This window comes from Flavobacterium olei, assembly GCF_039749035.1.
Lineage (GTDB): Bacteria > Bacteroidota > Bacteroidia > Flavobacteriales > Flavobacteriaceae > Flavobacterium > Flavobacterium olei.
The window spans coordinates 1-57,671 of sequence record NZ_JBDKWC010000003.1; the positions used below are offsets into that span (position 1 = coordinate 1).

The 57,671-nt window shown below is 34.0% G+C and carries 51 protein-coding genes (1 of these 51 running past the window's edge); 13 read left to right on the plus strand and 38 right to left on the minus strand.

Translation table 11 applies throughout. The annotated features are described in order from the left end of the window. Positions 1-823: 823 nt before the first annotated feature. Positions 824-2,059, minus strand: coding sequence for an ABC transporter permease (locus tag ABEB31_RS07745; protein WP_347050775.1), 1,236 nt, complete (start codon positions 2,057-2,059; stop codon positions 824-826). 93 nt (positions 2,060-2,152) lie between these two features. Further along, entirely contained in the window at positions 2,153-2,647 is a 495-nt protein-coding gene (locus ABEB31_RS07750; RefSeq protein ID WP_347050776.1) for a YkgJ family cysteine cluster protein, read from the minus strand. Between the two features lie 72 nt (positions 2,648-2,719). Here ABEB31_RS07750 and ABEB31_RS07755 point away from each other — a divergent pair, with 72 nt between their 5' ends. Both ABEB31_RS07755 and ABEB31_RS07760 read left to right on the plus strand, forming a co-directional pair. After that, complete coding sequence (locus ABEB31_RS07755) at positions 2,720-3,427, plus strand: class I SAM-dependent methyltransferase (RefSeq protein ID WP_347050777.1); 708 nt, start codon at positions 2,720-2,722, stop codon at positions 3,425-3,427. A gap of 20 nt (positions 3,428-3,447) precedes the next feature. Continuing rightward, the gene (locus ABEB31_RS07760; RefSeq protein WP_347050779.1) at positions 3,448-3,993 is read left to right on the plus strand and encodes a YfiT family bacillithiol transferase; all 546 of its coding nucleotides are present in this window, start codon (positions 3,448-3,450) and stop codon (positions 3,991-3,993) included. Between the two features lie 73 nt (positions 3,994-4,066). Here the strand turns inward: ABEB31_RS07760 and ABEB31_RS07765 are convergent, their stop codons facing one another. From ABEB31_RS07765 to ABEB31_RS07800, 8 genes are all read right to left on the minus strand, one after another. Continuing rightward, positions 4,067-4,699: a 7-carboxy-7-deazaguanine synthase QueE gene (locus ABEB31_RS07765; protein WP_347050780.1), complete on the minus strand. Its 633-nt coding sequence runs from the start codon at positions 4,697-4,699 to the stop codon at positions 4,067-4,069. A 99-nt stretch (positions 4,700-4,798) separates the two neighbouring features. Next, the gene (locus tag ABEB31_RS07770; RefSeq protein ID WP_347050781.1) at positions 4,799-6,466 is read right to left on the minus strand and encodes a tetratricopeptide repeat protein; all 1,668 of its coding nucleotides are present in this window, start codon (positions 6,464-6,466) and stop codon (positions 4,799-4,801) included. A 16-nt stretch (positions 6,467-6,482) separates the two neighbouring features. Next, complete coding sequence (locus ABEB31_RS07775; protein ID WP_347050782.1) at positions 6,483-7,406, minus strand: PstS family phosphate ABC transporter substrate-binding protein; 924 nt, start codon at positions 7,404-7,406, stop codon at positions 6,483-6,485. Positions 7,407-7,412: 6 nt separating this feature from the next. Beyond that, positions 7,413-7,640 (minus strand): hypothetical protein, encoded by a 228-nt coding sequence (locus tag ABEB31_RS07780; protein ID WP_347050784.1) that lies wholly within the window; start codon positions 7,638-7,640, stop codon positions 7,413-7,415. Continuing rightward, entirely contained in the window at positions 7,640-8,443 is an 804-nt protein-coding gene (locus ABEB31_RS07785) for an energy transducer TonB (RefSeq protein WP_347050785.1), read from the minus strand. The genes ABEB31_RS07780 and ABEB31_RS07785 overlap by 1 nt, the downstream gene beginning before the upstream one ends. A 38-nt stretch (positions 8,444-8,481) precedes the next feature. Then, complete coding sequence (locus ABEB31_RS07790) at positions 8,482-9,042, minus strand: ExbD/TolR family protein (RefSeq protein ID WP_347050786.1); 561 nt, start codon at positions 9,040-9,042, stop codon at positions 8,482-8,484. 19 nt (positions 9,043-9,061) lie between these two features. Continuing rightward, a complete protein-coding gene (locus ABEB31_RS07795) occupies positions 9,062-9,673 on the minus strand; it encodes a biopolymer transporter ExbD (RefSeq protein ID WP_347050787.1) in 612 nt (203 codons plus the stop codon). Positions 9,674-9,715: 42 nt separating this feature from the next. After that, positions 9,716-10,540, minus strand: a complete 825-nt coding sequence (locus ABEB31_RS07800; RefSeq protein WP_347050788.1) for a MotA/TolQ/ExbB proton channel family protein — start codon at positions 10,538-10,540, stop codon at positions 9,716-9,718. Positions 10,541-10,920: 380 nt separating this feature from the next. Between ABEB31_RS07800 and ABEB31_RS07805 the strand changes: the two genes are divergently transcribed. After that, positions 10,921-12,438, plus strand: coding sequence for a helicase HerA-like domain-containing protein (locus tag ABEB31_RS07805; protein ID WP_347050789.1), 1,518 nt, complete (start codon positions 10,921-10,923; stop codon positions 12,436-12,438). 88 nt (positions 12,439-12,526) lie between these two features. Here ABEB31_RS07805 and ABEB31_RS07810 read toward each other — a convergent pair whose 3' ends face one another. Next, positions 12,527-13,867 carry an FAD-dependent oxidoreductase gene (locus ABEB31_RS07810; protein WP_347050791.1) on the minus strand — a complete coding sequence of 447 codons (1,341 nt, stop codon included), beginning with the start codon at positions 13,865-13,867 and terminating at the stop codon, positions 12,527-12,529. A 190-nt stretch (positions 13,868-14,057) separates the two neighbouring features. On the opposite strand from ABEB31_RS07810, the gene ABEB31_RS07815 reads away from it, so the two are divergent. From ABEB31_RS07815 to ABEB31_RS07825, 3 genes are all read left to right on the plus strand, one after another. Beyond that, positions 14,058-14,852: a helix-turn-helix domain-containing protein gene (locus ABEB31_RS07815; protein ID WP_347050792.1), complete on the plus strand. Its 795-nt coding sequence runs from the start codon at positions 14,058-14,060 to the stop codon at positions 14,850-14,852. A gap of 73 nt (positions 14,853-14,925) precedes the next feature. Next, the gene (locus ABEB31_RS07820) at positions 14,926-16,434 is read left to right on the plus strand and encodes a serine hydrolase domain-containing protein (protein WP_347050793.1); all 1,509 of its coding nucleotides are present in this window, start codon (positions 14,926-14,928) and stop codon (positions 16,432-16,434) included. 381 nt (positions 16,435-16,815) lie between these two features. Next, positions 16,816-18,249, plus strand: a complete 1,434-nt coding sequence (locus ABEB31_RS07825; protein WP_347050795.1) for a serine hydrolase — start codon at positions 16,816-16,818, stop codon at positions 18,247-18,249. A gap of 179 nt (positions 18,250-18,428) precedes the next feature. Here the strand turns inward: ABEB31_RS07825 and ABEB31_RS07830 are convergent, their stop codons facing one another. Then, a complete protein-coding gene (locus ABEB31_RS07830) occupies positions 18,429-20,819 on the minus strand; it encodes a penicillin acylase family protein (RefSeq protein WP_347050797.1) in 2,391 nt (796 codons plus the stop codon). A 110-nt stretch (positions 20,820-20,929) separates the two neighbouring features. Between ABEB31_RS07830 and ABEB31_RS07835 the strand changes: the two genes are divergently transcribed. The 3 genes from ABEB31_RS07835 to ABEB31_RS07845 all read left to right on the plus strand — a co-directional run bounded on the left by ABEB31_RS07835 (position 20,930) and on the right by ABEB31_RS07845 (position 25,035). After that, the gene (locus ABEB31_RS07835) at positions 20,930-22,486 is read left to right on the plus strand and encodes a hypothetical protein (protein ID WP_347050799.1); all 1,557 of its coding nucleotides are present in this window, start codon (positions 20,930-20,932) and stop codon (positions 22,484-22,486) included. 145 nt (positions 22,487-22,631) lie between these two features. Then, the gene (locus tag ABEB31_RS07840; protein ID WP_347050800.1) at positions 22,632-24,446 is read left to right on the plus strand and encodes a hypothetical protein; all 1,815 of its coding nucleotides are present in this window, start codon (positions 22,632-22,634) and stop codon (positions 24,444-24,446) included. A gap of 37 nt (positions 24,447-24,483) precedes the next feature. Next, a complete protein-coding gene (locus ABEB31_RS07845; protein WP_347050802.1) occupies positions 24,484-25,035 on the plus strand; it encodes a hypothetical protein in 552 nt (183 codons plus the stop codon). A 72-nt stretch (positions 25,036-25,107) separates the two neighbouring features. On the opposite strand, the gene ABEB31_RS07850 is transcribed toward ABEB31_RS07845, so the two are convergent. From ABEB31_RS07850 to ABEB31_RS07940, 19 genes are all read right to left on the minus strand, one after another. Beyond that, on the minus strand, positions 25,108-25,548 hold the full coding sequence (locus tag ABEB31_RS07850; protein WP_347050804.1) for a YMGG-like glycine zipper-containing protein: 441 nt from the start codon (positions 25,546-25,548) through the stop codon (positions 25,108-25,110). A gap of 197 nt (positions 25,549-25,745) precedes the next feature. Continuing rightward, positions 25,746-27,026 (minus strand): kynureninase, encoded by a 1,281-nt coding sequence (gene kynU, locus ABEB31_RS07855; RefSeq protein ID WP_347050805.1) that lies wholly within the window; start codon positions 27,024-27,026, stop codon positions 25,746-25,748. 173 nt (positions 27,027-27,199) lie between these two features. Beyond that, a complete protein-coding gene (gene queA / locus ABEB31_RS07860) occupies positions 27,200-28,249 on the minus strand; it encodes a tRNA preQ1(34) S-adenosylmethionine ribosyltransferase-isomerase QueA (protein WP_347050806.1) in 1,050 nt (349 codons plus the stop codon). Positions 28,250-28,672: 423 nt separating this feature from the next. Then, positions 28,673-29,905: a 3-phosphoshikimate 1-carboxyvinyltransferase gene (gene aroA, locus ABEB31_RS07865; protein ID WP_347050808.1), complete on the minus strand. Its 1,233-nt coding sequence runs from the start codon at positions 29,903-29,905 to the stop codon at positions 28,673-28,675. Between the two features lie 98 nt (positions 29,906-30,003). After that, positions 30,004-30,330, minus strand: coding sequence for a nucleotide pyrophosphohydrolase (locus ABEB31_RS07870; protein WP_041518431.1), 327 nt, complete (start codon positions 30,328-30,330; stop codon positions 30,004-30,006). A 3-nt stretch (positions 30,331-30,333) separates the two neighbouring features. After that, positions 30,334-32,322, minus strand: coding sequence for a DUF3858 domain-containing protein (locus ABEB31_RS07875; RefSeq protein WP_347050809.1), 1,989 nt, complete (start codon positions 32,320-32,322; stop codon positions 30,334-30,336). Between the two features lies 1 nt (position 32,323). Next, on the minus strand, positions 32,324-34,336 hold the full coding sequence (locus ABEB31_RS07880; RefSeq protein WP_347050810.1) for a DUF3858 domain-containing protein: 2,013 nt from the start codon (positions 34,334-34,336) through the stop codon (positions 32,324-32,326). Between the two features lie 34 nt (positions 34,337-34,370). Further along, a complete protein-coding gene (locus ABEB31_RS07885) occupies positions 34,371-36,278 on the minus strand; it encodes a DUF3858 domain-containing protein (RefSeq protein ID WP_347050811.1) in 1,908 nt (635 codons plus the stop codon). 63 nt (positions 36,279-36,341) lie between these two features. Continuing rightward, positions 36,342-36,794 carry a D-aminoacyl-tRNA deacylase gene (dtd, locus tag ABEB31_RS07890; protein ID WP_347050813.1) on the minus strand — a complete coding sequence of 151 codons (453 nt, stop codon included), beginning with the start codon at positions 36,792-36,794 and terminating at the stop codon, positions 36,342-36,344. Positions 36,795-36,882: 88 nt separating this feature from the next. Further along, positions 36,883-37,866, minus strand: a complete 984-nt coding sequence (gene rsgA, locus ABEB31_RS07895; protein WP_347050814.1) for a ribosome small subunit-dependent GTPase A — start codon at positions 37,864-37,866, stop codon at positions 36,883-36,885. A gap of 328 nt (positions 37,867-38,194) precedes the next feature. Next, on the minus strand, positions 38,195-39,277 hold the full coding sequence (locus ABEB31_RS07900; RefSeq protein ID WP_029270594.1) for a bifunctional 3-deoxy-7-phosphoheptulonate synthase/chorismate mutase type II: 1,083 nt from the start codon (positions 39,275-39,277) through the stop codon (positions 38,195-38,197). Between the two features lie 13 nt (positions 39,278-39,290). Continuing rightward, complete coding sequence (locus ABEB31_RS07905) at positions 39,291-40,151, minus strand: prephenate dehydrogenase (protein WP_347050816.1); 861 nt, start codon at positions 40,149-40,151, stop codon at positions 39,291-39,293. 116 nt (positions 40,152-40,267) lie between these two features. After that, positions 40,268-41,413, minus strand: a complete 1,146-nt coding sequence (locus tag ABEB31_RS07910) for a pyridoxal phosphate-dependent aminotransferase (protein ID WP_347050818.1) — start codon at positions 41,411-41,413, stop codon at positions 40,268-40,270. 102 nt (positions 41,414-41,515) lie between these two features. Next, positions 41,516-42,355 carry a prephenate dehydratase gene (locus ABEB31_RS07915; protein WP_347050820.1) on the minus strand — a complete coding sequence of 280 codons (840 nt, stop codon included), beginning with the start codon at positions 42,353-42,355 and terminating at the stop codon, positions 41,516-41,518. Between the two features lie 471 nt (positions 42,356-42,826). Continuing rightward, positions 42,827-43,990, minus strand: coding sequence for a DUF1501 domain-containing protein (locus tag ABEB31_RS07920; RefSeq protein ID WP_347050822.1), 1,164 nt, complete (start codon positions 43,988-43,990; stop codon positions 42,827-42,829). A 12-nt stretch (positions 43,991-44,002) separates the two neighbouring features. Continuing rightward, positions 44,003-45,400 carry a DUF1800 domain-containing protein gene (locus tag ABEB31_RS07925; RefSeq protein ID WP_347050824.1) on the minus strand — a complete coding sequence of 466 codons (1,398 nt, stop codon included), beginning with the start codon at positions 45,398-45,400 and terminating at the stop codon, positions 44,003-44,005. Positions 45,401-45,781: 381 nt separating this feature from the next. After that, a complete protein-coding gene (locus tag ABEB31_RS07930) occupies positions 45,782-48,172 on the minus strand; it encodes a ribonucleoside-diphosphate reductase subunit alpha (RefSeq protein ID WP_347050826.1) in 2,391 nt (796 codons plus the stop codon). Between the two features lie 259 nt (positions 48,173-48,431). Continuing rightward, on the minus strand, positions 48,432-49,409 hold the full coding sequence (locus ABEB31_RS07935; protein WP_347050828.1) for a ribonucleotide-diphosphate reductase subunit beta: 978 nt from the start codon (positions 49,407-49,409) through the stop codon (positions 48,432-48,434). Positions 49,410-49,743: 334 nt separating this feature from the next. Continuing rightward, positions 49,744-50,313: a DUF3109 family protein gene (locus tag ABEB31_RS07940; protein WP_347050829.1), complete on the minus strand. Its 570-nt coding sequence runs from the start codon at positions 50,311-50,313 to the stop codon at positions 49,744-49,746. A 306-nt stretch (positions 50,314-50,619) separates the two neighbouring features. Here ABEB31_RS07940 and ABEB31_RS07945 point away from each other — a divergent pair, with 306 nt between their 5' ends. The 3 genes from ABEB31_RS07945 (at position 50,620) to ABEB31_RS07955 (ending at position 52,114) form a co-directional block, all read left to right on the plus strand. Beyond that, positions 50,620-51,198 (plus strand): MarC family protein, encoded by a 579-nt coding sequence (locus tag ABEB31_RS07945; RefSeq protein ID WP_347050830.1) that lies wholly within the window; start codon positions 50,620-50,622, stop codon positions 51,196-51,198. 105 nt (positions 51,199-51,303) lie between these two features. Continuing rightward, positions 51,304-51,507, plus strand: a complete 204-nt coding sequence (locus tag ABEB31_RS07950) for a hypothetical protein (RefSeq protein WP_113676627.1) — start codon at positions 51,304-51,306, stop codon at positions 51,505-51,507. Position 51,508: 1 nt separating this feature from the next. After that, the gene (locus ABEB31_RS07955) at positions 51,509-52,114 is read left to right on the plus strand and encodes an FAD-dependent oxidoreductase (protein WP_347050832.1); all 606 of its coding nucleotides are present in this window, start codon (positions 51,509-51,511) and stop codon (positions 52,112-52,114) included. 114 nt (positions 52,115-52,228) lie between these two features. Here ABEB31_RS07955 and ABEB31_RS07960 read toward each other — a convergent pair whose 3' ends face one another. The 5 genes from ABEB31_RS07960 to ABEB31_RS07980 all read right to left on the minus strand — a co-directional run bounded on the left by ABEB31_RS07960 (position 52,229) and on the right by ABEB31_RS07980 (position 55,738). After that, a complete protein-coding gene (locus tag ABEB31_RS07960; protein WP_347050833.1) occupies positions 52,229-52,546 on the minus strand; it encodes a hypothetical protein in 318 nt (105 codons plus the stop codon). Positions 52,547-52,638: 92 nt separating this feature from the next. Then, a complete protein-coding gene (locus tag ABEB31_RS07965; protein WP_347050835.1) occupies positions 52,639-53,004 on the minus strand; it encodes a nuclear transport factor 2 family protein in 366 nt (121 codons plus the stop codon). A gap of 127 nt (positions 53,005-53,131) precedes the next feature. Continuing rightward, positions 53,132-54,709, minus strand: a complete 1,578-nt coding sequence (locus tag ABEB31_RS07970; RefSeq protein ID WP_347050837.1) for a S41 family peptidase — start codon at positions 54,707-54,709, stop codon at positions 53,132-53,134. Continuing rightward, on the minus strand, positions 54,710-55,141 hold the full coding sequence (locus ABEB31_RS07975; protein WP_347050838.1) for a deoxycytidylate deaminase: 432 nt from the start codon (positions 55,139-55,141) through the stop codon (positions 54,710-54,712). Between the two features lie 3 nt (positions 55,142-55,144). Then, positions 55,145-55,738 carry a HupE/UreJ family protein gene (locus ABEB31_RS07980; RefSeq protein ID WP_347050839.1) on the minus strand — a complete coding sequence of 198 codons (594 nt, stop codon included), beginning with the start codon at positions 55,736-55,738 and terminating at the stop codon, positions 55,145-55,147. A gap of 167 nt (positions 55,739-55,905) precedes the next feature. Here ABEB31_RS07980 and ABEB31_RS07985 point away from each other — a divergent pair, with 167 nt between their 5' ends. Next, on the plus strand, positions 55,906-56,337 hold the full coding sequence (locus tag ABEB31_RS07985; protein ID WP_347050840.1) for a tellurite resistance TerB family protein: 432 nt from the start codon (positions 55,906-55,908) through the stop codon (positions 56,335-56,337). A 240-nt stretch (positions 56,338-56,577) separates the two neighbouring features. Here the strand turns inward: ABEB31_RS07985 and ABEB31_RS07990 are convergent, their stop codons facing one another. Beyond that, positions 56,578-57,072, minus strand: a complete 495-nt coding sequence (locus tag ABEB31_RS07990; RefSeq protein WP_347050841.1) for a hypothetical protein — start codon at positions 57,070-57,072, stop codon at positions 56,578-56,580. Positions 57,073-57,216: 144 nt separating this feature from the next. Continuing rightward, a protein-coding gene (gene fbp / locus ABEB31_RS07995) for a class 1 fructose-bisphosphatase (protein WP_347050842.1) crosses the window boundary here: on the minus strand, positions 57,217-57,671 show its 3' portion. Its footprint extends 550 nt past the window's final position; the window shows 455 of its 1,005 coding nt (coding positions 551-1,005); its start codon lies beyond the right edge, outside the window — the gene reads right to left on this strand; it ends in the stop codon at positions 57,217-57,219.

A 57,671-nucleotide genomic window follows, 5' to 3' on the forward strand; every position in this document is an offset into this window, starting at 1 on the left:
ATTCTATTTGTCTCGTCTTTTGGACGAGACGGCTGTCAATTCAATATGTCTACGAACGTGTCTTCTTTTGTTTTTCGCTTGTCTCTCAAAGCGGGTGCAAAACTAAAACTTCTTTTTGTTTCTCGCAAGAAAAATTTAAAGTTTTTTTTGGAATTTTTTCAACCCCAATTTCCTCTCTTTTCCTTACCAGTCTCTCAATGAACTTCCGCGTTTTGCGGGGTGCAAATGTAAAAAGCATTTTCTAACTGCGCAAGCTTTTTGGAATCTTTTTTTTCTTTATTTCTAAAGATTCAATTCCTCTTCTTGTCAGTATTTCAGTGAACGCCTTTGTTTGTTGCGGGTGCAAAAGTAGCACCTTTATTTACATTTACAAGCCTTTTTGTTGCATTTTTTCCATGTTTTTTTATTCTTTTTCCTAACACACTGATAACGTAATTTTTACAGATACGCTTTTTTTGGTTCTCTGTGCGGTTTTTCTGAGTTACTATGCGGTTCTCCTATTTTTGGAGGGTTTTCACAGCTGGTATTTGAAGTATTTTCAATAATTCAACTTCTTTTTCAATGTATAAACACATTTTAAAAGCGTCGATACTATGCTTTTAATCTCGCAAAGACGCCAAGTCGCCAAGTTTATCCATAAACGAATTCCCAAAACAGTTTCCCTAACGGGATCAGAGCCCTGAAACCCGGATTGCAACAAAAGGCTTCTCTCGAGAAACTTCGGATGTTAAGCCTGACATAAACTATACTTATATATGTATAAAAGAAAAAACCGACTCATTTTACAAACTGTCGGGTTTCTATCTTTATTTACTTTTCTCGACTAATCGAAACGTATCGCTTTTACAGGAGATATTTTAGTTATTATATAGGAGGGAATTAACAGGACCAGAAAACAAATAGTTATTGTGAGTAAATTCAAAAGAAATATATACATCCAATTTAAATAAACAGGTGCCTGATTTACATAATAGTTTTCCGGATTTAGCTGAATTACTCCAAATTGCTGTTGGATCAATAAAAGTGCGATTCCAATTAAATTACCCCAGAATAATCCGCGAAGAATTAGATAGAAGGCATTGTATAGAAATATTTTGCGGACAGACCAATTGTTTGCTCCCATCGATTTTAAAATACCAATCATTTGTGTTCTTTCTAATATAAGAACCAGCAAGGCCACTACCATATTAATTGTTGCAACCAAAATCATGACAGCAAGTATAATTATAATATTAAAATCAAACAATTGTAGCCAGTCAAAAATATAACTGTATTTCTCTACAATTGTTTTTGTGTCCAGATTTGAAGAGGTTTCTTCATAGACTTTATTTCCAATCTCTTTTATAGTACTGAAATCTTTCACAAAAACCTCAAATGCACCTATTTGGTCAGCATTCCATTTATTGATTCTTTGAATGTGTCGTATGTCTCCAATAATATAAGTCGAATCAAAATCCTGAAATCCTGAATTGAATATGGCCGCAATTTTAAATCGACGAATATTTGGAAGTTTTCCCTGCTCTTCTTTTATAAAGAAAGTATTAAACTGGTCGCCTATTTTCAAATTTAAACGATTTGCCAAAAATCTTGAAATAATAACATTTTCATTTAAATCTTTTGTAAAATCAGGTAATTTACCTTCTACAATATATTCCTTAATATTATTCCATTCATAATCTGCACCCACTCCTTTAAATACAATTCCTTCAAAAGCATTTTCAGTTCGAATAATTCCGGCTTTACTTGCTACCGCCTGAATATGGCTAACTTCAGGAATTGATTTAAAATTCGGATAAAAGTTTTGTTTTTTAGAAATGGATATCGTTGTGACTTCAGAATTATTATTATCATAATTTGAAATTATGATCTGACCGTTGAATGCTGAAACTTTATCGCGAATTTTTTTCTGTAATCCGATACCGGTTGCTACAGAAACAATCATCATAATCATTCCGATCGCAATGGCAGAAATAGCAATTTTTATTATGGGTGCCGAAATACTGCTTTTATAATCCTTTGCAGTTATCAGTCTCTTGGCTATAAAATATTCTAGATTCAAATTATGGATATTCTTTAAGTTGTTTAATTATTCCTTTCTTCAAAAGTACATCTTTAAAAAAAGAAATCAAGAAAGTACGAATAACAAAATGCTTTATAACGGCAGTTTCTTCTTCATTTCTTCCACGATGTTAAATGCCGCAGGGCAAATTTCTACATTTTTCAATGTTAGGTTTGAAATCTGATAAAATTTATTTCGATCGGTATGTGGAAACTCACGGCAGGCTTTGGGACGAACATCATAAATCATACAATAATTCTCATTATCCAGGAAAGTACACGGAACACTTTTCAAAACATAATCCTTATCCTCATCAATACGAAGATACTGCTCGATGAATTGTTGTGGTTTTTGTCTAAAATGCTTCGAAATCCGTTCAATATCTGCCATAGTAAATAATGGCCCGGTTGTTTTACAACAATTGGCACATTTTAAACAATCTGTTCTTTTAAATTCTGCGTTGTGCAAATCCTGCATTACATAGTCTAAATTTTTCGGTTGTTTCTTTTTAAGCTTATCGAAATACTTTTTATTCTCGTTATGCTTATCTTTGGCTAACTTACTTAAGTTATTTAAAATCTGTTTCAAGTTTAAAATTAAAAGTTGATCTGCAAAATTAAACAACTTTAAACTTGAAACACTAATCTTTGAACTAAAACAATGAAAGATCTTTTTGGAAAAGCTATTTTTGATTTTCATACAAAAAATTCGCCTGAAGATATTATTACCGAAACTACTATTTCTGAAGAAGACGAAATGAGTGTAGAATATCTCTTTCGTGCTTATAATGAAATGCCAGAAATAGAGCAAAAAGCTTTACAGCTTGCAAAAGGTAAAATATTAGATGTAGGATGTGGTGCGGGAAGTCATGCTTTATCTCTGCAAAATGAACGCAATTTGGATGTTACTGCAATTGACATCTCTGAAAAAGCAATTGAAACATGTCTTCTTAGAGGAATTAAAAATGCTAAAGTTGAAAATATTTTAGATTTTGAAGGAGAAAAATTCGACACCATTTTACTTTTAATGAACGGAACCGGAATTTTTGGTAAATTAAAACATTGTAACCAGTATTTAAACAAGTTGAAATCTTTATTAAATCCTGGCGGCCAAATTTTAATTGACAGTTCTGACATTATTTATATGTTTGATGAAGATGAAGACGGCGGGAAATGGATTCCGTCTGAAAATGATTATTACGGAGAACTTGTTTTTAATATCTCTTATAAAGGAGAAAAAGAGGAACCATTTGACTGGCTGTATCTTGATTACAATACGCTTCAAAACGCTGCAATTGCAAATGGTTTTAATTGTGAACTTATTCTTGAAGGCGAACATTTTGACTATCTCGCCAGACTTTCTATTTAAAATCACAACCAAATTAACATATGAAAGAATTAGATTTAGAAACACTAAAATATCCTATCGGAAAATTTACAGCACCCACTGATTATTCGGGAGATTATCTTTCTCAAAAAATTAAGGAAATAGAATCATTTCCGGAGAGATTAGAAAAAGAAGTAATTCACTTAAGTGATGAACAGCTCGATACACCTTATCGTCCGGATGGGTGGACCGTAAGACAGGTGATTCATCATTGTGCTGAAAGTCACATGAATTGCTATATCAGGATTAAATGGGCGTTAACGGAAAACAATCCTGTTATTAAAGCTTATGACGAAGTCCTTTGGTCTGAATTAAATGATAATTTACTAATGCCGATTCAGCCAACTCTCGATTTATTAAAAGGACTTCATTACAGATTGGCATTCATTATGAAAAATTTATCTGAATCCGATTTAGAAAAAACCTTTGTCCATCCTTCTGATAATTCAGAAAACAAAATAAAGAAAATTATCGGAACTTATGCCTGGCATGGAAATCATCATTTAGCCCATATTACCAATTTAAAAAAGTACAAAAACTGGGATTGACAGTGTTTCTTTTTTACACGAATGTATACTTCGGTAAACAAACAAATCTCTTCGGTTGAAGAGATTTTTTTGTTTAAGGTATATTCAGATATTTATGCGTTTGAAGAGAAACTCTCCATTTTGGATTGTTCATAACATAATCTACAATGAGCGGAGTCATTTCTTCCTTTTTACTCCATTCCGGCTGAAGAAACAAAATAGCATTTCGATTGACCAGCTCTGCTTGTTCTTCTGCAAAAATAAAATCATGCTTATTATGTATAATAACTTTTAGTTCATGCGCATTATCATAGACAGTTTGTGTCGGCAGTTTATTTTTCTTCGGAGAAAGACAAATCCAGTCCCATGTTCCTGATAACTCAAAAGCACCCGAAGTTTCTATATGGACTTTTAAATTGTTGTTTTTTAACTTTTGCGTTAAAAGAGTCATATCCCATGACAATGGTTCTCCTCCTGTTACTACAACTGTATCTGCATATTTTGCGGCATTCGCAACAATTAGATCAATACTTGTTGGCGGATGACTTTCCGCATTCCAGCTTTCTTTCACATCACACCAGTGACAACCCACATCACAACCTCCAATTCTAATAAAGTAAGCAGCTCTTCCTGTATGCGCACCTTCTCCCTGAATGGTGTAAAACTCTTCCATCAACGGAAGCATAGCTCCTTTATTTACTTCTAATTGTATTTCTTTTGGTAACATTTTATTATTTTAAAGTGCAAAGATAGTCAATAAAATACGGAACAAAAAAACCGGCAGTTTTTTGAACTGCCGGCTTCTTGTTATTATTAAAAATCTAAATTATTTTAAAGATTTTACGGATTGAGCCGCGTATGTATTTGCAGGATCTAAAACTAAAGTTTTATTAAAATATTCTACTGCTTTTGCTTTATCAGTATTTGCATAAGCCGCACCAATTGCATTGTAAGCTTCAACAATTTTCTTAACTGTTGCAGGTTTTGCTAATTCCTCAGCACCTTTAGCAGTAGTTTTTGCTACATATTCTTCGTAATTTTTGATAATCATATCATCTTTATCCAAGGCACTGTTAATTCTTCCTTTATATAAGTAAGCCTCATCATAAGTCGGAGAAGCTTCAAGAACTTTATCGAAAGTAGCGTTAGCATTTTCTAAAGCAGCTTTGTCACGGCTCTCAGCAGGTTTGCCTGCATTACCATAGTATACAGAGATTCCGTAGTAAACAGCATCATCCAAATAGTTTTTAGACTCTTTATTAGCTGCGCCAAGTTCAAAAATAGCTGCAGCCTGGTTGTATTGTTTTTTACCAAATAAGGCTTTTCCAAAATCGGCTAATTCTTCAACTGCAAGAGGCTCTAATTCAATAGCTTTTTTGATATCTGCTAAACCAGCATCAAAAGCAGCCTGATCTACCACACCTTCAGCATTTGTACCTTTTTTAATTTTAGCTAAACCTAAGTATAAATAATCTCTTCCAATTACTTTATTAGAAGGAACTTTCATATAATCTTCAATAGATTTGATCGCTACATCAACGTTTCCATTCTCATAAGCAGCATATCCTAAATATCTGTAGATTCTTGGATTTACTTTATCCTCTGCAATCATTTTGTTTGCTACAGTTTCTAAGCTTTTATAATCTTTTACTAAAATCAAGAAATCTGCATGACGCATTTTGGAGTCCATTGAATAATCCGTAAGACTTAAATATTTCTCATAATTTGTGATCGCTTTTTGCAAATTAGCCTGAGCAGTAGAAGGTTTGTTTCTTGCCCATTTGTAGTAAGTTTCAGCAAGCTCTCTGTAAACTGGTCCGTAATTAGCATCTAAAGCAATAACTTCATTAAAAGATTTAATTGCTTCATCATAAGATTTAGCATTTTTCAACAATACTCCAGATTGTACTTTAGCTCTTAATAATGTATTATCTGCTGTAAAAGCATCTCTGTACGCTTTGTAAGCTTCATTTTGATTACTCGCTCCAAAATAAGCGTCTCCAATTGCTACAAGCGCCTGTGCATTTTGTGGTTCAATTGCTAAAGCTTTTTGTAAAACGGTGATAGCACTTTTATAATCAGGATTTTCAGAATTTATATAAGCTCTACCAATGTAAATAAACTCATTTACATCTTTTTTTCTCATATCCTTAGTAGCCAAAGCAAAGTTTGCCTGAGCTGCAGCAGCATTTTTAGCATCTAAATCCAATTGCCCTAAACCAATATAGTTTAAGTTTTTCTTTTCCGAAGCCTGTAATCCGTTATTGTAATAAATCTTTGCAGAATCTACAACAGATTGGTTTAGATAAACGTTACCTAAAATAAAATTAGCTTCACCATCAGAAGGTTTCGCTTTGATGATTGATTTAAGCAAATTTTTTGCCTTATCAAATTGTTCCGCATCAATTGCTTTTTTTGCTTGATTGATGTCTTGCGCTTTCGCCGCCGTCGCAGAGACAACTAATGCAAGACTGAAAATTTTAAATTTATTCATCTTTATCGTAATTAATTTATTCTTTATCTTTTATAATTTCACTTCTAATTTTAAGTTTTCTTCCAGGAGTTTTATAGGGTAATAATCCTGATTTTAAAACTATACGTTGTCCGATATCACCAGCTACAAATGAGGCAAACCCCATTCCCAGACCTGAGTAACCCTGACAGTTAATAATAAACAAATCGCGTGCCAAAGGATATTTTCCGATTTCTAAATCGTTTTGAGTCGGACTGTAATATCCGTCTCCATTTAATCCTTTTACACTTAATACATTAATTTTTTTAATTGTTTCTGTCATATCCGGAGTAGGCTGGTACAACCAATTCACACCGATAACACCAATCATTCCATCATTTTCAGAAACAAATTTGATTACCTCATTATTAGTTTTAAAAGAAAAAACCCCAGCTGTCGGAACAGCATTAACCTTTGCCAAATTCTTCATGTATCTTACAGTACTTGAGTTCGGATTATCAAAGACTAAGCCTTTAATCTTAGAATCTGGCTTGCCCTGTATAAAATCAATTACACTTTTCAACGCAATTAAAGTATCATTATTGCTCTTATTTGAAATAAATGCCACGGCATCCTGAGCAAACGGCGTAACCCTTGGATTAATCTTACTTTTATCGAAACGGGCTCTTTCTTCTTTTGTCAAATCTCTCGTCGTAATTGCAACTGTAGCCTTCTGATTTAACAAATCATTGATTACTTCAGCTTCTGACTTGGGCTTAACTGTAATTTTTGCGTCATAGTAAGTTCCTTCAAAAACCGCAACCTGATCGTCTACAATCTGCTTTACAGTTTCATCGACAGTAATATCAAGGGCTCCTTTTAAAATTGTTTCTTTTTCAGCTTCACTTTTGTTTTTTTGGTTGCACATCACAAACAAAAAGACAAAAACGATTAAACTTAAAGCCTTACCATATTTCAACATAATCTATTACTCTTTTGAATTAATTAATCTTAAAAATCTTACCCCCGAATATACGATCAACAAACCACCAAATGCATATCTGTATTTTGGCTCCATGTCTAGCGGAAGCTTTTTCCAAAACATAATCATTAAACCGAGTACAAGATAAATTAAAAAAAACAGTATTCCTAAAACAAGAAGAAATCGCTCTTTGAGCGATTTCTTCTGAATATTATTAAGCATATCTTTTAACATTATTCTGCAGATTGAATAGTAATAGGAAGAGAGTATAATACCCTAACTTTTTTACCATTTTGCTCACCAGGAGTCCATTTCGGACATTTTTTAAGAACACGAATTGCTTCTGCTCCTGTACCGTAACCGATATCCCTTAGAACTTTAATGTCGGTTAATGAACCGTCTTTTTCAACTACAAACGTAACGTAAACTTTACCTTTAAGACCTTCTTCTTCCGGAGTTTTGTAATTGTTTCCTACGAATTTGTAGAATTTATCAATTCCTCCAGGGAAGTCTGGTTTTACTTCGATACCTGCAGTATTATATACTGTGTTATCTTCTGCAACAACCTCGGATACTGGTCCTTTACCAACTGGCTCATCAACAGTTAAAACTGCATCCGGATCTCCTTTGATTGTTTCAGCACCCACTTTTTTGTCTTTCAAATCCACAATTTTTGGTGGATCTTCAGTTACTTCTTCTGCTTTTGCAACCACGGGTTTCACAAACTTAACCTGATCCACTTTTGGTGGTGGCGGTGGCGGTGGTGGTTGATTTGGTTTAATTTCCTCTTTTTTCTTTGGAGGTAATTTTACCGTTGCAATCTTAATATCGTTGTTTACCTCTTCTTCTTGAGAATCTGGTAAGAAACTTGCAATAAGAGGGGCAGCAACTGCAAAACTAAAAATAAGTGAACCGATAACAAGTGCTTTCACAGTTGTTTTACCGTTCGATTTTCTTAGCTCGTATGCTCCATATATCTTATTACGTCCTTCGAATACGATATCAAGCCACTGATTTTTTATAATATCTAATTTCATATCTCTTGATTTTTAATTTGATAAAAGTAAGATCGCTCTTATTTTTTATCTATTAATTTCGTTTCCTCTGGTGAGAATTCAGGAACAATCGCATAAGTGTCTACGCCTGAAATTGCCATTTCGTCCAAAATATCAACCAAATTGCGGTAATTTGATTTCTTAGTTGGTTTAATGATCACAATGATACCATTTTTCGGTTTTCCTAAAGCTGCAGAGTAAGCTAAAACATTTTTTTTCTGTTTTAATAATTCTCTACGGATACCATCTTTACCATACGTTATGTCTTTAGGCCCTACTTTTGGAGTAGCCAATAAACCCATATAGTAAACCATTTTATTGTCACCACCTAACATTACTGTCATAGTACGATTTTCATCTACTTTGGTGTCAACCTTTGGTTTATTTGGATCATCATCTTTATCTGGCAATGATAAATCCATGGATTGAGGTTTTGACAACGAAGTAGTTAACATAAAGAATGTGATCAATAAGAAAGCCAAATCCACCATTGCCGTTAAATCGACTTTTGAGTTCTGCTTTTTACTTCTTACTTTACCACCTTTACCACCACCGCCGTCGCCTGTATTTAATTCAGCCATCTTAGTGTATATTTTTTAATTAAAAGTCTTTTCCTCTTTTACCTGTAACTAAGTTAAAGGAATTGATTTTCTGATCTTGTAAAATATCCATAATTTTTTTAATTTTTGGATATTCTTCTTTAGCATCTCCTTTTATCGCAATCTGCAATTCTTTATCATCCAAATCAATTGTAGCTCTTCTTGAAATAAGAAGCCATTCTTTTAATTGATTATCTAATGAATCCAAAGGAATTCCAGGTTGTTCTGCTTTGGTTCTGTCCGCCGCTTTCATATCAATGATCTGCTTTAAACCTGTAATTGGCACACCAAAGTCATCCATAAGAGCAAATTTGGTTTTATCCTCTTCAGAGAAATTAATACCATATTTTGCACCCATTCCCTCAAGAGTTCTTTTACGAACTTCTCTTCCTTTGATATCAAAAAACACTTTTCCTTTTCCTATTGTAATAATAGCCAAATCGGTATCTGGCAATTTAGTCTGAGCAACAGAAGAAGGCATGTCTACAGGAAGTGCTTCTGGCACTTTAGCAGTAGCGGTCAAAATAAAGAACGTCAGCAAAAGGAACGCTACATCACACATCGCAGTCATATCTGTCGATGTAGACTTTTTTTTCATTTTTATTTTAGCCATTATCTTTTATTTTATTTTTTTGATATTACTATCAAAAATTAATTATTGTCTTAAACTTCCTCTGAATTTTCTGTAAGTATTCACGATAGTAGTACCAGCCTCATCGATAGAGTAAGTTAAATCGTCAATTTTAGCAGTAAAGAAGTTGTAAGAAACAATTGCTAAGATAGAAGTAGAGATACCTGTAGCAGTGTTGATAAGTGCCTCAGAAATACCTGTTGCAAGAGCAGCCTGGTCAGGAGTACCAGCAGAAGCTAACGCACCAAACGCTTTAATCATACCAGATACAGTTCCTAATAATCCTCCTAATGTACCTAAAGATACTAAAGTTGAGATAATAGTCATGTTTTTCTCTAACATTGGCATTTCTAATGAAGTTGCCTCTTCAATTTCTTTGTGGATTACCTCAGAAGCCTCTTCACTGTTGAATCCTTCTTTTTTCACATCCTGGTATTTTACTAAAGCAGATTTAATTGCGTTTGCAACTGAACCTTGTTGTTTGTCACATGAAGCGATAGCAGCTTCAATGTTTCCTTCTTTAATACTACCTTGTACACTTTTCATAAATTTGTCAAGGTTAGATTTTCCAGCAGCTTTACCGATAACAATAAATCTTTCGATAGAAAAAACAACAACCATTAAAAACATACCTAATAATACTGGTACGATAAAACCTCCTTTATAAACTTGTCCTAATGTATTGATTGGATGTCCAGTTTCTGGATTACCTCCTTCGAAGTTCGCAGAGTCTCCCATGATTACTTTCCAAATAAACACCCCTACTAAGATACACGCAACAATAATGATTCCAGTGATCATTCCTCCCCCATTTGAAGTGCTTTCTTTTTTAACTTTAACGTTTGCCATTTTTTTTAATTTTAATAGTTTTAAATAATTTTTATTTTTTAGTTATATTTAACTTGTAGAGGAGCAAATTTATACGTTTAGTTTAAATAAAAAAACTTTTTTTAATTTAATTGACCGAAATTTAACTTCAATTTAAAAAATATCTCATTAAATTGCCGGCGTCATTTTTTAGATAAAACAAAAAAGAGGACGATAATTAGAAAAATTACAACGTTTTAGTAAATATTCAAAGATTCCTTTGATATGTTCTTAAAAAGCTGAGAATTTTTTTTTTATTAAATTTTCAATCAAAAAGAGCTTTTTCCTACTAAAAAAACCATATTAAACTTGCCCAAAAACAAGGAAATACTCATATAACCAACTAAATTACAAATAAAAACATGAATATAAAAGAGAATTTTATTACAGATATAAATTTGGGTTATTCCTGCAAGGGAGACAGCATAATTCTCGGCGGCGCAATGCTTGACGGTGAACCACTTACAGAAACTCATGTAAAAATTCCGCTCAAAACTTTAAATCGTCATGGCTTGATTGCAGGTGCAACCGGAACGGGAAAAACGAAAACAATTCAGGTTTTTTCTGAGCAGCTTTCCAACGCCGGAATTCCGGTTTTGATGATGGACATTAAAGGTGATTTTAGCGGTATAGCTAAAGAAGGAAAAGAAGAAGGATTTATTACCGAACGACATGCCAAAATAAACCTACCTTATAATGTATCTGCATTTCCTGTTGAACTAATGTCTTTATCGAAACAAAATGGGGTTCGTTTACGGGCAACGGTTTCAGAATTTGGACCTGTTTTGTTTTCAAGAATTCTTGATTTAAATGATACCCAGGCTGGGGTGATTGCTGTTATATTTAAATATTGTGACGATAATCAGATGCCATTACTGGATTTAAAAGACATTAAAAAAGTAATCAATTATATTACCGAAGAAGGCAAAGAAGAAATTGCTGCCAGCTACGGGAAAATTTCGACTGCTACCACCGGTACCATTCTTAGAAAGATTATCGAATTGGAACAACAAGGCGGAGATCTGTTCTTTGGGGAATTATCTTTTGAGATCGATGATTTGATGCGAATTGATGAAAATGGAAAAGGTTATGTCAATATCATCCGCCTGACGGATATTCAGGACAAACCTAAATTATTCTCTACTTTTATGCTCAGCCTTTTAGCTGAGATTTACCAGAAAATGCCTGAAAAAGGAGATGCGGAACAACCTGAATTAGTTATTTTTATTGATGAAGCGCATTTAATTTTTAATGAAGCCAGCAAAACCTTGCTGGAACAGATTGAAACGATTGTCAAACTGATTCGTTCAAAAGGTGTTGGTGTTTATTTTGTAACGCAAAATCCAATGGATGTTCCAAGTGGTGTACTAGCACAATTAGGATTAAAGATTCAGCATGCTCTTAGGGCTTTTACCGCAAATGATCGTCAGGCGATTAAAAAAACAGCCGACAATTATCCTACTTCTAAATATTATAAAACTGACGAATTACTAACGAGTTTAGGAATTGGAGAGGCCTTGGTTACTGCACTTAACGAAAAAGGAATTCCGACACCGCTTGTTGCAACGATGATGCGCGCACCAATGAGCAGAATGGATATTTTATCTGATAGTGAGATTGAGGAAATAAATGCAAAATCTAAACTGGTAAGAAAATATGCTGAAGAAATTGACCGCGAAAGTGCTTTCGAAATTTTAACTGAAAAGTTAGCTCAGGCGGCGGAAACGGCAGCACAGCATCAGGAACAAACTCCGACAAAATCTCAAAAAAGCGAACCAAGCACAACAGAAGTCGTTACAAAATCGGTTTTAAAAGTTGTGACAAGTGCCACTTTTATTAGAGGGGTTTTTGGCGTTCTTACCAAAATATTCAAGAAATAAAACTTCACCATATAAGTTATATAAGTTCATTTTTGATTACAATAAAACTTTAATGAGCTTATATTACTTATATCGTTCAAAAAAAAAATTATTTGGAAAGCAATTCCAGAATCTTATTCTCAACTTCCGGCGTATTCCAGATATTTTCGATATCGTTCAGCTTTAAAACTTCTTCCATAATAGCGTTTTGAAAATCTCCAATAGCCAGTGCTTCTGCATAAGGACGATCGCTAAAAGTTACGCGACTATAAAGTGGAATCCATTTATCGGGATGCTTCTCAGAAAACACTTTTTCTATTTTCTTTTGGAGTAAAAACTTTTCATCTGCTGTTTTGGTACTCATTTCAAGGAAATTTCGATACGAAAGTTCGGCAATGGCATCTGCATTTGGCTTTCTTGAAATTTGATATTCTGAAAAAATCTTTTTCCAATCATCCTGGTACTTTTCAATCATTTCACTTAAAACGGTAATATCCTCAAAACCAGCATTCATTCCCTGTCCATAAAATGGCACAATAGCATGACAGGCATCACCAATTAAAGCAATTTTATTTTCAAAAGTCCACGGAAAACATTTCATCGTTACCAGTGTACTTGTCGGATTTTTAAAGAAATCGTTGGCCAGCTCGGGAATTACTTCAATCGAATCGGGAAAGTTTTTCTCAAAAAAATCTTCAACCATTTTTCGATCCGTAAGCGATTCAAATGAATTATCGCCTTCAAAAGGCATAAATAAAGTACAAGTAAAACTTCCGTCAAGATTTGGAAGCGCAATTAACATGTATTCGCCTCTCGGCCAAATATGAAAAGAGTTTTTATCTAACTTATGTGTTCCGTCAGCATTGGCGGGAATATTCAATTCTTTGTAACCCATATTCAAAAATTCCTGCGAATAGTTGAACATACTTTGACGCTGCATTCTGTGGCGAATTCTCGAAAAAGCACCATCTGCACCAAAAACCATATCGTATTTTCGTTCTTCCCATTCTCCTCTTTCACTTTCACCTATATGCAAAGTAGCATCACTTAAAGTAACATCCCAGATTTTCTGCTCAAAATAAAACTCAGCACCGGCATTTTCTGCCAAATCAATCATTCTTCGGTTCAGTTTTCCTCTTGAAATGGAGTATATCGCTTCTCCATCCTGCCCGTAATTCTGAAAATTCAATTTATCGACCAAATGAATGGCGCGTTTGTCCATTGGAATTGCTATTTCGCGAACCGAATCGCCAATGCCGACAGCGTCCAGCGCTTTCCAACCACGATTGGACATTGCCAGATTAATTGAACGACCAGAAAAATTAATTTTACGAATATCGGGACTGCGATCATAAACATGAACGGTATGACCAGCTTTTTTAAGATAAATTGCCAGAAGCGATCCTACAAGTCCAGAACCTACAACTGCAATTTTTAGTGAAGTTTGCATTGAGCGAAATCTAAAATATGAATCGTAAAAATAAGTAATTAATATACATCAGCTTTAAAATAAATAATTTATTTGACTATAGGCTTTAATATTTATTGGCCGTCCTGCATTAATCATTTAAATTCGTTTTATTACCATACCAACTTTGATTTAAAATAGTAATTTAGTGTCGTTATGAAATCATAAAAAAATGAGCCTTTATTCAGAACATTATGTCTCGTCAAGATCCGAAAGATTTGTCAACAAAATATGGTGCCTTGATAACAGCATCGGCGAAAGCCCGATAGAGAATAAACTCGTTTTACCTAACGGCTGTTTTAATCTTGCAATTGTAAATGGAAACGGAATCGAAGTTCATACGAGTAAAAAAAAATACCAAATGAACGAAGGTATTTTCTTTTGCTCACAAATGACCAATAAAGTTCTGGTTAACATGCAACCAAAGACAAGAGTTACCATTATTCAGCTTCATGCGTGGACAATTTCGATGTTTCCAAAATATGATTTAAATACTTTTTTAGATTCCATTATTAAACTTAATTCCGAAGAACTGCCTTTTACTATTGCAAATGATTTTAATATCGATACTTTATTAAATACGATTAACACCTACTTTGAAGCTTTGACTCGTTTAAATCCAGATAAAAATCTGATTGAAAAAATAAGCGAAATTATTAAAAATGAGAAAGAAGAAATTTCGGTTTCGCATATTAGCACTACTTTAAAGAGTTCTCAGCGTTTACTGCAGCTTAAATTTAAAGCATCAACAGGATTGACGATCAAAAAGTACATTCAAATACTAAAATTCAGAAAATCGGTTGATCAAATGGTAAGTGCCGATTTAGAAAAAATGAATTTAACTGAAATTGCACTTTATAATAAGTATTTTGATCAGTCTCATTTTATTAAAAAGTTTAAAGATGTAACCAAAACGACGCCGAAAACATTTGATCCCGATTCTTATTTTCTTTCTCAAAAAAGATAAAATTTCGCTTTTATACAATTTTGTGATTGGTAACTGAAGTATTTTTGCACCTCATCAATCAATCAATCATAAAATGAAAATCAATTTATCTTTTTTCCAATTAAAAATTCTCTTTACGGCATTCTTTATTTTTCACTTTCAAATGGGTTTTTCTCAGGAAGAGAAAAGCTCAGTTTTGTATAAAACCATTATTTCCAAAGACAGTCTTCTGTTTAATATTGGTTTTAATACCTGTGACATTAAACAATTTGAAAATCTGTATACGGAAGATTTTGAGTTCTATCACGATAAAGACAGTATTTCAGACAAAGCCAAATTTATAAAGACCTTTACAATTGGCATCTGTTCTCCATCGAGAAAATACAGTTATCGAAGAGAACTTATTCCAGGAAGTACAGAAATTTATCCTTTGTATAAAAAAGGCATTTTATACGGAGCGATACAAATGGGAACACACCGTTTTTATGAAATTTCAGCAGAAAATCCGGAACAGCCGGGAAGCTTTGCTAAATTTACGCATCTCTGGCTTCTTAAAAACAAAGAATGGAAACTCGCAAGATCGCTAAGTTACAACCATCAAATGACCACTTCTACAGCAGATAAATCAGCACTTTTTGATAATCAGCAGGAAACTGAAAATTGGCTGAAAGAAAACAACATCCCCGCTTTAGGAATCGGAATTATTACAGATGGAAAACTGAAACAGGTAAAAGTTTTTGGCGAACTTAAAAAAGGTATTTCTGCACCGTACAATACAATCTGGAATGTGGCTTCTTTAACAAAGAATGTTACTGCATTTGTAACTTTAAAACTGGTTAGTCAGGGAAAATGGAATCTGGACGAACCTTTATCAAAATACTGGACAGATCCTGATATTGCAAAAGATCCAAATCATAAATTATTGACAACAAGAATTGTTTTGAGCCATCAGACCGGTTTTCCAAACTGGAGATATTTGAACGAATCTAAGAAATTGGATTTTAAATTTAAACCCGGAACAAAATATCAATATTCTGGTGAAGGGTTTGAATATTTGAGAAAAGCTCTGGAAAAGAAATTTCATAAAACGTTAGATCAATTGACATCAGATCTGATTTTTGAACCTTTCAAAATGAATGACTCGCAACTAGTTTGGAATGACAAACTTGATCTTTCGAGGTTCGCAACTGGATATGACAATAAAGGTAATGCTTATGAACCAACCAGAATTAAAACTGCAAATGCAGCCGACGATCTTATGACTACAATCTCAGATTACGGAACATTTTTATCAAGCGTAATGAATGGCAATGGTTTGAGTTCGTCGGTTTTTAGTGAAATGACTGCGCATCAGGTTCAAACTAAAAAAGACAAATATTTTGGTTTAGGATTTGAAATTTATGATTTAGGAAACGAGAATTATGCGTTGTCTCATGGCGGCGCAGATAAAGGCGTTCAGACTATATTTATCTTACTTCCGAAAACAAAACAAGGTTTAATTATTTTTACCAATGTGGACGACGGTTATAAAATTTACGAAAATATACTGGTGCATTATTTGGGAGAAAACGGAAGAAAAATAGTCGATATTGAAACAAAATAATTAGCAATTCGACTTTAAATCAATTTTAATTCGGAGTAATATGATTAAATTATTTATTCTTATTTTAATGTATTTTAGTAAAGTGCTGACACTTTAAAATTTATATAAAACATTTGTTAGTTATGAGCATAGACCAGCTTTAAAAGTATTTTGGTCTATGCTCTGCTTTTTTATATTATATCAAAAAAAATAAAAAAGTGTGCTATTTCTGAAACCAAATCGTAAAACGATCGTCTAACCTTTATAAACAGAAATTTATTACAATATAAAAATCGTAATTTCGATTTAAATTATTGAATATCTTTTCTTTATTAAGTTTCAGTCATCAATCAAAAAACGAATCATTTCATTAATCTTAAAACCAATAATCAATCATTTATTATGAAAAAATCAATCAGACTCATTGCGCTTTTTATTGCTTTTCAATTTTCGGCATTTTCTGTTTTTGCTCAGGATAAAGTGCAGAAAATCGAACAGCTTTTGAGCAAATACAACGAATACGGACAATTTAACGGTTCTGCTCTGGTGGCAGAAAATGGAAAAGTAATTTTCAAAAAAGGTTTTGGTGCTGCCAATATGGAATGGAATATTCCGAACCAAAGCGATACAAAATTCCGCTTAGGATCTATCAGTAAACAATTTACCGCACTTTTGATTGTAAAACTGGCAGAAGACGGAAAATTAAAATTAGATGTTCCTATTACCACTTATCTAACGGACTATCCAAAAGAAAATGGGGATAAAATTACAATTCATCAGTTATTGACACATTCTTCGGGAATTCCAAATTATACCAATGCGCCAGGTTTTTTTAAGGATAAAGCCAGAAATCCTTATACTCCAACAGAATTCGTAAAAACTTTTTCGAGTTTGCCATTAGAATTTACTCCGGGTGAAAAATTCAATTACAGCAATTCCGGTTACTTTTTATTGGGTTATATTGTTGAAAAAGTTAGCGGTAAAACGTATGAGCAATATTTACAGGAAGTTATTTTTACACCTTTAAAAATGGTTAATTCCGGTTACGATCACAATGATGTAATTTTAAAAAACCGCGCTGCAGGTTATGAAAAACAAGGCAAAAAAATTACAAACGCTGCTTATTTGGACATGAGTATTCCGTACGCGGCTGGATCTTTATATTCTACTGTTGATGATTTGTATTTATGGGATCAGGCGCTTTATACGAATAAATTGCTTTCTCAAAAATCAATTGAATCATTATTTAAACCTTACATCAAAGCTGGCGGCGCATCTTACGGTTACGGATGGTTTGTTGAAGAAGATGAAAATGGAAAAACAGTCGGTCATGGCGGCGGAATCAATGGTTTTAACACTATAATTTCGCGAAACTTTAAAAATAAAAATCTGGTTGTTTTATTGAATAATACCGGAGGAACTGTTTTGGGAGAAATGACGGATGCCATTAATAATATACTTTTCGGAAAACCATTTAATCAGCCACAGAAATCACTGGCTCTGGATTTATTAGATATTTATACAGAAAAAGGTGCTGCAACCGGAACAGAAACTTATAAAAAACTAAAAGCTGATCCGACGTTTGCTATTAAAGAAAGCGATATGAACAGAGTAGGTTACCAACTTTTGCAGGACGGAAAAAAGAAAGAAGCGATCGAGGTTTTCAAAATCAATGTAGAAACTTTCCCGAAATCCGGAAATGCTTATGACAGTTTAGGCGAAGCTTATTTAGCAGATGGCGATAAAAAACTGGCGATTATCAATTATAAAAGATCGGTTGAGTTGGATCCAACTAATGAAAATGGGAAAAAGGTTTTGGCGGAAATATCTAAATAAGGCGCTAAGATTCTGAGACACTAAGTTGCTAAGATATTCCTTTGACGAATATTTAAAAAGAAACCCTAATGTATTAATCGTATATTAGGGTTTCTTCTTTAGTTTATTTTTTAATGCAAAAAATTATTTCTGGAAATCAAAGAGCGACTCTGTAGCTTTGTCTTTTTGAAACTTTGCAGCTAACCTTTAGGCTTAAAAACCAATTTGGTTGACGTCTTTATAATTTCCTCCTTATTCAGTTTCATTTTTCTAAACTTTCCTGCGTTATACATTTCTGCCTGATCGTCATAATGTTTGCTAAAGGGATTTCCGGATTGTCCTGTTGGTAAAATACTCCAGCTGTTCTCTACATCTGCAAAATCAACAATTCTTCTAGTTGAAGGTCCGCCTTTGGTATAATATTTTCCTTCGTCATTAAAACCAAAAAATAAATTATTAATTACCTCATTAGAACCCGGAGAATTAAACGGCCCAACATTAAACAAACCGCGCAGTGCTTTTACTTTTCCAAGCGGATGTTCATGTTCTACGGTATGAACTGTTCCCCATTTCCATTCTGAAATATTATTTCCCAATTGATTTTTAAGGGAAATAACAGCATCTCTGAAAGCCTTCGAAATAATATCTGTTCTTGTTTCTTTTTTGTTTTTAGTCTGAATATTATCCCACCAGACCGAATTTTCATTCTTAATCTGATTAGCAATAACTTGCTTGCCCGTAGAAATTCCTAAAAACAAATCGAAATTTTCTTTGCCCATTTCATCCTGAAAAGTATTTTTCAAATAGAGGTAAATCCACTTATTATAGATGGTTGGCGCAATATCTTCTAAATTAGTTGTTCCTTTCCAGGATTTTAAAACATTCAAAACTTGTTTTTCTTCCTTCGAAAGTGTTTCATGATTTAAAACTGAAACAAGGTTTTTAACAACTTCCACCGCAACATCAGAGGTGTTATCAAAAATCATTTTGCTGATGGCTTCTTTATCCCAGTCTGATCTGGCATCCAGAATTCCTGAAATTCTTTTGGCACGGTCTTCAGGCAGATAATAGCCCGGATATAAAAAACCATTGTCAATAGCTTCCGGCTGATTATTTGCCGAGTAAACATATCCCCATTCAGGATTTTCTGCAGATGGATTTTTTTCAAAATCGAAAAATGCCTTTATATCATCTTTTCCGTCTGCACCGTTTAAAATTAAATGAGTATTTACGCCTTCATTATGTCTGTACAATTTGCCGCTCGCCCACCAGCCAACATTTCCTTTGGCATCCCCATACATTACATTTAAACCCGGTGCAGCAATCAGACTGACTGCCTTTTTAAAATCTGTTGTGTTTTTGGCATGCGAAAGTCCGTACGCTGCTTCAAGAATCTGAATTGGTTCCCTTGTATACGTCCACGACATTGCAATCGGGTTTTTCTTTTCCAGACGTTCCATAAAATCATTCATAACAGGACCATGTCGGGTTGACTTAACGGTTATAATAACATCTGACGAATCTTTAACTTTAATAGTTTTTTTTCTGATTTCGTATTTACTAAAGCCGTTTGGAGTTTGGTATTGAGAAGAATCATCTGGTTTATTCTTTTCCTGATAAAAATCGATATCATCATTTTCAAACATTGTCAGACCATACGCATAATCGCGGTTATGAGCCAAAAGCGGAAACGGAGTTCCTGCCAGATAACAGCCATATAATTCGTGTTGCGGTGTTATCAAATGTGCTTCGTACCATGTTGCCGGCTGCGAAAATCCAATATGCGGGTCATTTGCAAAAATTACTTTCCCGCTTTTTGATTTATGAGGCCCAACTACCCAGCTGTTACTGCCAACAAATGCCGGAACCGGAGATTGATCCAGCATGGCTGTAATCGATTTTGAAATTGCTGAATATTCTTCTGCACGCTCTTTAGAAATTTTAATTCTCGTTGTATTAAATTCACCTTCAATTCCTAAATCTTTCAAATATTCGGCTCCGTATTTATTTTTTATATCCGTTAGCAAGGGATCGGTTTTTTGTGCCATTGCAAAGCTGAAAGACATGTATCCAAAAATATTGTAAACATCTTCTATGGTAAATTTTTGTTTTTTAACTCCAACCAAAGTAAACTCAATTGGCGTAACTCCTTCTTCCATATATTGGTTAATTCCGTCCAGATAAGACTGCGTCAGTTTATAACTCTCACTGTTTTTATCCAGTTTGGCAATCGCTTTCGCGGAAGCCTCTTCAATGCCAATTCCGGCAAAAAATTTATCGTTTTTAAGTGCAACACCTCCGAAAATTTCAGAAAGTCTTCCGGGCGCAATTCTTCGCAATAATTCCATTTGCCACAATCTCTCCTGAGCATGTACATAACCGAGGGCTGTCATGGCATCTTTTTCAGAATCTGCATAAATGTGCGGTACTCCAAAATCATCAAAATAAACAGTCGTTTCCTTTTCCAGATTTTTCAGTTGTAATTCGCCTTCATATTTTGGTTTTAAATGGAAAATATAAGCAAACAGACCAATTGCGATTACCACAATTAAGATTACTAACACAAGCAGAATTCTTTTTATTATTTTCATATTAAAATAAGGGGATGAAAATTCGTAATAGTATAAACTTTCTCTTAAATTTTATAAGAGGAAATGATATTTAAAAGTCTAAATTTATGTATTTAAAATCAATACTATAAATGTCCCTCTATAAAAAAATAGCAATTGGAGTAATTTCTCTTTTAATTCTATTAATTTTTGCCAATGTTGGTTTAAATTACTGGATAAAGAAACAGCTTCCGGTTATCATTCATGAGAAAAACAAAACTGCTTATAATATCAATTATGAAAAAGTTGAAGTTTCTCTTTTCTCAAGGAACATTTACGCTGAAACTTTATTGGTAGATCCTAAAAACGCCCCAAAAGACAGCAAGAACGGACTTTTCTCCAAAATCGAATCTATTACCATAAAACATTTTAACATCTGGGATCTGGCTTTTCGCGATATTATTCAGGCAGAAAGCATTATCATTAATAAGCCGCGTGTAATTTTATATAAAAAGGGCGAAAAACTAATCAATAACAGCAAAAGTATTAAAAGCGAAATTGTTGATCCGTTCAGAAAAATCATTGCCGTTTCTAATATATACGTAAATGACGGAACTGTCGACGTTGTTTCACTCGATACCGAAAAACCAATTTTTAGCGTAAAAAAAATTCTTTTAAAACTGGAAGGCATTTTAATTACCGATGCTACATTAAAAGAAAAAATTCCGCTACAATATAAAACGTACACGCTGGTTATCGATAGTTTATTCTACAGACCAAGTGCATTTTATCACATCAATGTTGGAAAAATAAGCACTGAGAAAAACTTTTTAAAAATTAATAATTTCACTCATATTCCGCAATTTAACAGAAGAGAATTTACCAAACGACTGGAAAAAGAAAAAGATATTTATACTTTAAAATTTGATTCGGCGCAAGTTCAAAAATTAGATTGGGGATTTAAAAACGATCGTTTTTATCTAAAAGCAAATTCCATGGTAATCAATCACTTTGACGCGAATGTCTACCGCGGAAAAATGCCAAAAGATGATTTAAGCAAAAAATATCTTTACAATCATTTGTTGCGAAATATTAATTTTCCGCTTCAGATTGATACTTTACAAATTTTAAAATCTAAACTGGTTTACGAGGAAGAAATTGATTTTTCAAAAGGTCCCGGCATTTTAACTTTTGACAAATTCAATCTGCAGGCCACCAATCTTAGAAGTGGTTTTGGAATGAAAAAAATGAATGATGTTAAAATTAAGGTGAATTGCATTTTCATGAAAAATTCTCCGCTAAATGTTGACTGGAGATTTAATGTTCTGGACAAGAATGACGGTTTTCATATTCAGGGTATAATCTCAAATTTTAATGTAGCGGCAATGGGACAATTCAGTAAGCCCTACATGAACGCTTCATTTACCGGGACATTTCATAAATATCGCTTTAACTTTTATGGAAATGATAATATCTCAAAAGGAAATGCTTCTTTAGATTATGACGACCTGAAAGTGAAATTATTCAAAAAGAAAAAGCCGGAAAAAGAGGCAAAACTTAAAAGTGCGATCGTCAATTTATTAGTTAAAAATGATTCTAAAGACAAAACCAAAACTGCAGAAGTAGAATTGGAAAGAATTCAGGAAAAATCGTTTTATAACTTTTTATGGAGAAGCATTGCAGAATCTTTGAAGAAGATTTTGATATAATGCATTTGCCAGAAATCTTTACAAATTAATCCTTAGAAATGGTGTACTTCATTGTGATGGACACTACAACTTCCAAACCTGACAATTATCAGGTTTTAAAAAAAAATATTTTTTTTCATTTGCTTCTATTTTAATCTGAATACAAATGACAAAAAAAAATATGCATACCTTTCATATTCCGGTAATGGGACTCGCCTATACAATTGACAGTCCCATTCGTGTGGCACAATATGGAATTTCCTCTGTTATCGCACTTGCGGATGATGATCTGATTGAAAAGATGCGCAATTTTTACAGCACAAAATTTAATATTCCTTACGAAGAAATCACTCAGAAATTTCATGATTACCGCGCGCAGCGAATCACTTCGTATTTAAATCTGGTCGATAAAATTGTACAGGAAAAATTTGAAAGTTTTAAAACCGAATTAACCGAAAGCAAAACCGCTCTGGAAAACTTTATTTCGATGTTGCCCAATACTTCAGACATCAAAAAGGGTTTTCAAAATTTACTGGATGACGGAATTTCTTTTAAGGAAAACATTAAAAACTATATTGAATCGCATCTCTTTCCCGGAGAAATCGACGTCAATATTATGACGAAACTGGACAAAGACAATTTCATCAAAAACGAACAGCTTCCAATTGAATTTAATGATGCTCATGCTGCCTTAAGAGGTTTTGCAAACAGCAATCTGGAATCTTCTGTTGTACTTTCTGCCGGAATGAATCCTCGTCTTTACAGCTATTTTGAAAACTTTAAAGACTTTTTTCCAAATGAAAATAACGAACTCAAAAAGAAAATCATCCTGAAAGTAAGCGATTTCAGATCGGCTATGATTCAGGGAAATTTTTTGGCTAAAAAAGGACTATGGGTTTCCGAATACCGAATTGAATCGGGTTTAAATTGCGGCGGTCATGCCTTTGCTACCGACGGACTCTTACTGGGCACGATTTTAGAAGAATTTAAAGAGAAAAAGGAGCAATTGGTACAATCTGCCCACGAATTAATGATTAAAGCTTTACAGCTAAAAAATCAGCATTATCCGGAAACTCCTTTAAAAATAAAAGTCACTGTTCAGGGCGGTGTCGGAACTTCGGCAGAACACGAATTTTTATTAGACCAATACAATGTTGATTCTGTAGGTTGGGGCTCGCCTTTTTTACTGGTTCCGGAAGCAACTTCTGTAGACAAGGAAACGAGAAAATTATTAATGAATGCCAAAGAAGATGACTTTTATCTTAGTAATATTTCTCCTTTAGGAGTTCCGTTTAATACTTTGAAAGGAACTTCAAACGAATTTTTTAAACAAAAAAGAATCCAGGAAAATAAAGCAGGAAGTTCCTGTCCTAAAAAATTCCTGGCTTTAAGCAAAGAATATGATTCACACGGAATTTGTACTGCTTCAAAAAAATACCAGGATATTAAACTGGAAGAACTGGAAAGTATGAAGGATGCTTTATCGGCAAAAGAATTTGAAAAACAGCAAATAAAGATAACCGAAAAATCCTGTTTGTGTGTGGGTTTGGCCAATGCTTCTTATCTGGAAAATAATATAAAAATAAAAGGCCAGTCACAAGGAGTTGTAATTTGCCCCGGACCAAATCTGGCTTACTTTGATCAGGAAGTTACATTGAAAGAAATGGTTCAGCACATCTATCTTGGAAAATCGGTTATCAGAACAAATGATCGTCCCCATATTTTTGTAAAAGAACTCAAGATGTATGTGGATTATTTTAGAAATGAAATTCAATCTGTTGCAGGAGAACTTTCGACTGCGCAAATTAAAAAATGGAATACTTTCAAAACTAATCTTCTGGAAGGAATTGATTATTATCAACAACTGTTTTCTAATTCATTTTATTTTAAAAACGATATGCAGAAAATTAAAAATGATTTTGATATGTACAAGTTAGAATTAATGGAGATTAAAATACCGGAAAATAAATACATTGTATAATCTTTGCAGATTAATAAGGCATAAATAATTTAAAAATATGGTGCGGTATTTTGCTTTCCTATTATTCTCATCTTGTTGTTTTGCTAAAAATCTAAAACTTGCAGATTTTTCTGCTATAGATTTCGGAATTGAACGATATGTCGCTGAAAAGATCATTGGCAAACCGCATTCGATTTTAAAATCTGATATTAATTATTATGTGTATAATTTAGAGAATTCCTGCATGGTTAAATTGGCATATGATAAGAACAATAAGTTAAGTATGTTTTATTTCATCGACTCTTGCAAAAGGCAATATAAGTTACAAGAAGGAGAAAAAGAAAACAAGCCTTTTGTTTACAATACTGACAATGAAAAATCTAAAACATTAATGACTCAGGATTTTTGTGTAGTAAAATCAGGAATGCACTATACTCAGGTCGAAAAATTACTAGGCAAACCTTCGCATAAGGGATTTGGCATCATTTGGAAAATATATAAATTTACTGACCATTCTTATATGAAATTATGGTACAATAATGACACATTGCTTTTCTTTAAATTTGTGGATAATGTGGGGCGTGAATATGATTTATGCGACAAATTTTAAAGATTATTATAAAATAAAAGGGAACGAATATTCGTTCCCTTTTATTTATCAACTTGTATGTCTTAAAAAGAATTATTCTTTTTTCTTTTTCTCGTCTATAACAGCACCTGTACCTGTTCCTAAAGCAGCACCGGCTAATCCGCCGATAATGGCACCTTCACCTTTTTTCTTACTAACAATAGCTCCGGTTGCAGCACCTACTCCTGCTCCAATTACAGCACCTTTTGCAGTTGCGCTCCAGCCTTTCTTTTTTGTAGTGGTAGTAGTTGTAGCTGCAGTTCCATTTGCCTGTTGGTGCACTACAACAACTTTTTCTTTTTGAGTCTCAACTTTCTGTGCTTCTTTTATATTTGCCATTTCGGTCTTCATCGAATCGATAACACGCTGTTTGTCAATTTCAACTTTCATTGAATCAATACTGGCTTGTTTGGCTTTATTTAACTCTTCTTTACTTTGTTGTTGTTGACAAGAAGTTAAAAGTATCGCTGCTAATAAAATATATAAGCCTTTCATGATTGTAATTTTTAAAATTATACATTACAAAGGAAGGAATATTTGTTTTGAAAGTATTACAAGATTATAACGATCTTTTATAAAATTAAAAGAAATTATTAAAGAACAAAGTTACAAAGTCGCAAAGGTTCAAAGATTTATTTAGATTAAACTATTAATTTTTGAATTAAGGTCTGAAAGCTTATTGCATTATTTGATTACATATCTTTTTGTAAAATTCCCTTTTTCAGAATCTGACCAAAATCATACATATCCTCATAAGAGCAATATAATGGAACTGGCGCCAGACGAATTACATTTGGTTCGCGCCAATCTGTAATAACTCCGTTTTTCATTAAATAATCAAATAAAGTTCTTCCTTCACCGTGTAGAAAAACCGATAATTGCGAGGCTCTTTCTGCAGGATTTGATGGTGTAATAATCTCAAAATTCCCTTTTACTTCTTTATCAATTTCATGAAGAATAAACTCTAAATAAGAAGTGATATGATCTCGTTTTTTAATTAAGGCATCCATTCCAACCTCTGCAAACATATCGACAGAAGCCAGATAAGGTGCTAAAGAAAGAACCGGAAGATTACTAATCTGCCAGCCATCTGCACCGTGAACAGGATTAAATGTTGGCTCCATCTTAAAGCGACGTTCTTTGTTATGTCCCCACCAGCCTGCAAATCTTGGTAAATCTGAATGGTGGTGTTTTTCGTGTACAAAACATCCCGAAGCATTTCCCGGTCCGGAATTCATATATTTATAACTGCACCAGGCAGCAAAGTCTACATTCCAGTCATGAAGTTCCAGTTTTATATTTCCTGCAGCGTGGGCCAGATCCCAGCCTACTTTTGCTCCGGCTTTTTGTCCGGCAGCAGTTATTGTTTTAATGTCAAAAACCTGTCCGGTATAATAATTTACACCTCCTATTAAAACCAAAGCCAGTTCGTCGCCAACTTCTTCGATCTTCGCCAGAACATCTTCGAGACGAATATTATGTTCCCCATCACGGCGCTTAATTTCTACAATGGCATCTTCCGGTTTATAACCGTGAAAATTTACCTGGCTCTGAAACATATATTGATCGGACGGAAATGCTTTTTCCTCGCAAATAATTTTATAACGTGTTTTGGTTGGCTGGTAAAAAGAAACCATCAGCAAATGAAGATTGACCGTTAACGTGTTCATTACGGTAACTTCAGTCGGAAGCGCGCCAACAATTTTACTCAAAGGTTCTGCAAATCTTTCCTGATAATCCCACCATGGTTTTTCGGCATAAAAATGACCTTCAACAGCCAGTTCTGCCCAGTCGTTCATTACTTCATCGATGTAGGCTTTGGTACGTTTCGGCTGTAAACCCAATGAATTTCCTGTAAAATAAATAACTCGTTTGTCGTTTACTTTTGGAAATATAAATTGATCCTTATATTGATTTAAAGCATCCTGTGAATCTAGCTGTTGTGCAAACTCGCGTGTATTTTGAAAAGTCATTATTTTTTATTTTGAATCGTAAAAATAGGAAAATGTTTCTTTTGTTTCAGGTTTCATGTTTCACGTTCGTTGCGAAAACTTGAAACCTAATACTTGAAACTTGAAACCATTAAAAAAACAAAAAACCCGACAGGTTTTAAAACTTGTCGGGTTTCTTTATAAAATATCCGAGATTAGATGATTAACATTGCATCTCCGTAAGAATAGAATTTGTATCCTTCTTTGATCGCTTCATCATATGCTTTTTTCATTAAATCATGTCCACAGAAAGCAGAAATCATCATTAATAATGTTGATTTTGGTGTGTGGAAATTGGTAATCATGCAGTTTGCAATACTAAAATCATGAGGAGGAAAAATAAATTTATTTGTCCATCCTTCGTAAGGATTTAAAGTATTTCCTGAAGAAACAGAACTTTCAATGGCACGCATAGAAGTTGTTCCTACGGCACAAATACGTTTCTTTTTAGCTTTAGCATCATTTACAATGTCGCAGGCCTTCTGATTGATAATCAATTCCTCAGAATCCATTTTATGTTTCGATAAATCTTCAACCTCAACCGGATTAAAAGTTCCTAAACCTACGTGTAAAGTTACCTCAGCAAAATTTACTCCTTTGATTTCTAATTTTTTCAAAAGATGTTTAGAAAAGTGTAAACCGGCAGTTGGTGCCGCTACAGCACCTTCTTCTTTGGCATAAATGGTCTGGTATCTTTCTGCATCTTCTGCAGTTACTTCTCTGTTGATGTATTTAGGAATTGGAGTTTCTCCCAGTTCTGTCAATTTGTTTCTGAATTCTTCATAAGAACCGTCGTATAAGAATCGTAAAGTTCTTCCACGAGAAGTTGTGTTATCAATTACCTCAGCAACCAACGAATCGTCATCACCAAAATAAAGTTTGTTACCAATACGAATTTTTCTTGCCGGATCTACTAAAACATCCCAAAGGCGTTGTTCAGAATTTAATTCTCTTAATAAGAAAACTTCAATTCTTGCACCGGTTTTTTCTTTATTTCCATACAAACGTGCAGGAAAAACTTTTGTATTATTTAGAATCAAAACGTCTCCGTCATCAAAATAGTTGATAACGTCTTTAAACATTTTATGTTCTATAGTTTGTTTTTTACGGTCAATTACCATTAAACGAGATTCATCTCTGTTTTCTGCCGGAAATTCAGCCAAAAGTTCTTTCGGTAAATTGAAATTGAAGTGTGATAATTTCATATTTGAATTGTAGATTTTAAAATATAGCTTTTAGATTTTATACCTAAAGCTTTAAATCGGTTGCAAATATACGATTGTGAGATAGGCGTTGTCAAGTGTTTTGACGTTTATTTTCAAAAGTCCTTGATTTTGTGCTGTTTTTAGCTTATAAAAAAATGTTTTAAAACATATAAGTGATATAAGTTCATATTAATTGGAACTAAGTATTTGGCTAATGCCTGAAAATCATAAAAAAACCTCCAGTTAAAACTGAAGTTAATTCAATAAAAAATATTTTAAACCATATAAGTAATGTAAGTTCATATTATTTGAAATCATCCTTTCGGCGAAGCCTAAAATCAAAACAAAAAGCCTCCAGTTAAAACTGAAGGCCAAGTTATTTTTTGAACATTAATTTAAATGAACTTATATTACTTATATGGTTTAATTTGATTCCTCAACCTTGAAATTTAATGCTTTTAAATCATTCCAAAAATCAGGGTACGATTTTGACACCACTTCTGCATCATCAATAATAATGGGTACTTTTATTGCCAAAGGCGCAAATGCCATTGCCATACGGTGATCGTTGTAAGTTGCAATATGAACATCATGATTAATGTTTTCTGAACGAACTAAAGTCAAACTATCATTGGTTACAGAAATATTGGCACCCAATTTTGTTAATTCAATTCTTAAAGCTTCTAATCTGTCGGTTTCTTTAATTTTTAAAGTATGCAGACCTGTTAAATGACATCCAATTCCTAAACCTAAGCAGGTAACTACAATTGTCTGGGCGATGTCCGGTGTATTGTTTAATTCGAAATTGACATCCTGATAATTAAATCCGTCTACTTTTTCCAGAGTCATTTTATTGTTTTGGAAAGTGGTTTTTACTCCCATTTTTTCATACAATGAAACCAACTCAGAATCTCCCTGAAGACTGTCTTCTTTATAACTGCTCAAGGTAATTTTTGCCGCATCTGCCAAAGCCACAAGGCTGAAGAAATAAGAAGCCGAACTCCAGTCAGATTCTACAACCATTTCTTTTGTTTCAACAGCTTTTTTAGGGTAAACCTTAATTACATTTCCTTCAAAGCTGGTTTGAATATCCAGATCCTTCAGCAAAGCCAACGTCATTTTAATATACGGAATAGAAGTAATCTCTCCTTCTAAAGTTAATTCTAAACCATTATCTAATTTGGAAGCCACTAATAAAAGTGCCGAAATGTATTGGCTGCTCACATTGGCTGCCAAAGTTACTTTTGAAGCTGTAACTTTTTTACCTTTAATTCTGATTGGCGGATATCCTTCATTTTTTTCGTATGAAATCTCCACTCCTAACTGAGCCAAAGCTTCAACCAAAATTTTAATAGGACGTTCCTGCATTCTGCTCGATCCTGTCAATACCACTTCTCTTCCTTCGTTTACAGAAAAATAAGCCGTAAGAAAACGCATTGCAGTCCCGGCGTGATGAATATCTACAATTTCATCATTACCTGCCAAAGCTTTCTGCATTACTTCGCTGTCATCGGAGTTGGATGTATTGGCTAAAGTAATATTAGGAAACAATGCTTTTAACAACAATAAACGATTGGTTTCGCTTTTTGATCCTGTAATATTTAGTTGTGAATTTTCAATGGTGAATTGTGAATTCGTGCTTAATTTTAAATTCATGATAGTAATTATGATTAGCGAATTACGTGTACATAATCCGGGCACGCAATTTAGCACTCCTCGCCTTTAAATCAAAATTCACCATTGATATTTCACAATTATTTCAATTTATCATTGTTTTTATGACGGTCTTTGTCGCGAATCGATTTTAAATCCATTTTTTTGTCAAAAGCGGCTTGTAAATCAATTCCGGTCTGATTAGCAAGACATAACACAACAAATACAACATCTGCCAATTCCTCTCCTAAATCTTTATTTTTATCACTTTCCTTTTCAGATTGTTCTCCGTAACGGCGTGCAATAATTCGGGCTACTTCTCCAACTTCTTCTGTTAATTGCGCCATGTTGGTTAATTCATTAAAATAGCGAACTCCGTGTTCTTTTATCCACGTATCAACATCTAACTGTGCATTTTTTAAATCCATTTTTTAAATTTTTTTAAGAACAATTTTTTCATTTTGACAGGCAATTACTTTCTGAAAAAGGGTTTTCAGCGCATCGTAATAATCTGCTGCAAAAATAGTATTGTTAATGTCTTTGGAAAAGGTAAACTGAATTTTGTTTCCGTCATTTAAGACATTTAACATTACAGTTATTGACTTGTCTTCAAGAGAAAAACGGGCTGGCGCCGGAAGAGCTTCAACAATGTAACCTTGCGGTATTTCTAAATTCATTAAATACTTTTCCTGTTTGGGATATCCGAAATAAATACCCATTTGCCTTTGTTCCTGTATAAAAGGATTTTTAGAAGAAGTGAAAAACAACATCGGACTTATGTACAATTTGCCGGCAATATTTTCAACAAAATTATTGGTTTCAAAACTAAAAGTTTCCATTATAGGATCAGAAAGATTTGAAACTTTATTTGTAATCAAGTAATCTGAAATTTTCAAATCTCCCAATCGCTGTTCCAACTTTTCTATATAATTCTCCTCATTTTTATTACTCTCCTGCGTCCTGAATTTATAAGCTTCATAATCTGTCCTTGAAATTCTGGCTTTACCATCAATTTTTCCATCTCCACTCAAAACAGCTGTTATTGTAACGCTTTCTCTTGAAGATTTGACCGGAATCAAATCAATTTGTTTAGAAATTCCGTCGCTTTTAATTAATCTTCCTTTCCAGTTTAAAACATTTAAAGGCAAAATCCCGGGCGATGTATATTTTCGGGAAGCATCTAAAAGAATTTGTTGTCCGTCTATTTCTACAGCAGCAATTACATAATTGAATCCCGTCTGAGTCGGATAAATCGGCACCCCATTTTCAATTGTACTTACTAAAACAGGATCAACCTTAATTCCTGCGACATTAAGCATGTTTATAAGTATGAAATTTATTTCCGCTACATTTCCTGTCTGATCTCTATATGCCTTTTCAACACCTTTTTCTGTGAAGTAACCATTTTTCTCAGTCCAGTTCATTTTATTTTGAACGAATTTAAAAATAGTGTTCATTCTATCTGTCTGAGATTCTACATTGGCTAAACATTTCCTTACATCCTCTAAAAAATAACTTTTCTTATCGAGTTCTTTACCAAAATGATTTTCTTTAAAAATACTTGAAGCGACACCTTCCCAAGTAAGTGCGAAGTCTTTTACAGGCTGATTCGGCATTCTCACTCTTTCCAGTTCGTGCCTTATACTTCCTCTGTAATTTTCAATATTATTTACAAAAGGTTCTTCTTTAAGAGCTGGAATATTTTTACCTGAATAAAATCCGTCAATCTGTTTGTACGTCATTATTTGGCTTTGTCCATATTCATTGCTAAAATTTTGACTTCCACTTACCATTTTAGAATTCTCTTCAATTGGACTTCTTCCGACCAAAAGGGTTTTGTAGATATAAAACTCCGGAAATTCTGTTTTGTACTCAAAATAATTTAGCGGGATGCTGTATTGAAAATCAAAGTCAGGAAATTTGCCAATATATTCAGATTTCAGCACATATTTATATTCGATAACAGATCCGACTTTAACGTTAGGAAGTATTATTGTTTTTTCATTCCAGTATTCGTTAATTTTTTTTTTAAATGTACCCTGACTTTCCAATTTTGTCTTTTCTACTCTTCCATTTTCTAAATTATATGTAGCAGCATTGGAAAATGACAATAAATCTTCATTCAGATTCTGATAACCAACATAATAATGCACTTTTTGGTCTGCCCATTTTAATCCTTCTTTTTTATATATTTTAATCTTAAACTGATAAGTATGAACAGTAGAAAATCCAGTTTTGTCGTTATATACAAAAACAGTCTTTGCTTTTTTGAATAAAATTGCCGCTGGAGCTGACGAATCTGCAGGATGCATTTTTTCCTGCAGTTCGGCAATCGTCACTTTTCCCAGCTCATAATCTTGAGCTTGGATATTTACTATATTTAAAAATAAAGTAATCCAAAGCAAACAGAATTTCTGCATATTAAATACGTTTTAAAACTATTTTTTCTGTTTGTTTGGCAATCATTCCTTTATAGTATTCTTTCAGCATTTCGTATTGTTCTGTAGAAACAATAGCCGAATTAATCTGGTGTGCTACGCTTAACTGAAGTGAATTATCACTTGCAGCAATATTAAATTTAAAGCTTCCCAAATTGTTTTCCATATTGTAGGCAACGGGCGCAGGCATTGTTTCCACAGCAAAACCTTCCGGAATTTTAATAGTAATATTATATTTATCCATAAAAGGAAAACCAAAATCAACCGGATACTCCCTCACATCTTGTTTAAATGGATTTTTATCCTGAGTAAAAAACAACATCGGATTTACATATATTTTCCCTCCAATAAGTTCACATAAATTGTTTCCTGTAAAAGAATACGTTTCAATAGTTGGAGACAAAAGCTCTTTTTCATTGGTTCTCGAATATTCACTCACCTCAATTTTGCTGTTATTGTTTTCCAGTTTTTCAAGATAATCTTCCTCTTTGAGTTTTCCGAAATTTTCTCTGCTAATCATGGCATTGTAGTCGGTACATTGTCTTCTGGCTTTTCCTGTAACTTTTCCCTCGGCATCGATATCGTAATTCATGAAAACAATATCATTGGATGTTTTTTGAGGCATTAAATCTATTTCCTCCGACGAACCATCTTTTCTAATTAATCTTCCCATCCAGTTTAATGTTCTAAGAGGAAGCACGTTTGGAGTAGAGTATTTATCGGTTCCGTCTAATAAAATATATCCGTTTGGAGTTTCAACCGCAGCAATTACATAATTAAACGCATTTCTGTTCGGAAACAAGGCGATGCCGTTGGAACGCGTGCTGACCAAAACCGGATTTGCAGTTAATCCCGAAGATCGAAGCATCGCAGTCAGCATTAAATTAATATCGGCTATATTTCCTGTTTTTTCCTTATATGTTTTTTTAACTCCATTATCACAGCTGTATCCTGTATAACCGTTCCATTTCATGGTCGATTTTACGTAATTTAAAATATTCCAGATTCTTTCATCCTGACCATTTATCCCGGCAAGAAGCTTTTTTAAATCTTCTTCAAAGTAACCCGTTTTATTAAGCTCCGGTCCAAAATCATCATATTCGTAAATCGTTTTTACAACAGAACTCCAATCTGTAGAAAACTCTTTTATCGGGCTGTTTGGAAAATGAATTAACGATAATTCATGTTGCACACTTGAGGTATAATTATCAATATTGTTCACAAAACTTTCCTCTTTCAAAGCTGGAAAATCCTGAGCAACATACGTAACTTCGGTTTCTGTATAATTTATTTTATCAGAAGAAAATTCGGTTGTCGAAACTCGTCCGGTTCCTCTCTCCTTACTGTTGATAGTAATGGATTTAGAATTTTTTAAGGTAGAGATTTTTGGAAATATATACCCTTTTTGTCTTGGTTTAAAGACGTAATATTCCGGATATGCCACTTTAAACTCTGAATAATTTACCGGAATTGAAGTTTGAAAATCCCAATCGCGGACTATACCTTCATTTGGACATCGGATAGTATAGCGAAATTCGATTACAGAGCCTTCTTTAACATTCGGCATCGTTATTTTCTTTTGTCCTCTGTATTTAGAAAGAACCTCGTCAAACGAGCCGTCGCTTTTTAATTTTGTTTTTTCTATTTTACCATTTACAAGATTATAAGTAACAGCATCTGCAAAAAACACTCTTTCCTTAAGGTTGGTCGTATTATAATACCAGACTTGCTGATTGGCCCATTCGTAACCTTCTTTTTTATAAATTTTAATACGCGTTTCCACTTCGGTCATCATACAAAAACCTTCGTTTTGATCATATTCCATTCTGGAAGTTCCTTTTTTATAAAGGACAGCGGCAACAGCCGAAGTATCTTTGGGATGTACTTTCTGTTCTAATTCTGCAACAGAAACTTTTCCCAATCTAAAATCCTGTGAAACTGCTTTGGGAGCGCATAATAATATCACAGAAAAACTGAGTAGTTTTAAAATTTTCATTGGCTGCTTTTGATTGTTTTGGTTATAATGGGGTTTAAGATTTAACTAATATAATTTTGGCGTTGTCATTGCGGGAAATCTGTTCCATAAAGACACGATATTCGTCATATTCTTTATTTGAATATTTACCTTTATTTAGAAACATTGATCGTTTATAAGTTAATTTGTTGTTTTCTTTTTTGATAAGTTCCGTTTTATATTCACCAAACTTTCCTTTTAATTCATAGTTCGAAGGAAGAAATTCTATACCATAGCCAGCCGGCAGACTAATTTCGATTTCGTCTGTATCTAAATAACCGCGTTGGATCTGAAACGGATTTTTTCTGTTTCGAATTCGTTTTACATTTCCTGTATACTGATTAAAAGCATCCACAACAAAAATCATTTTATTACCCAAAATTGCTCCATAATTTGATGCATTTATCTGAACATTTTCGGTAAAACAGGTATTTTCCTTATCATTGGTAAAAGTTATTTTACCTAATTTTAAATTGTTGATATTGTCCCAATACTCTTTATAGTGTTCTTCTTTTTCATTGGGCTGCATTGTCTCAACCCGCGACTTTAATGAATATTGACTTCCTTGCGATGCTATTTTTAAAGAACCCGAAAAATTTCCATTTTCATCGATTGTGTAAGACCCTTTTCCTTCCTGAGTGTTTCCTTTATCCTCATAAATTTTGGTTCTGATGATTTCTCCACCTTCGGGTTTTACGACCAAAACGTCACGATCATCTGTAAAAGTTCCCTGATATCCAAATGGATCATCCTGACTTGTACATTCTAACCAGATGTAATTGTTATTGTTAGGAATCGCCAATATCATATGATTTCCCTGCATGGAAACAAAATCAGACTGAATATCGGACTTGTATCGGTCTCCATATAAAATCGTATTATACGAAGGAACATCTACAACCTGCAAAAGAGCTTTGGTGTAATTGGACAACGCCTTACAATCTCCATATCCTAGACGATCTACGTCGCTTGCCAACATGGGTTTCCAACCGCCAATACCAACCGCAATATTTACATATCTGGATTTTTTCTGTACATAATCGTAAATGATTTTAGCTTTCTTAACAGGGTCTTTTTCATCTCCTACCAGCGCTTTAATTTTTACTTTAGTTTCTTCTGGCAAGATTGTAGTTCCGTTCAGGATTTTCTCGCCATACCATTTTCCAAATACTTCCCAGGTTGTCGCTTTTCCGTCGACTCCTTCTAAGTGAAAATTTTCCAGACCCATCATCACTTTTGGAAAAAGATCGCCATAAGAAGGACTCATATCTTCTTGTTTTTGGGCCACAATATTGGCAGCGGTGTAACTTAACCGGGTATCGCTTTCTGTAGTTTTTTTAATATTGAAATCTGAAAAACGAAATTCTTTCTTTTTGAAACCCAATTCCTTTGGGAAAGTCACGTTCAGAATACTTTTTTCCACACTTAAGTAGTAACCTCCAATAAAGTACCATTGAGGTATAAAAGCGGTATTTGAAGTTTCGACTTCACAAGTATAAACAATTGTAAAAGGATATGAAATCGGAGTATAATCTAAATAAAGAACGCGATTGTCTGAGAAAAGTGTGCTTCCGCTTACTGCACTTTCGTCTCTGAAATCTTTTCTTTTTAGTTTTTTTATTTCGCTTCCCATGCCATCATACACCACAGCTTCTATATTTTTTATTGAAGTTGTTTTATCATAATGATGATAGGCGTCGATATCATTTAAACCTTTTTCATTAAATACCGAAACAATTCTCTGGGTTTTGATGTTCATGCTTCTTTGCGAAGCAATATTGATATCCATTTGGTCTAAACGAACAACTGCATTTGCATTTTGTTTCAGGCTGTCGGTAATTAATAATACCGAGTAATCACTCTTTTGAGCGGAAGAATTAATAATTACGCTAAAAAAAAATAGTGCGCAAAAAAGGTTTTTCATTAGTAAGGATTTTCGTCAAATATATATTATTTTTAGAAATCCTTAACATATCTTTAAGAAAATTTATTCCCTGTTTTTGCTGTCCATAACAATAGTGACAGGACCATCATTTAAAAGATTTACTTTCATATCTGCACCAAAAATTCCGGTTTGCACTTTCTTATGAAATTCTCTTTCCAGAGATTTTACGAAACTCTCATACATAGGAATTGCGAATTCTGGTTTTGAAGCTTTTATATAAGAAGGACGATTTCCTTTTTTGGTTGAAGCATGAAGTGTAAACTGACTTACAACAATTATGTCGCCATCTATATCCTGAACCGAGCAGTTCATTACATTATTTTCGTCGCCAAAAATTCTCATTTTTATGATTTTTCCAGCCAGCCAGTCAATATCTTCCTGAGTATCGGCATCTTCAATTCCGACTAAAATCAATAAACCTTTTTCAATTTCAGCTACTTTTTTTTGATCTACTGTTACAGATGCTTGCGATACTCGTTGAAGAACAATTTTCATATCTTAGTAATAAAGTTTGAAAGTCGTAAGTGAAAAAGTCTAAAAATGTTACTTTATAACATTAAGACATTTGCCTTTAAACTATTATCTATTTTTGGTTTCTGGTTTCATCGCTAATTTTACGATCTTCATCGTAAGTATCAGTACGGTAATTTTCTTCATCTCCTTCCAGAATTTTCAAATAACTATTGTAACGCGACCAGGCAATTTCATCCCTTTCAAGAGCAGCTTTTATTGCACAATGTGGCTCTTCCTTATGTAAGCAATTGTTAAACTTGCATTGATCCTTTAATTTAAAAAATTCCGGAAAATAACCGCTGATTTCTTCTTTTTCCATATCGACGATCCCAAAACCTTTAATTCCGGGTGTATCGATAATTTTGGCATTAAAAGACAAATCATACATTTCAGCAAAAGTAGTGGTATGCTGACCTTGTTTACTGGCTTCAGAAATAGTTTTGGTTTTAAGATGCAAAGAAGGTTCCATAGCGTTTACCAAAGTAGATTTCCCAACACCTGAATGTCCGGAGAACATGCTTACTTTACCAATCATCAATTCTTTCAATTCTTCAACACCTTTCATTTCTGTAGAAGAAACACGAAGACATTTATATCCAATCTGCTGATAAACATATTGCATATACAATTGATCTTCTAAAGTAGGTTCATCAAAAGTATCTATTTTATTAAAAACCAAAATAGTCTCAATGTTATAAGCTTCGGCCGTTACCAGAAAACGGTCTATAAAGTTGAATGTTGTTGGCGGATTATTTATCGTTATCAATAGAAAAACGCGATCGATATTTGACGCAATAATATGCATCTGATGGGATAAATTAACCGATTTACGAACAATGTAATTTTTTCTTTCGTGAATATTAAAAATCGTTCCTGTTACAGCATCAGAAGTTTCTTCGAGCTCATAATCTACAATATCGCCCACAGCAATTGGATTGGTACTTTTGATACCTTTCATTCTGAATTTCCCTTTCATACGGCATTCTATAAAATCACCTTGTTCCGATTTTACAGTGTACCAGCTTCCTGTAGATTTATATACGAGTCCTGTCATTCAATTTAATTGTTGATTTTAGATTTCTGATTTTAGATTTCTCATGTAAAATCTAAATCTTCCACAAAGATAAATGAATATTTTCAAACATAGCCCAAGGTTTCAACCTTGGAACAAAGATTGTGAGTATGATTGTGAATATAATTGCGTACCCACGGTTGAACCGCGGGCTATGGTTATATCTCAAAAAAAAATCTCCAACACTTTTTTACAGGTGCCGGAGATTCTTAAAAAACAATCTATTTTCAATTAATGCTATAAGAAAACTTTAAAACAAAGCTTATAAAAAACTAAAATTCTCTTATATCACTTATATGGTTAAAGAAAATTATGCGTTGAAAATTTTCTCTTGGTGACCAATACTTTCTTGGTGAATTGCTTTGAACATTCTTAAAACAAACTCTTCCGTAAGGCCTTTTTTCTCACCTTCTAAAATCATTTTTCCTAAGATTTCGTTCCAACGGTTGTTTTGAAGAATTGCAACGTTAGCATCTTTCTTCACCTGACCAATTTCGTCAGCTACTTTCATACGTTTTCCTAACAACTCTAGTAAATTAGCGTCAAGAACGTCAATGTTTGCTCTTAATTTTGTCATTTTTGAACTGTACTCATCTGTAGTATCATCCGTTTTTCTGATCGTCAAATCTTTGATGATTTGTTTCAAAGCATCAGGAGTAACTTGTTGCGCAGCATCAGACCATGCATTGTCCGGATCGTAGTGCGTTTCGATAATCATACCGTCGTAATTCAAATCTAAAGCCTCTTGCGTTACTTCAAAAATCATTTTGCGATCTCCGGTAATGTGAGATGGATCGATGATTAATGGCAAATCAGGGAATTTATTTTGCAATTCGATAGCAATCTGCCATTCCGGAATGTTTCTGTATTTTGTTTTCTCGTAAGTAGAGAAACCTCTGTGAATAACGCCTAATTTCTCGATTCCAGCCATGTGTAAACGCTCAACACCACCAAGCCATAAAGCTAAATCAGGGTTTACAGGGTTTTTAACCAAAACGATTTTATCTGTTCCTTTTAATGTATCAGCAATTTCCTGAACTGCGAAAGGGTTTGCCGTTGTACGTGCACCAACCCATAATACATCAATATCATGTTCTAAAGCCAGTTTACAATGCGCTGCAGTTGCAACTTCAGTACCCATTAATAAACCAGTTTCTGCTTTAGCTTTTTGTAACCATTTCAATCCAATTTCACCAACACCCTCAAATCCTCCCGGACGAGTTCTTGGTTTCCAGATTCCAGCTCTGAAAACACTTACTTTAGAATCTTTTAATTCATGCGCTATTTTCAAAACCTGATCTTCCGTTTCTGCACTACAAGGTCCAGCTATCACAAGTGGGTGATTTAAATTGAAATCTTCTAACCACTTTCTCATTTCTTTCTTATTTTCCATCTTAATTCTAATTTTACTTTTTAGTTGTTGTTAATCCGTTTAGTATTTCTTTTATTTTATTTGTGCTTTCCATTTCTTCAAAAATGGCATTGTAATTTTCCTCTTTCAGCAAATCCCTAAACCGACTGAGATTTGCAATGTATTCTTCTAAGGTTTCCAGAACGTGTTCTTGGTTTTGTTTAAAAATCGGTGTCCACATCGCCGGCGAACTTTTTGCGAGACGAACGGTACTTTCAAATCCGCTTCCTGCCATGTCAAAAATATCCTGTTCGTCTTTTTCTTTATTCATAACCGTTTTCCCCAACATAAACGAACTAATGTGCGACAAATGCGAAACGTAAGCAATGTGTTTGTCGTGCGAAGTCGGGTCCATATAGCGAATCCTCATTCCGATTGCCGTAAAAAGATTCAATGCTTTTTCCTGCAGTTTAAAAGTGGTTTTTTCCACTTCGCAAATAATATTTGTTTTTCCCTGAAACAAACCTCTTATTGCTGCCGATGGTCCCGAAAACTCTGTTCCGGCAATCGGATGGGTTGCAATAAAGTTTCTCCTTTTCGGATGATTGGCTACTGCCTCGCAAATCGGTTTTTTAGTCGATCCTACTTCAAAAACTATTGTTTTATCTCCTACTAAATCCAAAACTTTAGGCAAAACCGTTAGCGCTACATCAACCGGAACTGAAACAATTACAAAATCGGCTCCTGCCAGATCTTCCATTTTTCCTTCTTGGTCAATAACACCCAAATCAATAGCTTCCTGCACATGTTTTTCGTTATTATCAATCCCGAAAATAGTCGCTTCAGGATAACGCCCTTTGATGTCTAACACCATTGAACCGCCAATTAATCCTATTCCTATTACGTATACTTTCATATTTTTTATTATTTGAAGCTAATTCCTGCAAGGTTTCCAAAACCTTGTAGGTATGATTCCTAGGTCCTTATTATAAACCTACAAGATTTTGGAAACCTTGCAGGAACGAAAAAAATCTAAAATCGATTTATCGCTTCTTGTACTCTTTCTTCTTTCACACACAATGAAAACCTAATATATCCTTCACCGTTGCTTCCGAAAATTGTTCCTGGCGTGATGAAAATATGTTTCTCATATAATATTTCGTCAATGAACTTTTCTGCTGATGCTATTCCTTCCGGAAGTTTTGCCCAAACAAATAATCCGACACCTTCTTTATATACTTTACAGTCTAATTTTTCTGCCAGCTTTTCAGTCAATTCTCTTCGACGTCTGTAAATTTTATTATTATCTTCAAACCACGATTTATCACATTTCAACGCTGCAATAGCGCCTTTCTGAATTCCGTAGAACATTCCGCTGTCCATGTTGCTTTTTACTTTTAAAACTGCATCGATAATTTCTGCATTTCCTAAAACCATTCCGACTCTCCAGCCTGCCATGTTAAAAGTTTTACTAAGTGAATTCAATTCTAAAGCCACGTCTTTTGCTCCTTCAACCTGCAATAAACTCATCGGATTATCATTCAAAACAAAACTATACGGATTGTCGTTGATCAATAATATATTATGTTTTTTAGCAAAAGCTACCAATTTTTCAAATAACGCTAAACTTCCTCTCGCTCCTGTAGGCATGTGCGGATAACCCAGCCACATAATTTTTACTTTCGAAAGATCCTGTTTTTCTAAAGCTTCAAAATCCGGTTCCCAGGCATTTTCTTCTTTTAAATCATAATAAACCGGAACTGCTCCTACCAAATTGGTTACCGAAGTATAAGTCGGATAACCGGGATTCGGAATCAAAACGTGATCGCCTTGATTTAAAAAAGCCAGCGAAATGTGCATAATTCCTTCTTTCGAACCCATTAATGGTAAAATCTCATTATTCGGATTCACTGCAACACCAAATTGATCCTCATAAAAATCTGCCATCGCCTGTCTCATTTCCGGTAATCCCTGATAACTCTGATAACCGTGACCGTTTTCATCCTGAATTGCCGCAGCAACTGCTTCTATTACTGCTTTTGACGGACTCAAATCAGGGCTTCCAATTCCCATATTGATGATCGATTTTCCTTCAGACATCAGTTGTCTCACTTCTCTTAATTTTGATGAGAAGTAGTATTCTTCAACTGTGTCTAATCGTTTTGCTGTTGTAATCATTTTTTATTTGCTTTAGGCTTTAAGCTGTATGCTTTAGACTCTTTTAAACTTTTTAATTTGCTTTCTGCTTTTTTGACTTTAAGACTTTCGACTTTTCAACTTTTATGACTCACTAAGAGGCTTCGTATTTCTATATTCTCCCAACACTTTAAAATATTCTGCCATTATATTTAATAAGGCTTTTGCTTTTGCGTAATCTTCGTATTTCTCAAAAGTTACATCTACGAAAAACGAATATTTCCAAGGTGTTTCAATTTTTGGAAGCGACTGAATTTTTGTCAAATTCAGCTTGCAGTCACTCATTACGTTTAGAACTGCTGCCAGACTTCCTCTTTTATGATCCAGTTCAAATTTGATCGACGCTCTGTTGATTTCGCTTTCCGGTAAAAATGAATTTTGCTTTTTAATAATCACGAAACGTGTCATGTTATTTTTTATCGTCTGAATTTCCGGAGCAATAATTTCAAGATCGTACATTTCTGAAGCCACCTTACTTCCAATCGCTGCAATTCCGGTTAATTGTTTTTCCTGAATTCTTCTTGCCGTTTCAGCCGTATCTTTATCTTCAACCAATTTGATATTCGGATATTGTTTCAAAAAATCCATGCACTGTAACAATGCCATTGGGTGCGAATGAACTTCTTTTATGTCTTCAATTTTCTGACCTTTTAAAGTCATTAAATTTTGGTGAATGCTTAAATAGTGTTCTCCAATTATGTGTAAATTATTCTTATCAATCAAAGCATAGTTCGGAATAATCGGACCCGCAATAGAATTTTCAATCGCCATAACCCCCTGATCTGATTTTCCGGCCAAAAGACTATCAACTAATTCTTCAAAAGACAGACATTCATCAATAGCCACATTTTCAGAGAAATACTCTTTCACAACCTGATGATGAAATGAACCTTTTATACCTTGTATTGCAATTTTAGTTGTCATATAGTCAAAAAAAAATCCTGATTTGCATCAGGATTGTATATTAGTTTTATTTGTTGTAAATTTTATCTCAAATAACCATAGCACAATCCTGACTTCTACTAAAGAAGAAATAAAAATTGTTGCTAAAATAAAAACGGTTAGTTGCCATTTTGTTTGTGTTATTATTTAAATTCTCTGCGAATGTATAAATTATTTTTACCCCTCCAAAAAAAATATTGCATTTTATGAAACAAAAAGGGATTTCTTAACAAATTTGGGAGGTTTTGTATGATAATGTAAAAATACAGGATTAAAATGAGAATATTAAAAAGAGGTACTGAGGTTCTGAGATGCTAAGGTACTGAGTTTTTCTGCCACGAATTCACGAATTATCTCAAATCATTGTTAGATGAAATTCAATTTGTCTAATCTTTTGACACGAATTCAAAATAAAATTAGAAAAATTCGTGAATTCGTGGCGGAAAAAAAACTTTAAAACAATCCTGAAACCGCCTTATTTTTAATTCCGATTTTAGTAGAATCAAAATCCAGTTTCTCTTTTAATAAAGAAGCATAGACACTTCTAAAATCAATTTCATATTTTAAATCACCATTATCCAGATTCGCCAAATCGGGATTATTACCCAAAATGGTTCCTTTATTATTTCCTCCAATAATAAACATTGGCGCTGCTGTTCCGTGATCGGTGCCGTTGCCGTTGTCTTTTACACGGCGTCCGAACTCAGAAAAAACTACAATTGTGACATTCTGTAATATATTAGCTTGTTTTAAATCTTTGTAGAAACTAAATATCGAATCGTTTAAATCTGTTAATTTCCTTTCGTGAACAGCAAGCTGATTGTCATGTGTATCAAATCCGCCAAGCGATGTATAATATACTTTGGAGTTTAAATTTCCTTTTATCAAACGTGCAATCCATTCCAGGTTTTTTGAAAGTTCTGTTTTTGTATAACTTGTTTCTGTTTTTGATTTAACTAAGGCTTTCTGAATTTCATCTGATCCTTCGATAACCGAATTGGCAATTTTCCGAACAAAATCCAATTGTGGATTATCTGATAATTTGGTTTCTTCCAGTCCTGTTTTCATCTTAAATCGATTTGGATCTTTTACGGTTATCGAATTGGGTTCAATTCCTTTTAAAGCCAAATTATCAATAGAATCTAAATTGACGCCGGCAGTTGGCTGATGTCCGTTGCACTGTAAATCAAGATATCTTCCCAACCAGCCCTCATTTACATATTTATTAGAATCGACAGCAGTCTGCCAGATTTCCTGACTTCTAAAATGCGAACGAACAGGTTCCGGATATCCAACATTCTGAATCACGGTTAAATCTCCGTTTTGCTGCATTTGAGCAAAATCTTTTAAAGAAGGATGAAATGCCATTCCGCGATTTTTACCAATAACCAAATCCTTATTTAAAGCAATTTTAGTTCGTAAATCATAATATAACGGATCATCGTATGGAATAAATGTGTTTAGTCCGTCGTTACCTCCATTCAATTGTACAAAAACAACACATTGTTCTCCGGTAATTAAGTTTTGCTGTGTTCCAAAGGCATGAAGAAATTCCGGGAGCACCAACATTCCGCCTGTAAAAGTTCCTGTAAGGGTTAAAAAAGTTCTTCTGTTCATGATTTCAAACTTTTAGATTAATTGATATTCGGGCAATTTCGTAATATAACTGAACAACCTCACTACCGCTGCATCTGCGTTTGGCTCTTTTGGAACGAAATCATATTTCAAAAGATTTTCCATGTCTTTTTGAATCGATTCGTTTGTTTTAAAAAGCAATCGGTCCGAAAGTTCTGAAATGATTGTTTTATTATTTCCACTGTTATCAAATTTAACTTTCACTTTCACTTTATTAATTTCTAACACCGGTTTTTCGGCATCAGAATTAATTTTATTTAGAAACTTTCCTTTAATTGTTCGCCCTTTACAAAGCAGATCTGAAGTATTGTTTCGCTGTAAATAAATCTGCGAAGTAAGCCAGGAATTTCCTCCATCCCAGCCTTTGACATTTGTCTGATTGTATAAATCCATTCCCTGTTGTTTGAGAAAATACTGAACCATGCCATTATCAAAATCCTCCATCTGCAATTCATCTGCCAATTGCAAAATATAAACCAGCGGATTTTTAATTTTACTTCCCGCATTTTCTTTCGCATATTCTTCAGTAAAAATCTTGGTCAGCAAAGGTTCAATTTCAAACTTTGCTTTTCTGAAATAATCGCCATAATACTTTACTAATTTTTCTGACGGATTATCGTAAACAAACCATTTCAGTAATTTTCGGGTAATGAGATATGGAATGTTTTTCTGTTTAAAAATGATATCGACTAAATCGTCGGCTTTCCAGTTTCCTGTTTTTCCGAAATAGATTTTATCACTGTTATCTTCTGCATTTTTTCTGTAAACAGCGCCATTATCTCCAACATTTAAACCCGCCAGAGCTTTTGCACCGTTTTTAATGTCTTCTTCGGTATAATTTCCAATTCCGATCGTGAATAATTCCAGCAATTCCCGGCTCAAATTTTCATTGACTTTTCCTTTTTTATTGTCGCCATTATCGAGATATCTAACCATAGCATTTGATTTGAGAATCTGTTTGGTCAATTCTTTAAAATTACCAAAAGCATTTTCACGCAAAATCATATTGTGCTGGTAAATCCAATAATTAACTTTTACCTTTTGTGAAGTAGAAACGAAATGATTGTGCCAGAAACAAACCATATTTTCCCGAAGTGGGAATTCGTCGTTTCGCATTTTGGCAATCCACCATTTCTTGAGTTCAAGATTGGAATAGATTTCTTTCTTTAGAACTTTCTTTTTAAATTCTGAATCGGCATTCTTGATGGATTCGCGAAGTTCTTTAAGCTCTAACAACGTTTTGGGATCGTCTTGCAGAAAATCAGGCAGCGCCTTGTCAAATTTTGACTCGTAAGAATACTTTAGAAATTTTTCAATTCCCAGTTTTTCTATTTTATCGGCTTCTTTTCCGGAGAAACCCAATCGTAAGGACCAAAGACTGCTCTTTTTCATAATTTGGAAATTATTACTATAAGACTTCGCTTTCTTTAAAAGGTTTAATTTTTTGAAGAAGCTAAGTCACTAAGGTTCTAAGGTGCTGAGATTTTGAAGTTTTTTGGTAATAGTTTTAAACGGAGGATTTTTGTGAATATTGTTATTGTGAAGTAAACAAAATCAAGTTAGGATTTATTCATAAATCAAACATAGCCCAAGGTTTCAACCTTGGGGACATGCAGGAGACAATCGTTACGTACCCAAGGTTGAAACCTTGGGCTATGTTTAAATTCGATGTCATTAAAAAACAAAAAAAGCAGCTATCAAAAATGACAACTGCTTTTATATAATTAAGAATAAAATCTTTCTTCTTGATTCTATTTTCTTTTCTCTAAAAAATTAAGACCCACACATTTCACAATCCTCAGGACCTGCTGCTTGTGCTTTCAACAACATTGCTTTGTAATCTTCAACAGAAATCTCTTCTGTTTCTGCAACTAAAGATGGGGTTTCTTCTTTTTTATCGTTGTTTAAGGTAAATTTAATCGCATCTACCGCAGATTTTGTTCTTAAGTAATACATTCCTGTTTTTAAACCTGATTGCCAAGCGTAGAAGTGCATTGACGTTAGTTTAGAATAGTTTGCATCCTGCATGAACAAGTTCAAAGATTGAGATTGATCAATAAAGTAACCTCTTTGACGTGACATATCGATAATGTCTTTCATTGACATTTCCCAAACTGTTTTATAAAGTTCTTTTAAGTCTTGCGGAATAATATCAATATTCTGAACAGATCCGTTATGACGCATGATTTCTTGTTTCAAATCTTCGTTCCACAATCCTCTTTCTACTAAATCGTGAAGTAAATGTTTGTTTACTACGATAAATTCTCCAGACAATACACGACGTGTGTAAATGTTTGATGTATAAGGTTCAAAAGCTTCGTTGTTTCCTAAAATCTGAGAAGTCGAAGCTGTTGGCATTGGTGCAACCAATAATGAGTTACGAACCCCGTGTTCTACCACTTCTTTTCTTAATGAAGCCCAGTCCCAACGACCAGATAATTCTTCATCTTTCATTCCCCACATATTGTATTGGAATTCTCCTTTTGACATTGGAGAACCTTCAAATGTAGAATACGGTCCTTCTTCTTTCGCCATTTCCATAGAAGCGGTTACGGCTGCAAAGTATAAAGTTTCGAAAATCTCCTGATTCAGTTTTTTAGCTTCGTCACTTGTAAACGGCATGCGCAACATAATAAAAGCATCCGCCAGACCTTGCACTCCTAATCCAACCGGACGGTGACGCAAGTTAGAATTTTCAGCTTCTTTTACCGGATAATAGTTTCTGTCGATTACTTTATTTAAATTACGAGTTACACGTTTTGTAACATTATAAAGTGCTTCATGATCGAATTTTCCGTTCTCAATAAACATTGGTAAGGATATCGAAGCTAAGTTACAAACTGCAATTTCGTCTTTAGACGTATATTCCATAATCTCTGTACACAAGTTAGAAGAACGAATTGTTCCTAAATTCTTATGGTTCGATTTACGGTTTGCTGCATCTTTGTACAACATATACGGCGTTCCGGTCTCGATTTGAGATTCAAGGATTTTCTCCCATAATTCACGGGCGCGGATTGTTTTTCTTCCTTTATTTTGAAATTCGTAATCGGTATATAATTTTTCGAATTCTTCTCCGTAAACATCATAAAGTCCCGGACATTCGTTAGGACACATTAAAGTCCATGTTGAATCTTCCTGAACACGCTTCATGAATAAATCTGAAGTCCACATGGCGAAGAATAAATCTCTTGCACGCATTTCTTCTTTACCTGTGTTTTTCTTTAAATCTAAGAAATCAAAGATATCGGCATGCCAGGTTTCGATATAAATCGCAAAACTTCCTTTACGTTTTCCACCACCCTGATCTACGTAACGAGCCGTATCGTTGAAAACTCTCAACATTGGCACGATTCCATTTGAAGTTCCGTTTGTACCGCGAATGTAAGATCCTGTGGCACGAACGTTATGTATAGAAAGGCCAATTCCTCCCGCTGACTGAGAGATTTTTGCGGTTTGTTTTAATGTATCATAAATACCATCAATACTGTCATCCTGCATTGCTAAAAGGAAACAAGAAGACATTTGTGGCTTTGGAGTACCTGCATTGAACAATGTTGGCGTTGCATGCGTAAAGAACTTTTTAGACATTAAGTCGTAAGTCGCGATAACCGATTTTAAATCGTCTAAGTGAATACCAACGGAAACACGCATTAACATGTGCTGTGGACGCTCAACAATTTTTCCGTTTATTTTTAACAAATACGAACGCTCTAAAGTTTTAAATCCGAAGTAATCGTAATTAAAATCTCTGGTATATATAATATGAGAATCCAAAAAAGCAGCGTTTTCCTGAATCACCTTAAATACTTCATCCGAAAGCAACGGCGCGTCTTGTCCGTTTCTTGGATTAACGTAATGGTACATATCTTTCATCGTTTCGGAGAACGATTTTTTGGTATTGGAATGCAGATTTGAAATTGCCACACGAGCTGCCAGTTGCGCATAATCAGGATGTGCAATAGTCATAGATGCTGCCGTTTCTGCCGCAAGATTATCCAATTCAGAAGTAGAAACTCCGTCATACAATCCTTCGATAACACGCATGGCTACCTTAACAGGATCTACAAGCTCATTTAAGCCGTAACACAATTTTTTTATTCTTTCTGTAATCTTATCAAACATTACGGGCTCTCTGTGGCCATCTCTTTTTACTACATACATAAGCTTACTATTTTAGTTATTGAAAAAATGAAAGTCACTTGAAAAACGAATTCCAGGACTTAACATTGCGTGTTTTTAAATTAATTTCTGAGAATTATGACATTCTCAATAGTTACCCTTTTCAAATTCTAAAAACGAATTTAAAAGCGTTAAAAATTGCTATTGAATCTACGACTTGGGGAAAGAGATTCAACCTGAAAAAATCTTGTTAATCTTTTTAAAGCTGCCTGAAGTGCAGTCCTTAAATTATTTTTGTTGTCTAGAAATCTGCATCAAATGAAATTTTCTGAGCATCACTGTCGGTATTCATCACACCGGATTTTTGATACTCTGCAACACGTTTTTCAAAGAAATTGGTTTTTCCCTGAAGAGAAATCATGTCCATGAAATCAAACGGATTCGCTGATCCATACACACGTTCGCAGCCTAATTCTACTAATAATCGGTCTGCAACAAACTCCAGATATTGTGTCATTAGAGTTGCATTCATTCCAATTAAACTTACCGGAAGAGATTCTGTAACAAATTCTCTTTCGATGTTTAAAGCATCTACAATGATTTCTTTAATTCTGTCTTTTGGAACTTTGTTTATTAAATGATGATTGTGCAGGTGAACTGCAAAATCACAATGTACACCTTCGTCACGGGAAATAAGCTCATTAGAAAAAGTTAATCCTGGCATTAATCCACGTTTTTTCAACCAGTAGATGGAACAGAAAGCTCCCGAAAAGAAAATTCCTTCTACGGCTGCAAAAGCAATAAGTCTTTCTGCAAAAGAATCAGACTCGATCCATTTTAGAGCCCATTCTGCTTTTTTACCAATTGCAGGAAAAACTTCCAGCGCATTAAACAATTCTGCCTTTTCTGCTTCATCTTTCACGTAAGTGTCAATAAGAAGAGAATACGTTTCGCTGTGAATGTTTTCCATCATGATCTGAAAACCATAGAAAAACTTCGCTTCAGCGTATTGTACTTCGTTGACAAAGTTTTCAGCTAAGTTTTCGTTTACAATTCCGTCAGAAGCTGCAAAGAATGCTAATATATGTTTAATGAAATATCTTTCGTCGTCACTAAGCTTATTATTCCAGTCTGTCAAATCCTGGTGTAAGTCAATTTCTTCTGCAGTCCAAAAACTCGCTTCCATCTTTTTATACCACTCCCAAATATCATGATGTTTAATCGGAAAAATAACGAAACGATTTTTGTTTTCTTGTAATATTGGTTCGATTTGTGACATGACAGATTTTATTAATTTTTTAATGAATTCTTCCTCATTAAGAGGAATACAAAGATTGGCAATTACTGCCAAAAAAGAAAGGCAAACTTATTCACAATATGCCATAGTTTTTAACAACGGGAAAAATTGAAATGATTTTCATACAATATTTTAACATATTGTAAATGAGTAATTTAAAAAATCAAATGCATTGGAAAAGCCTGTAAAATATAGACTTTATAAAATAAAAAACAAGCAAATTTAATTTGTTTTAAAAAGATTTTTTAGAGCTAAAAAATTATTCGTTTGAGTTAAAAAAGATGTCAGATTTTTAAGAATTTGAAACACTCTTTTTTCACGAATTTTTAAGTTCTTCTGCTACTTTTTCAAGTTCCATATACCAATCTGCCCCAAAGCGTCGAATCAACGCTTCTTTTACAAATTTATAAACCGGAACTTCTAATTCTTTTCCCAGAGAACAGGCATCGTCACAAATTTCCCATTTGTCGTAATTAACCGCAGCAAATTCAGTAAAATCTTTTACACGGATAGGATATAAATGACAGGAAACCGGTTTTTTCCAATCCACTATCCCCTGATTGTAAGCCTGCTCAATTCCGCAAAGTGCGGTTGAACCGTCAAAAATTACGTAAGCACAATCTTTATTATCTATTAACGGCGTTTCAAGATCGCCATCTGTACCATTTACCCATGTTCCCTGCGCCTCAATTGCATCTATTCCTTCCTGACGTAAAAAAGGTTTTACTTTTGGGTAAATTTCCTCCATGATTTTAGTCTCAGCCTCACTCAGAGGCGCACCTGCATCACCATCAACGCAACAAGCTCCTTTACAGGCAGACAAATTGCACACAAATTCTTTTTCAAGAATATCCTCCGAAATAATCGTTTTTCCTAACTGAAACATGATCTTAATACTGTAATTTATAAAGTACAAAGATAGTCAAAGAAAGTAGATATTGCCTGCTAAAATTTAACCGCAGGTTTTCCAAAAGGTTACTCAAAGTCCGCCAGCACTTTTTTACAATTACTACTTTGCGAAGCTTTGCCAAAAATACTTGCGAAACACTATGATAAAAATCTTATTTGTTATAAATATCACTTTTTTAAGCAGTAAACCGTGTTTTTATAACAAAAATGATTTGTAGAAAAAATCACCTAACTTTATTATCTACTTTTGCACCAGTTTTTAAACACTTAAAATCAACACGATATGTTAGAAATTGACTTTAAAGAAATTGTTACAGTGAGTATGGTACTTTTTGCAGTAATTGATATAGTTGGCTCAATTCCGATTATCGTCAATTTACGCGCAAAAGTAGGTCATATCGAATCTGAAAAGGCTTCACTTGTTGCCGGGGCAATTATGGTTGTTTTTCTTTTTGTCGGAGAAGGTTTTCTAAACTTAATCGGTATCGACGTTCACTCTTTTGCCGTAGCAGGATCTTTTGTGCTATTCTTTCTTGCTCTGGAAATGATTTTAGGAATCCGGATTTACCGTGACGAAGAACCGGGATCTGCTTCAATTGTACCATTGGCCTTTCCGTTAATTGCCGGAGCCGGGACTATGACGACTTTATTGTCACTTCGCTCACAATTTCATACTATTAATATTATAATTGCTATTTTACTAAATATTATACTGGTTTATGTGGTTTTAAAGTCTTCCAAAAAAATCGAAACTTTATTAGGAGAAAATGGCTTAGGCGTTGTACGTAAGACGTTTGGAGTGATACTTTTAGCTATTGCTGTTAAATTATTCGCTGCTAATGTTAAAGGTTTGTTCGTCTAGAATTTATTTTTATACTTTTACCCCATAAAATTTCTAAAATACAACTATAAGACATTTTTTATCCTTTAGTTCTACTTTATTATTTTAGACAAACAAACCAATTTTATGAAAATTTTCACTTCAATCTTAGTGCTTTTAGCATTAGCTTTAATTGTTTTTAATATTACGCTGCTAGACTTTAAAAATCCTTTTCAGGGAGATAGTGCTGTAGCTTTTATTGGAATCGCCGCTTCATTTTGCGCTGTATTGATTCTTTTGATTTTTAGAATTTCAAAAAGAATTGAAGAAAAAATGAACGAGAACAGATAATATGTTTGATGTTTTAATTATTGGCGGAGGAGTTTCAGGTATGTCTTGTGCTCTGGTCTTAGGATCCGCAAAAAACAAAACTTTCGTAACCAACAAAAAAATTGGAATTTTTACTCATCAAAAAAATTCTTCTCTTCAGGAAGCCATTTTCTACAATGCATACGGAATAACTCCAGGTAAACTTGGTTCTGAGCTTCTTACAGAAAGCACTCAGGATTTAGCGCTGACTTATCCGCATATTGAGCAGATCGCAAATGAAAAAGTGGTTAGAATTGACGGACAGTTTCCTGAATTTACGATAACAACAAACAGAAACTCATACCAGACAAAAACGATTGTGATCGGAATTGGTTCTGCCAATACTTTTGATATCGAAGGTTTAATGCATTTTATTGAACCACATAAAAAAGCACTACCCGAAAAACAACGTATTCAACTCAGAAATGATGACCATAAAGTGGCAGACGGCATTTATGTAATCGGAACTCTTGCAGGCTGGAGAAGCCAATTGGCAATTGCCGCCGGAAGCGGAGCAGCTGTTGCCACGGATATTTTAACTTTGTGGAACAACGGCGTGCAGACTCATTCTCACGATAGTATTCGATAATATTAATAAAAAAATTAAACCATATAAGTTATAGAAGTTTATTTTTGCTTTGCGCATAGATTAAATAAACTTATATAACTTACATGGTTATCTTTTTCTGCAGTTATATTTTTCTTACTTAACCGAAACGATTTCTGTTACTTTGATGTGATTTTCATCTTCAGATTTCCATTTTTCTCCTTTTACAGAAATGGTATTTCCTATTTTTACCTGTTTGTAGTTTTGAGGACCACCCACATTTACAATACTGATAGTAGCAAAATAAACTTCTTTATTATCTGTAGTAATTTTTGCTGTATAACCGTCTTTTCCAGATTCTATACTGTCTACTTTTCCTGAAACTGTAGCATTGTTATTTGATTTCATACCTGTGCACGAGATTATAAAAGTCATTAAAACAACTAGTAAACCGATTCTCTTTAAATTTTTCATATCTATTTGATTTTAGCCACGAAGTTCGCTAACGTTTTCATTAGTTTCGCCAATTTATATTTAAGTTATCATTATTCTTTCAGCTTCAAACTTTATGCCAGCTGAGTGCAGCTTCCGGCAATAACTTTTAAATTATTCTCACATTTCTTCCAAACTCTTATGTATTTAAACACCCCACTAGTCGCATTACTATCATAAGTTCCTCTTAATGAAACAGTAACAGCAACCACCGCTGTATCCTCAATTACATTCACAATTTGATCTGAAGCTTCTAAAAAATCTATCTTCATTTTCCCGGAACGGTATGCTTGTAAGTCCAGCTCTTTGGTTATGGTTTGTCCGTCTGGCATATTAAACAATAAATCATCATGGAGGATGTTTTCCAAAACCATAACATCAGATTTTTTTATGGCTCTAAGAAGTTCATTTTCGGCATCAACAACGGTTTCTACTTTCATGATATAAAATTTTGAAGTTATTTCAGTCAGTCAGGATCCTAAAGATTTAATTACCAGCAAAAAATCCGAAACTAAATATTATCTCCCTGGATTAGCATATCAGACCATTTGTTGTCTCTGAATTTGTTTATTTCTTCGGATGCAAAACTGTTTTTATCATCGCGTCATCTTTTAGGATCACATCATAATAATACAATTCTCCGTATAATTGTCTGGCGAATTCGGCAGTTATATAACGATTTACCAGGGCTTTGGTTTTATCGAGTTTTAAATCCAGACCGGTTTGTAAAATATAGTTTCTAAATTTCTTAAAATAAACATCTGAGTTTTTCATTTTAGCTAAAAATTCGCCAAACTGAACGCCATCAAAAGTATGACGGTTTTTATCTAATTCCTCAAAAACAAAATGACCAACAATTCCCGTTTGCAGCAGGTACGCTACGTTTTCATTTCCGTGCTCGGCTTCAATCGGTACAAAAACATCCGGAACGATTCCGCCACCCCCGTACACGATTTTACCTTTTGGTGTTTTAAATTTTAAGGAATCTGCCAGTTTAATACTGTCTTTTGCATACAATTCTCCTGTTGCAACTCTGGATTCTGACTCTTTAAAATATTCTTCGTTTCCTTTTTTATAAGGTTTCTGTATAGATCTTCCTGTTGGCGTATAATATCTCGCAACGGTTAATCGCACCGCAGATCCATCATTAAAATCCATTTCTCTTTGCACAAGACCTTTTCCGAAAGAGCGTCGTCCCACAATTGTTCCGCGGTCATTGTCCTGAATGGCACCGGCCAAAATTTCGCTGGCAGAAGCACTGTTTTCATTAATTAAAACATACACTTTCCCCGTTTCAAAACTACCGGCTTTTGTGGCGTATGTTTTTTCGGTTGTACCATTTTTACTTTTTGTAAAAACGATCAATTGTTTATCTTTTAAGAATTCGTCTGCAATTGCAATCGCCTCTTCCATATAACCGCCGCCATTATCGCGAAGGTCAATTACCAGCGATTCAATTCCTTTTTGTCTGAGACGGGTTAAACCTGTTTTAAACTCATTAAAAGTAGTTTCGGCAAAACGATTGATTTTAATATAACCGGTTTTGTTTCCAATCATAATCGACGCATCGACACTTTTTATTGGAATAACATCTCTTTTGACCTTAAATTTTAATTTCTTCTGTTCGGATTTTCTAAATACAGTCAACTCGATTTCAGAACCCTGAAGTCCTTTTAATTTTGAAAACAAGCTGTCTGAAGGCAGTCTTCTTCCATATAATTTGGTTTTGCCCGCGAATAAAATCCGGTCTCCCGATTTTAATCCCGCTTTCGCGGAAGGGCCGTTTTCTATCGGTTTTATAATCGCGACCGAATCTTTATACATATAAAAATTAATTCCGATTCCGACAAAATCGCCTTTCATACTTTCGGCAACTTCTGCCTGTTCGCTTGGCGGAATATAAACAGAATGTGGGTCTAATTTTGAAAGAATATTATCGACGGTAAGGTTTACAATCGAATCGGTATTGACACTGTCAACATATTCTGTATTGATAAAGTCAATAAGTTTATTAAGCTTGGTTTTAGAGTAATTTTTAGCCAAAAGCTGATCATTAGCGGGAGCATTCATTACGCTTCCTGCTATGGTTCCGAGAGCAAAAGTTGCTCCGATTACGATTGGTAAATATTTTGAATTAAATTTCATTTACTCTTCTAAAACAGGAATATGTTCTACCTCAACGCCTGCTTTTATTAAAAATTGAATTCCGGAATCATCGCGATATCCATCTTTATACACCACTCTTTTTATACCGGACTGATGTATTAATTTGCTGCATTCCTTGCAAGGTGACAGCGTAATATATAAGGTTGCCCCTTCGCAGGATTGTGTCGAACGTGCCACTTTAAGAATTGCGTTTGCTTCTGCGTGCAATACATCCCAGCGTGTTAAGCCATCTTCATCTTCGCAGCAATTTTCAAATCCGGACGGCGTTCCGTTGTAACCATCAGAAATAATCATTCTGTCTTTTACGATAATCGCCCCGACCTGTTTACGTTTACAGTATGAAAGCAGACTCCATTCTTTTGCAATTCGAAGATACGCTTTATCGTACTTATTCAATTTTTTTATTTCCATTATTTATCTGTTCCAGATCGGACTTTCGATAATCATCGGAATTACAACTCCAATGATAAAAGCCGACATTACAAGTGCCCAGTCGCGTTTTGAAAAACGAAACACAGTCTGCACGATATATGAAATTACTAATACTACAAACACCACAATTAACTGCGCCGCTTCGATCCCTAAGGCAAACTCTCCTAAAGGTATTAATTTTGATGTTGGCGATCCTCCTAAAATAGTTTTAAAATAATTGGAGAAGCCAAGACCATGAATAATCCCGAAGAATAAAGTTATAAAAAATACCAGATTTATACTATCATTTTTAGAAGTCTTTCCTGCCGTAAACAAATGATAAAGAGCTGTTATTAAAATGGTTATCGGAATCAGGAATTCAACCAGATTTACTTTAATCGTTACAATTCCGTAAACTGAAAGTATTAAAGCCAAAGTATGCCCGATGGTAAAAATGGATACTAATACAAAAATTCTTTTCCAGTCTTTAAATAAATAGGGAACGGTTAAAGCGATTAAAAAAAGAACGTGATCGTAAGCATTGATATCTAAAACGTGTTTTAATCCTATTTGAAAATAAATCCAAAATTGTGACATAGGTATATTTAAATTTAATAATTAGGGGTTGTAAACTTACGATTAATTTTCAAAACTAAAGATTTCAATGTCAAATCCTGCATCAAAAATAAGTTAAATTTTATGAGAATTTTAAAAACAATAATTTAAAAAATGGGCTATATTTGTTTCTTAAAAACTAATTAATTATGCCATTTTCAGAATTATTTGATAACGAATTCAAACAAAGAAACAGAGGTCATTTCTCTGCTATAGTTCGTGTAGCATTTGCTGACGGAAAGATAAATCCACAAGAACAGGAATTTTTAAATAAAATTGCTTCTACATTACAAATTTCAGATGAGGAATATAGAGAAATCCTTGCAGATCCATGGAAACATCCAATAAATCCTCCTTATTTATATACGCAACGTCTGGAGCGTTTATATGACCTGGCGAGAATGGTACACGTTGACCACCACTTAGGTGATTTACAGGAAGTAATGTTAAGACGTATGGGACTAGCTTTAGGCTTTACTCCGGGTAATGTAAATTATATTGTTGCAAAAGCACTTTCTTTAGTAGATAAAAAAGTAGATTTGGATACTTTCCTTTTCGAAATGGAAAATATGAATAAATAATATTTACAACTCAGTTCTGAGTAGTTAGTACTTAGTTATACATAATTTATTGAGAGCCAGCAGATTAAAAATATGCTGGCTTTTTTTATTTTTACCATCAAAATGTTTTACAAAACAAAGCCCGACAGGTTCAAACAAACTATCGGGCTTTATTCCCTACATTTACGGACCGACTTCAACTTAAAACAAACTAAGTTATTTTTAAAATTTACCGTCGTTGTTCTGTGAAGTAGCACTTTATCATTTGACTTTCTGTTCCAAAACAAACTTACCTTCAAGTCCGCCTTTAAAAGGCACTTCAACGTTTTTTATTCCGTCAAAAGCTGATGGACTAACAAATTCAAATTTAAAATTCGAATTACCATTGTCTGTTATTTTAAGAGAATAACCGGCAATATAATATCTTTTCTCAGGAGCATAAAATTCGACCTGAACTAATTGTTCGTCAGCAGTGCCCGGACCATACGAATATTCACCACTCAAATTTTCTTGCGTTGAAGGAAAAGAAATATCAATGTAAAGAAATTCATCATTTCGATCATTACTGGCAACAAACCTAACTTTCTTCTGCGAATTAAAACTTGCTTCTTCATAAGAGTAAACCGCTTTATCAGGTCTAAACGATATTCCGTCAATAACTATTGAAGAACTTACATTGATTTTATCATCATCATCATCTGAACATGAAGTAATACAACAAAGTAAAACCAATAGCAATAAAGTAACTTTTTTCATACTTAAATTTTTAATCAAATATATACAAAACATATATAAATACAGAACGTTAATCAGCCGAATTTTAAATCAAAAAAACCTAACAGTTTTAAAACTATTAGGTTTGAGTTGTGGCTGAATATTAAACCTGAAAGCTGAATACTTTTACTGAGCTGCCATAAACTCTTCCGCTTTTTCTACCATATTATAACTTCCGCAGAAAAAAGGAACTCTTTGGTGCAGTTCGGTTGGCTGGATTTCCATAATTCTTCCAAAACCGTCTGTAGCCTTTCCCCCAGCCTGCTCTGCTAAAAATGCCATCGGATTACATTCGTACAACAAACGTAATTTCCCTTTTGGTGCTTTTGAACTTGTCGGATAAATATAGATACCGCCTTTAATCATATTTCGATGAAAATCGGCTACTAAACTTCCAATATATCTTGAAGTGTACGGTCTGTCTTCTTCTTCTCTCTGGCAGTATTTAATGTAATTTTTTACGCCCTGCGGAAAATGGACATAATTTCCCTCATTGACCGAATATATATTTCCATCTTTCGGAAATTTCATATTTGGATGTGAAAGGTAAAATGTACCAATTGCCGGATTTAACGTAAAAC

Bases quoted from the DNA above. Each gene is read 5' to 3' on its own strand.
- ABEB31_RS07755 (WP_347050777.1), top strand. From the start codon at position 2,720: ATGAAAGATCTTTTTGGAAAAGCTATTTTTGATTTTCATACAAAAAAT.
- ABEB31_RS07760 (WP_347050779.1), top strand. From the start codon at position 3,448: ATGAAAGAATTAGATTTAGAAACACTAAAATATCCTATCGGAAAATTT.
- ABEB31_RS07765 (WP_347050780.1), bottom strand. From the start codon at position 4,699: ATGTTACCAAAAGAAATACAATTAGAAGTAAATAAAGGAGCTATGCTT.
- ABEB31_RS07770 (WP_347050781.1), bottom strand. From the start codon at position 6,466: ATGAATAAATTTAAAATTTTCAGTCTTGCATTAGTTGTCTCTGCGACG.
- ABEB31_RS07775 (WP_347050782.1), bottom strand. From the start codon at position 7,406: ATGTTGAAATATGGTAAGGCTTTAAGTTTAATCGTTTTTGTCTTTTTG.
- ABEB31_RS07780 (WP_347050784.1), bottom strand. From the start codon at position 7,640: ATGTTAAAAGATATGCTTAATAATATTCAGAAGAAATCGCTCAAAGAG.
- ABEB31_RS07785 (WP_347050785.1), bottom strand. From the start codon at position 8,443: ATGAAATTAGATATTATAAAAAATCAGTGGCTTGATATCGTATTCGAA.
- ABEB31_RS07790 (WP_347050786.1), bottom strand. From the start codon at position 9,042: ATGGCTGAATTAAATACAGGCGACGGCGGTGGTGGTAAAGGTGGTAAA.
- ABEB31_RS07795 (WP_347050787.1), bottom strand. From the start codon at position 9,673: ATGGCTAAAATAAAAATGAAAAAAAAGTCTACATCGACAGATATGACT.
- ABEB31_RS07800 (WP_347050788.1), bottom strand. From the start codon at position 10,540: ATGGCAAACGTTAAAGTTAAAAAAGAAAGCACTTCAAATGGGGGAGGA.
- ABEB31_RS07805 (WP_347050789.1), top strand. From the start codon at position 10,921: ATGAATATAAAAGAGAATTTTATTACAGATATAAATTTGGGTTATTCC.
- ABEB31_RS07810 (WP_347050791.1), bottom strand. From the start codon at position 13,867: ATGCAAACTTCACTAAAAATTGCAGTTGTAGGTTCTGGACTTGTAGGA.
- ABEB31_RS07815 (WP_347050792.1), top strand. From the start codon at position 14,058: ATGAGCCTTTATTCAGAACATTATGTCTCGTCAAGATCCGAAAGATTT.
- ABEB31_RS07820 (WP_347050793.1), top strand. From the start codon at position 14,926: ATGAAAATCAATTTATCTTTTTTCCAATTAAAAATTCTCTTTACGGCA.
- ABEB31_RS07825 (WP_347050795.1), top strand. From the start codon at position 16,816: ATGAAAAAATCAATCAGACTCATTGCGCTTTTTATTGCTTTTCAATTT.
- ABEB31_RS07830 (WP_347050797.1), bottom strand. From the start codon at position 20,819: ATGAAAATAATAAAAAGAATTCTGCTTGTGTTAGTAATCTTAATTGTG.
- ABEB31_RS07835 (WP_347050799.1), top strand. From the start codon at position 20,930: ATGTCCCTCTATAAAAAAATAGCAATTGGAGTAATTTCTCTTTTAATT.
- ABEB31_RS07840 (WP_347050800.1), top strand. From the start codon at position 22,632: ATGACAAAAAAAAATATGCATACCTTTCATATTCCGGTAATGGGACTC.
- ABEB31_RS07845 (WP_347050802.1), top strand. From the start codon at position 24,484: ATGGTGCGGTATTTTGCTTTCCTATTATTCTCATCTTGTTGTTTTGCT.
- ABEB31_RS07850 (WP_347050804.1), bottom strand. From the start codon at position 25,548: ATGAAAGGCTTATATATTTTATTAGCAGCGATACTTTTAACTTCTTGT.
- kynU (WP_347050805.1), bottom strand. From the start codon at position 27,026: ATGACTTTTCAAAATACACGCGAGTTTGCACAACAGCTAGATTCACAG.
- queA (WP_347050806.1), bottom strand. From the start codon at position 28,249: ATGAAATTATCACACTTCAATTTCAATTTACCGAAAGAACTTTTGGCT.
- aroA (WP_347050808.1), bottom strand. From the start codon at position 29,905: ATGAATTTAAAATTAAGCACGAATTCACAATTCACCATTGAAAATTCA.
- ABEB31_RS07870 (WP_041518431.1), bottom strand. From the start codon at position 30,330: ATGGATTTAAAAAATGCACAGTTAGATGTTGATACGTGGATAAAAGAA.
- ABEB31_RS07875 (WP_347050809.1), bottom strand. From the start codon at position 32,322: ATGCAGAAATTCTGTTTGCTTTGGATTACTTTATTTTTAAATATAGTA.
- ABEB31_RS07880 (WP_347050810.1), bottom strand. From the start codon at position 34,336: ATGAAAATTTTAAAACTACTCAGTTTTTCTGTGATATTATTATGCGCT.
- ABEB31_RS07885 (WP_347050811.1), bottom strand. From the start codon at position 36,278: ATGAAAAACCTTTTTTGCGCACTATTTTTTTTTAGCGTAATTATTAAT.
- dtd (WP_347050813.1), bottom strand. From the start codon at position 36,794: ATGAAAATTGTTCTTCAACGAGTATCGCAAGCATCTGTAACAGTAGAT.
- rsgA (WP_347050814.1), bottom strand. From the start codon at position 37,866: ATGACAGGACTCGTATATAAATCTACAGGAAGCTGGTACACTGTAAAA.
- ABEB31_RS07900 (WP_029270594.1), bottom strand. From the start codon at position 39,277: ATGGAAAATAAGAAAGAAATGAGAAAGTGGTTAGAAGATTTCAATTTA.
- ABEB31_RS07905 (WP_347050816.1), bottom strand. From the start codon at position 40,151: ATGAAAGTATACGTAATAGGAATAGGATTAATTGGCGGTTCAATGGTG.
- ABEB31_RS07910 (WP_347050818.1), bottom strand. From the start codon at position 41,413: ATGATTACAACAGCAAAACGATTAGACACAGTTGAAGAATACTACTTC.
- ABEB31_RS07915 (WP_347050820.1), bottom strand. From the start codon at position 42,355: ATGACAACTAAAATTGCAATACAAGGTATAAAAGGTTCATTTCATCAT.
- ABEB31_RS07920 (WP_347050822.1), bottom strand. From the start codon at position 43,990: ATGAACAGAAGAACTTTTTTAACCCTTACAGGAACTTTTACAGGCGGA.
- ABEB31_RS07925 (WP_347050824.1), bottom strand. From the start codon at position 45,400: ATGAAAAAGAGCAGTCTTTGGTCCTTACGATTGGGTTTCTCCGGAAAA.
- ABEB31_RS07930 (WP_347050826.1), bottom strand. From the start codon at position 48,172: ATGTATGTAGTAAAAAGAGATGGCCACAGAGAGCCCGTAATGTTTGAT.
- ABEB31_RS07935 (WP_347050828.1), bottom strand. From the start codon at position 49,409: ATGTCACAAATCGAACCAATATTACAAGAAAACAAAAATCGTTTCGTT.
- ABEB31_RS07940 (WP_347050829.1), bottom strand. From the start codon at position 50,313: ATGTTTCAGTTAGGAAAAACGATTATTTCGGAGGATATTCTTGAAAAA.
- ABEB31_RS07945 (WP_347050830.1), top strand. From the start codon at position 50,620: ATGTTAGAAATTGACTTTAAAGAAATTGTTACAGTGAGTATGGTACTT.
- ABEB31_RS07950 (WP_113676627.1), top strand. From the start codon at position 51,304: ATGAAAATTTTCACTTCAATCTTAGTGCTTTTAGCATTAGCTTTAATT.
- ABEB31_RS07955 (WP_347050832.1), top strand. From the start codon at position 51,509: ATGTTTGATGTTTTAATTATTGGCGGAGGAGTTTCAGGTATGTCTTGT.
- ABEB31_RS07960 (WP_347050833.1), bottom strand. From the start codon at position 52,546: ATGAAAAATTTAAAGAGAATCGGTTTACTAGTTGTTTTAATGACTTTT.
- ABEB31_RS07965 (WP_347050835.1), bottom strand. From the start codon at position 53,004: ATGAAAGTAGAAACCGTTGTTGATGCCGAAAATGAACTTCTTAGAGCC.
- ABEB31_RS07970 (WP_347050837.1), bottom strand. From the start codon at position 54,709: ATGAAATTTAATTCAAAATATTTACCAATCGTAATCGGAGCAACTTTT.
- ABEB31_RS07975 (WP_347050838.1), bottom strand. From the start codon at position 55,141: ATGGAAATAAAAAAATTGAATAAGTACGATAAAGCGTATCTTCGAATT.
- ABEB31_RS07980 (WP_347050839.1), bottom strand. From the start codon at position 55,738: ATGTCACAATTTTGGATTTATTTTCAAATAGGATTAAAACACGTTTTA.
- ABEB31_RS07985 (WP_347050840.1), top strand. From the start codon at position 55,906: ATGCCATTTTCAGAATTATTTGATAACGAATTCAAACAAAGAAACAGA.
- ABEB31_RS07990 (WP_347050841.1), bottom strand. From the start codon at position 57,072: ATGAAAAAAGTTACTTTATTGCTATTGGTTTTACTTTGTTGTATTACT.